The 57,671-nt window shown below is 33.2% G+C and carries 56 protein-coding genes, 3 pseudogenes, 1 riboswitch and 2 other annotated features (2 of these 62 only partly in view); of the genes and pseudogenes, 18 read left to right on the plus strand and 41 right to left on the minus strand.

Features of this window, described 5'->3' with window-relative positions:
• A protein-coding gene (locus ACUN28_RS17635; RefSeq protein WP_016087903.1) for a Cof-type HAD-IIB family hydrolase crosses the window boundary here: on the minus strand, nucleotides 1-365 show its beginning. 409 nt of this gene lie to the left of the window's left edge; the window shows 365 of its 774 coding nt (coding positions 1-365); the start codon lies at nucleotides 363-365; its stop codon lies off the left edge, out of view.
• 317 nt (nucleotides 366-682) lie between these two features.
• Here ACUN28_RS17635 and ACUN28_RS17640 point away from each other — a divergent pair, with 317 nt between their 5' ends.
• Nucleotides 683-1,444, plus strand: a complete 762-nt coding sequence (locus ACUN28_RS17640) for an arginase family protein (RefSeq protein ID WP_016087904.1) — start codon at nucleotides 683-685, stop codon at nucleotides 1,442-1,444.
• A 35-nt stretch (nucleotides 1,445-1,479) separates the two neighbouring features.
• Here ACUN28_RS17640 and ACUN28_RS17645 read toward each other — a convergent pair whose 3' ends face one another.
• Both ACUN28_RS17645 and ACUN28_RS17650 read right to left on the minus strand, forming a co-directional pair.
• Nucleotides 1,480-2,121 (minus strand): AAA family ATPase, encoded by a 642-nt coding sequence (locus tag ACUN28_RS17645; RefSeq protein WP_016087905.1) that lies wholly within the window; start codon nucleotides 2,119-2,121, stop codon nucleotides 1,480-1,482.
• A gap of 17 nt (nucleotides 2,122-2,138) precedes the next feature.
• Nucleotides 2,139-3,035 (minus strand): CPBP family intramembrane glutamic endopeptidase, encoded by an 897-nt coding sequence (locus ACUN28_RS17650; RefSeq protein ID WP_016087906.1) that lies wholly within the window; start codon nucleotides 3,033-3,035, stop codon nucleotides 2,139-2,141.
• Between the two features lie 384 nt (nucleotides 3,036-3,419).
• On the opposite strand from ACUN28_RS17650, the gene cspD reads away from it, so the two are divergent.
• Together cspD and ACUN28_RS17660 are read left to right on the plus strand one after the other, a co-directional pair.
• Nucleotides 3,420-3,623 carry a cold-shock protein CspD gene (gene cspD, locus ACUN28_RS17655; protein ID WP_000176365.1) on the plus strand — a complete coding sequence of 68 codons (204 nt, stop codon included), beginning with the start codon at nucleotides 3,420-3,422 and terminating at the stop codon, nucleotides 3,621-3,623.
• Between the two features lie 86 nt (nucleotides 3,624-3,709).
• On the plus strand, nucleotides 3,710-3,895 hold the full coding sequence (locus tag ACUN28_RS17660) for a cold-shock protein (protein WP_000286198.1): 186 nt from the start codon (nucleotides 3,710-3,712) through the stop codon (nucleotides 3,893-3,895).
• A 38-nt stretch (nucleotides 3,896-3,933) separates the two neighbouring features.
• Here the strand turns inward: ACUN28_RS17660 and ACUN28_RS17665 are convergent, their stop codons facing one another.
• The gene (locus ACUN28_RS17665) at nucleotides 3,934-4,485 is read right to left on the minus strand and encodes a GNAT family N-acetyltransferase (RefSeq protein WP_016087907.1); all 552 of its coding nucleotides are present in this window, start codon (nucleotides 4,483-4,485) and stop codon (nucleotides 3,934-3,936) included.
• 358 nt (nucleotides 4,486-4,843) lie between these two features.
• Entirely contained in the window at nucleotides 4,844-5,188 is a 345-nt protein-coding gene (locus tag ACUN28_RS17670) for a class I SAM-dependent methyltransferase (RefSeq protein ID WP_016087908.1), read from the minus strand.
• A 330-nt stretch (nucleotides 5,189-5,518) separates the two neighbouring features.
• Between ACUN28_RS17670 and ACUN28_RS17675 the strand changes: the two genes are divergently transcribed.
• Complete coding sequence (locus ACUN28_RS17675; protein WP_016087911.1) at nucleotides 5,519-6,067, plus strand: hypothetical protein; 549 nt, start codon at nucleotides 5,519-5,521, stop codon at nucleotides 6,065-6,067.
• 167 nt (nucleotides 6,068-6,234) lie between these two features.
• Here the strand turns inward: ACUN28_RS17675 and ACUN28_RS17680 are convergent, their stop codons facing one another.
• The 5 genes and pseudogenes from ACUN28_RS17680 to ACUN28_RS17700 form a co-directional block, all read right to left on the minus strand.
• Nucleotides 6,235-7,635 carry a protoporphyrinogen oxidase gene (locus tag ACUN28_RS17680; RefSeq protein ID WP_016087912.1) on the minus strand — a complete coding sequence of 467 codons (1,401 nt, stop codon included), beginning with the start codon at nucleotides 7,633-7,635 and terminating at the stop codon, nucleotides 6,235-6,237.
• A gap of 60 nt (nucleotides 7,636-7,695) precedes the next feature.
• Nucleotides 7,696-8,424 (minus strand): alpha/beta fold hydrolase, encoded by a 729-nt coding sequence (locus ACUN28_RS17685; RefSeq protein WP_016087913.1) that lies wholly within the window; start codon nucleotides 8,422-8,424, stop codon nucleotides 7,696-7,698.
• 114 nt (nucleotides 8,425-8,538) lie between these two features.
• Nucleotides 8,539-8,688 carry an aspartyl-phosphate phosphatase Spo0E family protein gene (locus tag ACUN28_RS17690; RefSeq protein ID WP_016087914.1) on the minus strand — a complete coding sequence of 50 codons (150 nt, stop codon included), beginning with the start codon at nucleotides 8,686-8,688 and terminating at the stop codon, nucleotides 8,539-8,541.
• Nucleotides 8,689-8,858: 170 nt separating this feature from the next.
• A pseudogene (locus ACUN28_RS17695) lies at nucleotides 8,859-9,806 on the minus strand (hypothetical protein).
• Between the two features lie 34 nt (nucleotides 9,807-9,840).
• Nucleotides 9,841-10,434: a helix-turn-helix domain-containing protein gene (locus ACUN28_RS17700; RefSeq protein WP_307845686.1), complete on the minus strand. Its 594-nt coding sequence runs from the start codon at nucleotides 10,432-10,434 to the stop codon at nucleotides 9,841-9,843.
• 138 nt (nucleotides 10,435-10,572) lie between these two features.
• Here ACUN28_RS17700 and ACUN28_RS17705 point away from each other — a divergent pair, with 138 nt between their 5' ends.
• The gene (locus ACUN28_RS17705) at nucleotides 10,573-11,460 is read left to right on the plus strand and encodes a DMT family transporter (RefSeq protein ID WP_016087918.1); all 888 of its coding nucleotides are present in this window, start codon (nucleotides 10,573-10,575) and stop codon (nucleotides 11,458-11,460) included.
• Between the two features lie 36 nt (nucleotides 11,461-11,496).
• Here the strand turns inward: ACUN28_RS17705 and ACUN28_RS17710 are convergent, their stop codons facing one another.
• From ACUN28_RS17710 to catA, 5 genes are all read right to left on the minus strand, one after another.
• Nucleotides 11,497-12,405, minus strand: a complete 909-nt coding sequence (locus ACUN28_RS17710) for a DUF2935 domain-containing protein (RefSeq protein ID WP_016087919.1) — start codon at nucleotides 12,403-12,405, stop codon at nucleotides 11,497-11,499.
• 334 nt (nucleotides 12,406-12,739) lie between these two features.
• The gene (locus tag ACUN28_RS17715; protein ID WP_016087920.1) at nucleotides 12,740-13,252 is read right to left on the minus strand and encodes a GNAT family N-acetyltransferase; all 513 of its coding nucleotides are present in this window, start codon (nucleotides 13,250-13,252) and stop codon (nucleotides 12,740-12,742) included.
• A gap of 161 nt (nucleotides 13,253-13,413) precedes the next feature.
• Nucleotides 13,414-14,340 (minus strand): GNAT family N-acetyltransferase, encoded by a 927-nt coding sequence (locus ACUN28_RS17720; RefSeq protein ID WP_016087921.1) that lies wholly within the window; start codon nucleotides 14,338-14,340, stop codon nucleotides 13,414-13,416.
• Between the two features lie 55 nt (nucleotides 14,341-14,395).
• Nucleotides 14,396-14,920: a GNAT family N-acetyltransferase gene (locus ACUN28_RS17725; RefSeq protein WP_016087922.1), complete on the minus strand. Its 525-nt coding sequence runs from the start codon at nucleotides 14,918-14,920 to the stop codon at nucleotides 14,396-14,398.
• Between the two features lie 207 nt (nucleotides 14,921-15,127).
• A complete protein-coding gene (gene catA / locus ACUN28_RS17730; protein WP_016087923.1) occupies nucleotides 15,128-15,772 on the minus strand; it encodes a type A chloramphenicol O-acetyltransferase in 645 nt (214 codons plus the stop codon).
• A 198-nt stretch (nucleotides 15,773-15,970) separates the two neighbouring features.
• Between catA and ACUN28_RS17735 the strand changes: the two genes are divergently transcribed.
• On the plus strand, nucleotides 15,971-16,153 hold the full coding sequence (locus ACUN28_RS17735; protein ID WP_016087924.1) for a DUF4021 domain-containing protein: 183 nt from the start codon (nucleotides 15,971-15,973) through the stop codon (nucleotides 16,151-16,153).
• A gap of 80 nt (nucleotides 16,154-16,233) precedes the next feature.
• Nucleotides 16,234-17,591 (plus strand): IS3 family transposase gene (locus ACUN28_RS17740; protein ID WP_154214473.1). Its coding sequence is split into 2 segments (ribosomal slippage): nucleotides 16,234-16,690 and nucleotides 16,690-17,591, totalling 1,359 coding nucleotides; the frame shifts between segments, so codons are not numbered across the junction.
• Nucleotides 17,592-17,647: 56 nt separating this feature from the next.
• On the opposite strand, the gene ACUN28_RS17745 is transcribed toward ACUN28_RS17740, so the two are convergent.
• Complete coding sequence (locus ACUN28_RS17745) at nucleotides 17,648-19,879, minus strand: MMPL family transporter (RefSeq protein WP_016087926.1); 2,232 nt, start codon at nucleotides 19,877-19,879, stop codon at nucleotides 17,648-17,650.
• 122 nt (nucleotides 19,880-20,001) lie between these two features.
• Between ACUN28_RS17745 and ACUN28_RS17750 the strand changes: the two genes are divergently transcribed.
• Nucleotides 20,002-20,625, plus strand: coding sequence for a TetR/AcrR family transcriptional regulator (locus ACUN28_RS17750; protein ID WP_016087927.1), 624 nt, complete (start codon nucleotides 20,002-20,004; stop codon nucleotides 20,623-20,625).
• 130 nt (nucleotides 20,626-20,755) lie between these two features.
• Here the strand turns inward: ACUN28_RS17750 and ACUN28_RS17755 are convergent.
• Nucleotides 20,756-20,935 (minus strand): annotated as a pseudogene (locus ACUN28_RS17755) (hypothetical protein); the annotation flags it as partial.
• A 66-nt stretch (nucleotides 20,936-21,001) separates the two neighbouring features.
• A complete protein-coding gene (locus ACUN28_RS17760; RefSeq protein WP_016087929.1) occupies nucleotides 21,002-21,409 on the minus strand; it encodes a GNAT family N-acetyltransferase in 408 nt (135 codons plus the stop codon).
• A 531-nt stretch (nucleotides 21,410-21,940) separates the two neighbouring features.
• Between ACUN28_RS17760 and ACUN28_RS17765 the strand changes: the two genes are divergently transcribed.
• Together ACUN28_RS17765 and ACUN28_RS17770 are read left to right on the plus strand one after the other, a co-directional pair.
• Complete coding sequence (locus ACUN28_RS17765; protein ID WP_016087930.1) at nucleotides 21,941-22,381, plus strand: MarR family winged helix-turn-helix transcriptional regulator; 441 nt, start codon at nucleotides 21,941-21,943, stop codon at nucleotides 22,379-22,381.
• Nucleotides 22,382-22,417: 36 nt separating this feature from the next.
• The gene (locus tag ACUN28_RS17770) at nucleotides 22,418-23,239 is read left to right on the plus strand and encodes a class I SAM-dependent methyltransferase (RefSeq protein ID WP_016087931.1); all 822 of its coding nucleotides are present in this window, start codon (nucleotides 22,418-22,420) and stop codon (nucleotides 23,237-23,239) included.
• Between the two features lie 255 nt (nucleotides 23,240-23,494).
• On the opposite strand, the gene ACUN28_RS17775 is transcribed toward ACUN28_RS17770, so the two are convergent.
• On the minus strand, nucleotides 23,495-24,583 hold the full coding sequence (locus ACUN28_RS17775; RefSeq protein ID WP_016087932.1) for a hypothetical protein: 1,089 nt from the start codon (nucleotides 24,581-24,583) through the stop codon (nucleotides 23,495-23,497).
• 277 nt (nucleotides 24,584-24,860) lie between these two features.
• The gene (locus tag ACUN28_RS17780; RefSeq protein ID WP_016087933.1) at nucleotides 24,861-25,346 is read right to left on the minus strand and encodes a hypothetical protein; all 486 of its coding nucleotides are present in this window, start codon (nucleotides 25,344-25,346) and stop codon (nucleotides 24,861-24,863) included.
• A gap of 196 nt (nucleotides 25,347-25,542) precedes the next feature.
• Here ACUN28_RS17780 and ACUN28_RS17785 point away from each other — a divergent pair, with 196 nt between their 5' ends.
• Together ACUN28_RS17785 and ACUN28_RS17790 are read left to right on the plus strand one after the other, a co-directional pair.
• A complete protein-coding gene (locus tag ACUN28_RS17785; protein ID WP_016087934.1) occupies nucleotides 25,543-26,145 on the plus strand; it encodes a DUF2441 domain-containing protein in 603 nt (200 codons plus the stop codon).
• Between the two features lie 33 nt (nucleotides 26,146-26,178).
• Nucleotides 26,179-27,120 (plus strand): nucleoside hydrolase, encoded by a 942-nt coding sequence (locus ACUN28_RS17790; RefSeq protein ID WP_016087935.1) that lies wholly within the window; start codon nucleotides 26,179-26,181, stop codon nucleotides 27,118-27,120.
• Nucleotides 27,121-27,276: 156 nt separating this feature from the next.
• Here the strand turns inward: ACUN28_RS17790 and ACUN28_RS17795 are convergent, their stop codons facing one another.
• From ACUN28_RS17795 to ACUN28_RS17810, 4 genes are all read right to left on the minus strand, one after another.
• Complete coding sequence (locus ACUN28_RS17795; protein WP_016087936.1) at nucleotides 27,277-28,143, minus strand: MBL fold metallo-hydrolase; 867 nt, start codon at nucleotides 28,141-28,143, stop codon at nucleotides 27,277-27,279.
• Nucleotides 28,144-28,216: 73 nt separating this feature from the next.
• Nucleotides 28,217-28,750 carry a DUF6843 domain-containing protein gene (locus tag ACUN28_RS17800; protein ID WP_016087937.1) on the minus strand — a complete coding sequence of 178 codons (534 nt, stop codon included), beginning with the start codon at nucleotides 28,748-28,750 and terminating at the stop codon, nucleotides 28,217-28,219.
• Nucleotides 28,743-29,372 (minus strand): immunity protein Imm33 domain-containing protein, encoded by a 630-nt coding sequence (locus ACUN28_RS17805; protein ID WP_016087938.1) that lies wholly within the window; start codon nucleotides 29,370-29,372, stop codon nucleotides 28,743-28,745. The genes ACUN28_RS17800 and ACUN28_RS17805 overlap by 8 nt, the downstream gene beginning before the upstream one ends.
• A gap of 48 nt (nucleotides 29,373-29,420) precedes the next feature.
• On the minus strand, nucleotides 29,421-30,209 hold the full coding sequence (locus tag ACUN28_RS17810; protein WP_033659689.1) for a class I SAM-dependent methyltransferase: 789 nt from the start codon (nucleotides 30,207-30,209) through the stop codon (nucleotides 29,421-29,423).
• A 134-nt stretch (nucleotides 30,210-30,343) separates the two neighbouring features.
• On the opposite strand from ACUN28_RS17810, the gene ACUN28_RS17815 reads away from it, so the two are divergent.
• Both ACUN28_RS17815 and ACUN28_RS17820 read left to right on the plus strand, forming a co-directional pair.
• Nucleotides 30,344-31,081 carry a ZIP family metal transporter gene (locus ACUN28_RS17815; RefSeq protein WP_016087940.1) on the plus strand — a complete coding sequence of 246 codons (738 nt, stop codon included), beginning with the start codon at nucleotides 30,344-30,346 and terminating at the stop codon, nucleotides 31,079-31,081.
• An 83-nt stretch (nucleotides 31,082-31,164) separates the two neighbouring features.
• Nucleotides 31,165-32,865, plus strand: coding sequence for a pyruvate oxidase (locus tag ACUN28_RS17820; RefSeq protein ID WP_016087941.1), 1,701 nt, complete (start codon nucleotides 31,165-31,167; stop codon nucleotides 32,863-32,865).
• A gap of 45 nt (nucleotides 32,866-32,910) precedes the next feature.
• Here ACUN28_RS17820 and ACUN28_RS17825 read toward each other — a convergent pair whose 3' ends face one another.
• The 6 genes and pseudogenes from ACUN28_RS17825 to ACUN28_RS17850 all read right to left on the minus strand — a co-directional run bounded on the left by ACUN28_RS17825 (nucleotide 32,911) and on the right by ACUN28_RS17850 (nucleotide 40,282).
• Nucleotides 32,911-33,912, minus strand: a complete 1,002-nt coding sequence (locus ACUN28_RS17825; RefSeq protein WP_016087942.1) for an ABC transporter permease subunit — start codon at nucleotides 33,910-33,912, stop codon at nucleotides 32,911-32,913.
• Nucleotide 33,913: 1 nt separating this feature from the next.
• On the minus strand, nucleotides 33,914-34,780 hold the full coding sequence (locus ACUN28_RS17830) for an ABC transporter permease subunit (protein ID WP_016087943.1): 867 nt from the start codon (nucleotides 34,778-34,780) through the stop codon (nucleotides 33,914-33,916).
• 54 nt (nucleotides 34,781-34,834) lie between these two features.
• Nucleotides 34,835-36,097 (minus strand): MFS transporter, encoded by a 1,263-nt coding sequence (locus ACUN28_RS17835; RefSeq protein ID WP_016087944.1) that lies wholly within the window; start codon nucleotides 36,095-36,097, stop codon nucleotides 34,835-34,837.
• A gap of 221 nt (nucleotides 36,098-36,318) precedes the next feature.
• Nucleotides 36,319-37,350, minus strand: a pseudogene (locus ACUN28_RS17840) (alpha/beta fold hydrolase).
• A 269-nt stretch (nucleotides 37,351-37,619) separates the two neighbouring features.
• Nucleotides 37,620-39,503 carry an FtsX-like permease family protein gene (locus tag ACUN28_RS17845; protein WP_016087947.1) on the minus strand — a complete coding sequence of 628 codons (1,884 nt, stop codon included), beginning with the start codon at nucleotides 39,501-39,503 and terminating at the stop codon, nucleotides 37,620-37,622.
• 11 nt (nucleotides 39,504-39,514) lie between these two features.
• The gene (locus tag ACUN28_RS17850) at nucleotides 39,515-40,282 is read right to left on the minus strand and encodes an ABC transporter ATP-binding protein (RefSeq protein ID WP_000106430.1); all 768 of its coding nucleotides are present in this window, start codon (nucleotides 40,280-40,282) and stop codon (nucleotides 39,515-39,517) included.
• 390 nt (nucleotides 40,283-40,672) lie between these two features.
• On the opposite strand from ACUN28_RS17850, the gene ACUN28_RS17855 reads away from it, so the two are divergent.
• Complete coding sequence (locus ACUN28_RS17855) at nucleotides 40,673-41,155, plus strand: DUF2975 domain-containing protein (protein ID WP_016087948.1); 483 nt, start codon at nucleotides 40,673-40,675, stop codon at nucleotides 41,153-41,155.
• Between the two features lie 125 nt (nucleotides 41,156-41,280).
• Here ACUN28_RS17855 and thrS read toward each other — a convergent pair whose 3' ends face one another.
• From thrS to ACUN28_RS17875, 4 genes are all read right to left on the minus strand, one after another.
• Nucleotides 41,281-43,200 (minus strand): threonine--tRNA ligase, encoded by a 1,920-nt coding sequence (gene thrS / locus ACUN28_RS17860; RefSeq protein ID WP_016087949.1) that lies wholly within the window; start codon nucleotides 43,198-43,200, stop codon nucleotides 41,281-41,283.
• A gap of 44 nt (nucleotides 43,201-43,244) precedes the next feature.
• Nucleotides 43,245-43,467 (minus strand) — a binding site (T-box leader).
• A gap of 35 nt (nucleotides 43,468-43,502) precedes the next feature.
• Nucleotides 43,503-43,724, minus strand: a binding site (T-box leader).
• A gap of 123 nt (nucleotides 43,725-43,847) precedes the next feature.
• Complete coding sequence (locus ACUN28_RS17865; RefSeq protein ID WP_016087950.1) at nucleotides 43,848-44,555, minus strand: pseudouridine synthase; 708 nt, start codon at nucleotides 44,553-44,555, stop codon at nucleotides 43,848-43,850.
• Nucleotides 44,556-44,738: 183 nt separating this feature from the next.
• Nucleotides 44,739-45,359, minus strand: coding sequence for a YdbC family protein (locus tag ACUN28_RS17870; RefSeq protein ID WP_016087951.1), 621 nt, complete (start codon nucleotides 45,357-45,359; stop codon nucleotides 44,739-44,741).
• 203 nt (nucleotides 45,360-45,562) lie between these two features.
• Nucleotides 45,563-45,925: a hypothetical protein gene (locus ACUN28_RS17875; RefSeq protein WP_016134441.1), complete on the minus strand. Its 363-nt coding sequence runs from the start codon at nucleotides 45,923-45,925 to the stop codon at nucleotides 45,563-45,565.
• A 132-nt stretch (nucleotides 45,926-46,057) separates the two neighbouring features.
• Between ACUN28_RS17875 and ACUN28_RS17880 the strand changes: the two genes are divergently transcribed.
• Together ACUN28_RS17880 and ACUN28_RS17885 are read left to right on the plus strand one after the other, a co-directional pair.
• Nucleotides 46,058-46,633: a hypothetical protein gene (locus tag ACUN28_RS17880; protein WP_016087953.1), complete on the plus strand. Its 576-nt coding sequence runs from the start codon at nucleotides 46,058-46,060 to the stop codon at nucleotides 46,631-46,633.
• A 218-nt stretch (nucleotides 46,634-46,851) separates the two neighbouring features.
• A riboswitch (glycine riboswitch) is annotated at nucleotides 46,852-46,973 on the plus strand.
• 108 nt (nucleotides 46,974-47,081) lie between these two features.
• Nucleotides 47,082-48,449 (plus strand): alanine/glycine:cation symporter family protein, encoded by a 1,368-nt coding sequence (locus ACUN28_RS17885; protein ID WP_016087954.1) that lies wholly within the window; start codon nucleotides 47,082-47,084, stop codon nucleotides 48,447-48,449.
• Between the two features lie 50 nt (nucleotides 48,450-48,499).
• Here the strand turns inward: ACUN28_RS17885 and ACUN28_RS17890 are convergent, their stop codons facing one another.
• Nucleotides 48,500-49,030 (minus strand): DinB family protein, encoded by a 531-nt coding sequence (locus ACUN28_RS17890; RefSeq protein ID WP_016087955.1) that lies wholly within the window; start codon nucleotides 49,028-49,030, stop codon nucleotides 48,500-48,502.
• Between the two features lie 14 nt (nucleotides 49,031-49,044).
• Entirely contained in the window at nucleotides 49,045-49,812 is a 768-nt protein-coding gene (locus ACUN28_RS17895; protein WP_016087956.1) for a DUF3891 family protein, read from the minus strand.
• Between the two features lie 205 nt (nucleotides 49,813-50,017).
• Between ACUN28_RS17895 and ACUN28_RS17900 the strand changes: the two genes are divergently transcribed.
• Complete coding sequence (locus ACUN28_RS17900) at nucleotides 50,018-50,290, plus strand: HU family DNA-binding protein (RefSeq protein WP_001043907.1); 273 nt, start codon at nucleotides 50,018-50,020, stop codon at nucleotides 50,288-50,290.
• Between the two features lie 37 nt (nucleotides 50,291-50,327).
• Here ACUN28_RS17900 and ACUN28_RS17905 read toward each other — a convergent pair whose 3' ends face one another.
• The 5 genes in view from ACUN28_RS17905 to ACUN28_RS17925 are tightly spaced (at most 35 nt apart) and all read right to left on the minus strand, a layout consistent with a single transcriptional unit that may run on beyond the window.
• On the minus strand, nucleotides 50,328-50,870 hold the full coding sequence (locus ACUN28_RS17905) for a hypothetical protein (RefSeq protein WP_016087957.1): 543 nt from the start codon (nucleotides 50,868-50,870) through the stop codon (nucleotides 50,328-50,330).
• A 35-nt stretch (nucleotides 50,871-50,905) separates the two neighbouring features.
• The gene (gene sfp, locus ACUN28_RS17910) at nucleotides 50,906-51,655 is read right to left on the minus strand and encodes a 4'-phosphopantetheinyl transferase Sfp (protein WP_016087958.1); all 750 of its coding nucleotides are present in this window, start codon (nucleotides 51,653-51,655) and stop codon (nucleotides 50,906-50,908) included.
• A 33-nt stretch (nucleotides 51,656-51,688) separates the two neighbouring features.
• Nucleotides 51,689-53,131, minus strand: a complete 1,443-nt coding sequence (locus ACUN28_RS17915; protein WP_016087959.1) for an MDR family MFS transporter — start codon at nucleotides 53,129-53,131, stop codon at nucleotides 51,689-51,691.
• Nucleotides 53,131-53,355 carry an MbtH family protein gene (locus ACUN28_RS17920; RefSeq protein WP_016087960.1) on the minus strand — a complete coding sequence of 75 codons (225 nt, stop codon included), beginning with the start codon at nucleotides 53,353-53,355 and terminating at the stop codon, nucleotides 53,131-53,133. The genes ACUN28_RS17915 and ACUN28_RS17920 overlap by 1 nt, the downstream gene beginning before the upstream one ends.
• On the minus strand, nucleotides 53,352-57,671 hold the 3' portion of the coding sequence (locus tag ACUN28_RS17925; protein WP_016087961.1) for an amino acid adenylation domain-containing protein. It continues 2,835 nt past the right edge of the window; the window shows 4,320 of its 7,155 coding nt (coding positions 2,836-7,155); its start codon lies beyond the right edge, outside the window; its stop codon occupies nucleotides 53,352-53,354. Before ACUN28_RS17925 ends, ACUN28_RS17920 begins: the two co-directional genes overlap by 4 nt.

The following is a 57,671-nucleotide window of genomic DNA, read 5'->3' on the forward strand; positions in this document are numbered from 1 at the left end:
TTACCGAAATAATCAGTAACATCAAAATTTGAATACAACTTATCACCTAATTCAAGACAAATCTGATGAAGATTATACTTCTTTGCTATTTCTATGATTTCTAAAATGTTATTTTTAGAAATCTTCATTTCATATATAATTTCATTACCTTTAAGAACTAGAGCCCCGTTATAACAAATGATAATCTCACTCTTTAACTCGTTGGGAATATACTGGTTTATAGCTCTTGGCGGCCTTGCTGTAGCAAAAATCAGTTCGTCTCCATTATTTTTACATTCCCTTAAAATATGAATAGATTTCTCTGAAATTGTTTTATCACTTCTTAATAAAGTACCATCCAAATCTGAAATAATAATCTTTTTCATACTTACATTTATTCTCCTTTCACAAATAATAACTCGAAATATTGATTATTTGTTGAATCAACTGAGCTTTTGCGGGTAGTTAATCTTTACCTACTTTTTCTCTCAATTCCATTTCAAGTCTCATTTTCATTTATTACATAGTTTTTATTTCCTGAACCACATATATATTTCCTTATATTATATTTCTTTTCTTTACGAATTGAAAGATTATTCTGTCAAAATCCCCCATCTTTTTCAAATGCAAATCCCCCTCTAAGCATTTCGTTTTAAATTTATAAAAATATATGCTAGCCTACATATAAAGGAGATGAATAAATATGAGTTTATTGTATAGAGGTTTAACTTTTTTAAACTTTGATGATACATATTTATTACAAAATAAACTTCATTCTTATTCACATGAAGATATTGATTTTAGTCATTTAGAGCACTCAAACCTGTATTGCGAGACTCCTTCTTTAATGCGCATTAAACGGGAGTTATACCGTAGAAAGCAAAAAGGAATCACTTTTATCGGTTCTGGAAATTATCATTATGTATCTTATTTACTACTGAAAGAAATAGATGAACCATTTAGCCTTATTTTATTTGATCATCACACTGACATGAACTTAAAAGAAGAAAATGAACATACTCTTATTTCTTGCGGGGCATGGGTATCATTTGCTCTTCAAAATAACCCAAAATTAAAGAAAGTAATTATTATTGGACCTTCTTCTTTAACAATACATTCTAATGATTATTCACGCGTAGAAGTGTTTCCGATAGATATATCACATGAAGTATCTGTACATACGATACTTTCGCATATTCATACAGATAAGATATATGTAAGCATTGATAAAGATGTTTTAGATTCAAAAGTAACTATTACAAATTGGGATCAAGGACATATGAAACTCTCTACACTATTAAAATGTGTTCATTCTCTTATTAGGAATAAAGACGTCTATGGTATCGATATTTGTGGTGAACTACCGGTTTATCCGTCTCAACTCTTTCTAGCTAAATATACAAATGCTATTAAGAAAAATGAAAAAGCAAACTTACAAATTTTAAAATCAATATATAATACATAAAAAACAACGAGTACCTTATAAGGCACTCGTTGTTTTTATGCACGATGTTCTTTTAACCACTTCGTAATCGCATCTAACCTCGAAACATCAAAACGTCTCTCTTCACACACATTTAAACTGTTTAGACTTTTCACAATTTCTAATTCATTCGATTTTACACTTTTCGCATCAATCATTTTGCAGTACCCGTCTGTAACGGTATTTACATTCTCATAATAACGTTGAAACGATTTGGATATATGTAAATGTTTTTCAAAATTTCTTCTTTTTTTCGTCTCGTCAGATTCTTTCCGTTTTCTAAGTTCTTCATCATTCGTATATAAATAAAAATATTGATCGGGAAAACCAATTTCCCTATGTATCAGCTTTTCTTTATAAAAGTTTTCTATTAAAGATAACGGTTGATTAAATATTTCAAAATGGAAACACCAATTATAACTAAGTGGCTGATAAATGTCGCCATCAAGTATTACTAATTCATATTGATCTGACTTCTGCACTGCTATTTTCCACCGCTCTACTTGTTTTTCAAAATACCATGTTCTATGTTCATTTTTTGGTCTTTCAAATAAAAAATTCACTTCTGGTATAATATAAGCACCATAATTCTTTTCTAACTCACGACACGTTGTGCTCTTACCAACCGCGCTCGCTCCCTCAAACGCTATAATCCCCATAGTTTCTCCCACTTTCATTAACTAAAATCTCGTTGTTTCGCTTTTCTCCCCCATAACTGTCTCCATAAAACAATTGAAGCGATAGAAAGCATGATTGTTGTAATGATACTACCCTCAATTCCGAATGAGCCTCCATGAAAGAGTTCCGATCCGTTTGTTACAGGTCTAAAAATTGGTGTAGAATACATTTCCATTCCACTAACCGCAAAACCGAATACATTATATTGTGCCCAATTCCAAATGGAATGCCATGCGCATATCCCCCAAAGACTACTGTCTTTCAAAACGTAAAAAGCTGCAAATACACCAACTAATATTATATTCGATATCGAAAGAATTGTAATACCTGGATTTAACAAATGAAGAAAACCAAATAAAAAAGAAGTAACAACAATCCCGATCCATATACTGCTTCTAACAGAAAGGACTGGAAATAACCAACCTCGAACAACAATTTCTTCTGTTGCACCTTGTATTAAAAAAGCAACTAAAGACCCCACGATTCCAAGTATAACGGTTGGTGTAATTTGTTGCATTTGTAGTTGTACAATTCCTGTTACTAAAAGTAGCATTACTGGTATTGAAATGAAAACAAAACCTATTAATGCACCTCTCAAATATTTTCTTATCCACTGATTTCTCCAAAATCCAATGGATGAAATTGATCTTTTCTCTACAAATCTAATCCATAAAAAAACAAAAAATATAGCTCCGCCAAATGTCAATATCATCTCAATATCACTATAAATTGCCTTCAATAAAAGTGTTTCTGCTTTCGGTAAAAACAGCATAAATAACATAAACAATTCACCTAAAGATAAAAATACAATTGTAAGTATAACAGCCAATACTGGATGAACTTTTCTTCTTCCCTCTTTGGTTGCTTCAATTATTTTAAATTGTTTATTTTGCAATATTCTCGTCTCCTTAACAAATACTTCAACACTATTCCTATACTATAAATCGTTTTCCTAATACAAATCTCCAATAAAAATGTTCTCAGTTTAGCATAAACCAAAATTAGGAATAATATATAAATAAAAGAGATGTCTTTGTGACTTTTACCATTTTTCCCATCTTATTGCACACTGGTATTACCAGCACTTGCTATTTCCCACCATTTGTTGTAAGATAGTAATTAAGGTCAATTTAACACTATATTTACTTTGCATATTATCAAGTATCAATCAGGAACATTTTGTATGCCTTATTGGTTTTTGATAATATGTGAACTTTTATTTTTCATTCAAATAAGGCCGATCATATTGTAATCTTTTTAAATTTTAGGAGGCATTACCATGACATTAACAGGTAAAGTAAAATGGTTTAACAGCGAAAAAGGTTTCGGTTTCATCGAAGTTGCAGACGGTAACGACGTATTCGTTCACTTCTCAGCTATCACTGGCGACGGCTTCAAATCTCTTGACGAAGGTCAAGAAGTTAGCTTCGAAGTTGAAGACGGTAACCGTGGACCTCAAGCTAAAAACGTTGTAAAGCTATAATTTAAACAATAAAAAGGTTGTTACCAGCTTGGTTAACAACCTTTTTAATATATAACTAAAATTTTTTACATAAAAGGAGTGGTTATATGTATCGCAATCGAAAGAACGATGTAGCAGAAGTACCACCAGAACAAACCCCTGTCTGGGAATGTGAAGCAGAGGATTGTTTAGGATGGATGAGAAAGAACTTTTCATTTGAAGAAGAGCCTAAATGCCCTTTATGTAAAAGTAGCATGAAAAGCGGAGAACGTTTATTACCTAAATTAGGTTAATTTTTACTTAACCCCTCTTATAAAAGAGGGGTTTTTTATTATAAATTTGTATCCTCTACATCCGTTCGAACGATAGAATACAGTAGTGCATCATGTTGCTTATTTCCTTGATGAATATATCCACGTAATAATCCTTCCTTATGAAAGCCTATTTTAGATAACATTTTACAAGAAGTAATATTTTCAGGGTATGTAATAGCTCCAATTCTAAATAAGCCTAAATCTTGAAATCCATAATGAATAATTTCTTGAGCCGCTTCTGAAGCATAGCCATTTCCCCAATAACGAGGATGTAAGTCATATCCAATTTCAGATCGTTTACTCCATAATTGTAAATTATTTAATCCAATTGTACCTATTAAAGTGTTAGTTTCTTTTAATACTATCCCCCATCGTATTGCCTTTTTCTCGAAATAATTTTTTGAAAAAGATTCAATCATACGTGAAGCTTGTCCAAACTCCGTAAAAGAATTCATGCCGTAATAACATGTTACCTCATCCAATGAAAAAATTTCATATATTTTTTGACAATAAGATTGTTCTATTTCAACTAAACGCAAACGTTCTGTTTCTAATATAGGAAATGCCACAGGATCACTCCTTTCTTTCTACTCATTCATTATAGCAGAAAAAATATTTATAATTAGGAAAGTCCTCAATGTCCCATTAATCAAATATTTCTAGAGAAGCCTATCCTCTTAATTCAATACGAACTAAGAGTAACCCTTCTTACTTTTACATGATTAGAAAAATAAAGAGATGATCATAGTAGTTTGATCATCTCTTTATTTTCTATTTATATGCAACTAATGCCCAATGACATGGGGCTGTTTGTCTCCAGTTTACACTTGAAAAACCAGTTTCTCTAAGTAGTGTATCTAACTCATTCACAAAAGGATATACTTCTGCACTATCGCATTTCCTCCCAATTCGTTCTCTCGCTTCATTTCATGCAAAATGAGATACGAACATAATATCCAAGAGAAGAAATTCCCCCTCTTTCCGTACTATTCTATACACCTCTTCACAAGCTTTCTTTCTCTCTGAAGGTAACACCTCATGAAAACAAAAACTTGAAATAACTATATCAAAAGCTTCATCTTCTTGATTCGTATTCGTAAATGATCCTACCTCTAAATGATACGTTGGATATTTTTCTTTACATGTTTCTAACATCTTTTCCGATACATCCACCCCTATTACCCTCCCATTATTTTCACTCACTAATGAAGCAAATGCACCTGTTCCAATTCCAATATCAATAATTTTTCCCCTCTTATATAATTGAATCATTTCTTTCGCTTCAATTAAACTATTGTTATATCCATATAACGTACCTGTTGCTTCTTGAAATTTTCATCGTAAGTTTTTGCCCATTCGTCAAATAATTTTTGCGTTGCTTCAACAGTACGTAACAATAACATTCCCTCCTATTGTCCGGTTTTCACCTTCATTTTTAAAAATTAATTGGATTATTTTCATTTTCACCGCACCACTCAAAATAATATGTCTTATCATTTCGATTCCATGCTCACTTTTCCCTTCTAAAATAACACCCTACTCCATACATTTATGGTGAAATATAGATAATTAATTATTTTATTGTGGAGGTGTATATTTTCTATGTATATATTCATCGGCTTATCCCTCTTACTCATATTACTCATTTTTTTATTTGCAAAAAAATTCGCTCCAAACTCATTCATGATGACTAGTTTTACAGGCAATAGCTTTAAGACATTTTCAATCGGCATGTTAATTTCTGCCACTCTTTCTCTTTCATATGGAATCTATCACGCAGCAACATATCAACCTAAACATTTAGATATCACATTGCAAAATCAAAACTTTACTGTTTTCGGTAATGTTGGACAGCTTGGATATTTCTCAGAAGAATTACTAAAAAAAGATACAGAAGTTGAACTACATTTTGCCTCTTGGGAAGCAATGCAATTAAATAATCCAGAAATACTAGTAATCTATCCTTCAGGTAAACAAGAAACATGGAAACCGAACATAACATTAATTCCTACCAATAAATTAAAAGAGAAACATAATATAAAAGAGCTTTATCAACTCTCATCATATTCATTTAAAGAATCCGGAAACATAACATTAACGATTACCGAGAATAATACAACAAATAAAAAGGTCTCAATTCAAGTGAGATAAAGTTCAACTAATCAGGCTTTTACGAACGGTTGATCCCCTACCTAACTTCTTTGCTTCTGCTGTATTTTGAGATGGGGGTCTTACTGCCCGCAAATAGCGGGATAAATATAAATAAAATGTCCCTTCATTATACTGGAGGGACATTTTATTTATATATGTATTCTATATTAGTTTGACGATTCATTTAATGTTGCAATGATTTCATTTGCAGTGTTCTTTCCATTTCCAATACACGCACCAATTCCGACACCGTAATAGGAAGCACCCGCTAAATATACATTAGGATAAAGATTCGTCATTTTTTCTTGTAATGTTTGAACCGCTTGGTTATGTTCTAAATGATATTTCGGCATTAAATCTTTCCAATTTGTAACTTCAACTACTTCTGGTTTCCCTTTAATTCCGAGACTCTTTTCAATATCATATAATGCTACTCGTACTAATTCTTCTTCACTATAATTTTTAATCGTTTCATATATAGAGTTTGTACTTTTATAAAACATTCTTACTAAAAGCTTTTGTTTACCAGATGTATGTTTCCACTTTCGACTTGTCCATGTACAAGCGTCACAATGTAAATCACTATTTTCCGTTACGATAAACCCTGTACCGTCAGCTGGTAGTTGTTCGTCTAGTATATCAAAACCTAAGTAAATACTTATAAGTGATGAATTTTTAAATGTATGAAACTGCTCGTTTAACTCATTGGACTGTAATAAAGTTTGTGCGATATCATGCGGAGCTGCTAATACAACATAATCAGCTTGTATTGTTTCATGATTTGCAAAAGTAACCTCATATCGGTCGACTTGTCTACTTACACCTGTCGTTACAACACCTTTTTTTATGACGGTTTCATTCAGCATTTCTTCTAAGCGATCAATAACTGTAGATAGTCCACCTTTAAATGATACGAATTTTTTGTTTCCTGCTGATTGAAATTGTTTTTTATTCTCTTCAAAACCTTTAATAATACTTCCATATTTATTTTTATACTCCAGTAAATATGGTAATGTAGATGCCATCGTAAGCTCATTCAATTTACCAGAATATACACCTGAGAGTACAGGTGCAATTTGTCGTTCCACTAACTCTTTCCCTAAGAAGCTTTCTAAAAATACAGCAAGTGATGTATCTTTCGTAAACTCTTTATTTTTCGTTATGTAATCTTTTAAAGCAACAATTTTCCCTTTCGTTGATACTAGTGTACTGCTAAATAACGATTCAACACTCATCGGTATCCCAAATATAGTATCAGAAGGAATTGGATGTAAAGTATTATCAGAATATATATAAGAAATACCCGTTTCGTTATATACCATTTCTTCTTCTAGATTTAAATCTTTTATGAGCGGCATAACATGCTCATTACGAGCAACGATAGAATCCGCTCCTGATTCCATAATAAAATCCTTTTCTTCTACACTACGGATTTTACCACCTAAGTACTCTTCTTTTTCTACAAGAATTAAATTTAAATCAATATTATTATCCTTTGTTAATTTTTCTAAATAAAACATAGTAGAAAGTCCCGTTATACCTCCACCAATAACAACAACTGTTTTCATATATGCTGCGCTCCTAACCGGTACAATTAATAATTCCTTTATTATTATACCCAAAAGTCCTTATATTCGACTAGCAGCTTGCGCATTCTGTAAGAATTTAGACAATATATTCGAATATATTCCCGGTTGATCATTATGCACTAAATGACCGGCAAACGGAATAACGGCGATATGGATATTGTCGTTTAATTGTTTGAACGTTGTAGCAGCTATAACTTCATCTTCTGAATCTCCCCCAGCAATACAAAGTGTAGGTATTTGAAGATTCGCTACGTCACCAGTTTCATCAAATGGGTACCATTCTTTAACTTGCCACGATTCAAGCAATGCTTTCCAATCACTTTTTTCATGAATTTGATTCATATAGGTTACAACTTCTTCATTCCCCATTAATTGTCGATGACAATTTGCTTCATACTCCTGAGACTCCTCCCAATTTTCTCTCTTAAGCGGAAAGATACCTGAAAAAGTTAATGTTCTCACTTTATCTGGATATTTTTTTGCAAATAATAAAGCAACTAATCCTCCTAGCGAAACACCAGCTATATGACATCTATCAATTTGTAAATGCTCTAACGTATCATGTAAATCCCTTACAGAACGTAGGAAATATTTCTCCAATGTCCCTCCTGATCTTCCATGCCCTCTTAAATCAGGGCGAATGACTTGATAATTTAGTTCTCGAAAAAATGCTACCTGCTCTTCATATTCTACTAAACCTGTCATACCACCAGAATGTAAAAGTACGATTGGTTCCCCTTCGCCTGAAATGTGCGTATATAATTTCATATTTCCCCCTCCTTCAAAACGGAATATTCTATCAATTATTAGTATATAGAATTTACATCTGAATTTCCAAATAAAAAAGAACTATAACACTTTCACATCATGTCATAGTTCTTCCTATTTTAAAAACATAAAGTAATTAATCAATTTGTCTATTTCTTGACTTAAAGCCAATACTTTTTCATGTTGAATTCCATAATCCGATACTAAAAATAAAAGTTCTTCTTTCTTTATTTCAATTGCTTTTTCCAATTTCACTAATTCCATGTCGTTTTACTTCTCTCTCCAATACTAAAATGTATGTATTTTAGTATAGCCTATTTACATAATTAGTAAAAGTGAAATGCGTATGCAAAATCTTACATATTTTTAAAAATAATATACTATCAACAAAGAAATTTTAAATTTAGCTTCTTTATACCGATCGTTAGACTTCATTACGTTTTAATAACAAATCGAAATTTCTCTAGTGTTATATCTTTATATTCTGGAGCTCTCTTTATATGATCAAAATAACTATATGAGAATTTAAAGACATGTCCGAAATCCCAATCAAATGCACTATAGTCTTTTAGCCAAAATTGTTTTTCTGTTGGTAATACATGAGCACGATTAGTTTCGATTAAAGGTAAACAATCTATCGGTGAGTGTATAGTTATTTCAGCATTTGGCGGAAGATTTTGACTAGCACGTAACACGTATACTAGTTTTAACAGTGGACGTACCCCTCGATGGAATATATCTCTATGCCCTAAGTCATACATAATATTAATTGCATGAGAAAAAGTAAGTAAATGACCTATTAAATCATGGTGCGATTCCGCTCTATAAATAATATTAAATTGCGAGAGCTCGTTTAAAATAAATTTAGATAATTGCTTCGGATTTCTTAATTCACTTTCTATCTCATCTTTTATACTTAATTTTTTTACTTCCTTCGTCGTAAAACCAATCCACGATCTGCCAGGAATTGTTTTTTGAAACGATAATATAAGGTTAGTAATCCCTTCAATTGCTTGATTATCGCCCCATTTTTGTAACTCTTTCATAGCTAATAAACTTAATGCAGCATAAATGACATTATGTCCGACCCAATGAAGTTCATCAATTGTATGTTCCAATGATTTTAGAATCATTTTTTCAGCACTTTGAAAATCAATTTCTTTTTTATTATCGATGATTTCACCTAAGTTTTTCTTGTTCAACATCATTTTTATTTAAGAATACATACTACGAATTATTTCTTCTCCCACATTGTTATCTTTCATGAAAAAATAACTAGCAATTGCAGCTGCTCCGAAATGTGCATGCCAAATATCATTTGTTTCTTTTTTACATTGAGAAATAATTGAAAGGCCACCTTTTAAAACAGTTTTATTTTCCATGTTTTTATCCCCCGTAATAAAAATCACTTTATACTCATCCTAAAGATGGCGTCAATACAAATAAAATATGATTGGATTCATCACTTTTATTCAAAAAACGATGTTTCACATTTGGCGGAATACGTACAACATCACCTTCTTCTAAAAAATATTCTTTTCCTTCTAACTCCACATACACTTCTCCTTTCATGACAACAGCAATCTCTTCTTTATCTTCATGTGAATAGTGACTTTCCGTTGTGTTTGCCTGTTTATTTAAATCCATCATTAGCATCTCAATACGTGCTTTCATGAAATCGGGTGTTAATACATCATATACAATGTGATCATTGTTTTCCCGATATACTTTTTTTCGATCTTTTTTCTTAGAAATGAGTGAATCTGTATCAATCTCATTAATAAAAAGTGTAAATAGCGGTACATTTAATGCTTTCGCAATTAATTCCAATACGCTTAAAGAAGGATTCGCATATCCTCGTTCAATTTGACTAATTAGTGAAGTACTAATCCCTGCATAATCAGCAAATTCACGAATTGTCATATTATTTTTCTTACGATAACTTAATACAGTTTGTCCGAGTCTATCATGTATCATAGTAAAAACTTCCTTTCGTCCATCATATTGCATGTTTCATTGTCTTTGTGCTGACATACTAAACAAAGGCAAATAATCCTTTCCTATCGTCTCTGGGACTTATATACTTACCTTTGTACATTATATCGTACTTAGTTCATTATAATTAACATTATATCGGAGGGACAAACTGTGAAATCACCTATTCTTTCATATTGCATCTTATTTTTCGGCGTATTCGCCCTATCAACTTCAGCAATTTTTGTAAAATTGGCAGATGCTCCTGCGGCTATCATTGCTTTTTACCGTTTATTCTTTGCTACACTGATTCTGTTACCGTTATTACTATTTAATAAAAATAATCGAAACGAGCTAAAAACAGTAACAAGAAGACAATGGGGATTCGGATTCATATCCGGGCTATTATTAGCTGCACATTATGTACTATGGTTTGAATCGTTACAATATACTTCTGTAGCAAGCTCCACAGTTATCGTAACATTACAACCTTTATTCTCAATGATTGGTGGTCATTTTTTATTCAAGGAGCGGTTTACGAAAGGAGCGGTTATCGGTTGCCTCATCGCTATTTCAGGAAGTATCGTCATTGGATGGCAAGACTTGCAAATTAGCGGAGAAGCTTTATACGGGGATATTTTAGCGCTTATTGCGGCAGGAATTATTACCTGTTACTTTTTCATTAGTCAACATGTTCGTAAAGATTTATCACTTATATCGTATTCGGTAATTAGTTATGGAAGTAGTGCCTGTTTTCTTGGTATGTTTGCTTACATGCAACACGAATCTTTCATTCACTACTCTACACAAACTTGGGTGTGCTTTATTGGATTAGCGTTTATTGCAACGATTTTAGGACAAACAATTTTTAATTGGTTATTAAAATGGATGAGTGCTACTGTAATCTCTATGAGCATTTTAGGAGAAACGATTGGAACTTGTATACTAGCGTACTTTATTTTAAATGAGACCATTTCTTTACAACAAGGACTAGGTATTACAGTTATTTTTATTGGTTTAGCATTATTTTTATTACAACCAAAACTACCGAATCACAACTAACAAATAAAAAAGCATGACATTGATTTGTCATGCTTTTTATTGCTGTGTTGATTGCTCCATCTGTTTTAGTTTCAATCTTTGTTCTAAAACATGAATCATAAAAAGGAAATGTTCCGCTTCTCTTGTAACGTGATCAGCCAAAAGAGGATTAATGACATTTCGAATTTGGCACGTTTGAATTAGTTCTAATCCTGCTTTTTTGAAATTCCTTAACTCCACTGTGGCGTTTTCACTATCTTTATTCATTTTCCCAATAATCGGATAGGTCGGTTCTTTTTTGTATAGCATAGATTCAACATCTCTAGCTTGGTTTAATAACACTTCAAAATCATCCCCGAACTTCAATGCTGTATGAACTAGGTTTCTCTCCGATTGATCCAATAACGAGGCAATAAAACGGGAATGCTCCATCATAATCCGTAACCAAAACACATTCTCACTTATAATCGCATCTTGGATAGGATCCATTTTCCCCTCATTAAACTTTTGAAGTGTGCGCATAAAATATTCCGCTTCACGAGCAACATGATCTACTAAAAGAGGAAAATTAAAACCTTTCACCTTACAATTAATAATTAAAATAAGTAAATTTCTTTTATAATTACGAAAAGCGTATACAAGCTGAATACTTTCTTCATTTAATTGCCTAACCGCTTGAACCGTTTGCGGAATCGTAAACGCTTTTTGCAAATGTCTATCAAACAAATTATAAAATTGATCTACCTGCTGAATTAAATTTTTATCGTTACGATTAAATCCTTCGCCAAGAAATAAAGCATGCTCTTTCATTATACGTAACCAAAATCTATTTTCTGTTAAAGATCGTTCAATAAATAATTGCTCAGTTAAGGATTCAGATGGAGCCCCCTTTAATTCTGGTGGCAACAACATAGCACGCTGTTCATCCATTACAAAATGTCCAGGAATAGGTTGCTCTGTCGACAATCCAATCACTCCTTATTCCTTGAATGCATTCATATGCTACGTATAGAAATATATATAATTCAAATTTACTTATATGATATAGTGAGTTTTTCAAGGTGTTATAAATTTAAACCAATGCATAATATCATCTGAAGCTACTTTTGGCTAATTCAGTACAAAGTATAAAAATCCAACTCATTTTAATTTTTCTTCCTGAAATAAATTCTATTAAGTAATATGCATTTCATTCTAAGATAATGCCTAACGTTTGTACTATTAATAGTTGCTCGTACTTCTTATAACATAAAAAGCATGGCGACAATTCACCATGCTTTTTTATATTAATCCAATATATTTATTTATCGTGTAAGATTAAACCATCAGGTCTAAAACGACTCATCATAATTTCATTTATAAACTTTCCATGAGCTTTTAAATTCCCTATCTTTATTCCTTCTTCTATAAATCCAAATTTTTCATATAGAGCTTTCGCTTTCGGATTCGTTTCTAATACACCAAGTTCCACTCTTTCTAGCATTAACCAATTATCTGCCAAATCAAGCATTTTTGTAAGAAGTGCTTTACCAATACCTTTATTATGATATTCACTGTCTACGCCGATAAATAAATCACCTGAATGTGATCTTCTTCCTGGACTTTGTGTTAAGCCAACAAAACCTACTACTTCTCCATCATACTCTGCAACAAATTCAAATTGATTTGGTGCTAAGTTTCGAATTCTATTTTCCATAGCGTCTACACGCATGCTAGGTAAAAAAACCATATAAGGTAAAACATCCTCCTGTATACAAATGCGATGAATTGCTCTAGCATCTTGTATTTCTACTGCTCTAACTGTGATCCCCATCTTTCGCCCCTCCATATTCATAACAGTACATTGAATATTCTAGATCCCTTCATTAAATCCCTTTTATCCGTATTTCTTTGTGTTATTTTTACACAATTATTTCGGTATAATGTTTATTTTATAAACAACTAACCTACTAAACCTCACTTAATTATTGCAAGTTAACTTTTCACCTTATTATATAACTCAAGCATATTTTCAATTGGAATACCATTTATTTTCATACCGGTTACATCACAATTTTCTATTTCAATATTTTTCAAATTACTATTACGTACTGTACTACCTTCCAAATCACAGTTATCGAATAAAATAGGTTCCTTCTCATCTCCAAGACTTGTACCTTTAAATTGAACTCCACCTAAAGTCACCAAATTAAATTTACTGCCAGAAAGATTTAAATCTGAATAAGAAGAACTTCTAAAATTTATATTTCTAAACTTTGATTGACTTACATTACAATTGCTTATATTAATATTCATTATATTGCTATTAACAAATAAACTTTTTTTAAAATTTACTTGATAATACTCTGTATTTGCTAAATTACAGTTTTCGTATTGATAATTTTTCAAATCTTCATTTTCAACTAATATATCTTCGGTTGAGGCTGAATTTATTCTTTTTGCGTAACAATACTCATCTTCCGATTTAAAAATTATTTCATAGCCCATTTTTTTATAAAAATGGTGATTATTAATTTGTCTACTAGATGTTTCGAGATCCCAAATCTTTATGTTCGGATATTCTTTTTCTATTAATTTAATAACATGTGATCCAATTCCTTTTCCTTGATACACAGGATCTACAAAAATACGATCAATTCGACCGTACGACTTACCAGAAATCGTAACTATTATTCCTCCGACTATTTCTTTATCCATTACAATTTTGAAAGAATCCAATTCTTCGATGGAATATTTCATCATTTCAACTGAAGAATATCCTGGTGGTTGGATGTTATAGTCAATAACATCATCTTGGCCGTATAACCATTGTTTTGCTTCTGCATCAAATGTTTTTTTCATTATTTCTGTTAATTTCTCAGCATCCAAAATTGTAGATTTTTCTATAGATATTATCGTCATTTTTGTTTTCCCCTCCATTGTTACAAACCGACAACTTTTTTAAATAACATAATTATCAATTCACTTTTGCTTTTAATGCTTTCCCCATTATTACATATGGAACATCATTTTTACTTGGATGAAATGGCTCCAATATATTTACCCAATCCAACCTTTCATATAACGAACGTGCTTTTTCATTGTTGATTTGTGTTGTTAAAACACTCGTTCTATTTGAAATCCCTTCTAGTAATTCATTATGTAAGTTCGTTCCAAGACCTTCATTTTGATATTGTGGGTGAACTGCTAACTCTACAAATTCAAAACAATCTTGTAACCACTCGTCTACTTGCTCTAGATTTAACGCTGCTCTCATTAATTGATTATAGTACTGTCCCTCCATTGAGCGATAACCATAAGTAAAACCAACTACTTCATTTTCATCATTTATTGCTACTATACCTTTAAAATCTGTATATTCTATATGTCTTTTCATTCTTTCGATTATTTCATTGAAATTTGTTTTCTCAAATGCTTTACAATACAATTTTGCCATATTCTCAATTAGGATCTCATCTTTTTCAATACTTACGAATTTCACTTTACTTCCCCCCTATTAAAACATTTATAGCCTTAATAAATCACAAAATAAAGAAAATTAAATCAACAACTCTCTTTACTATTAAACTACAAATCAATCTATATTTTCCACTGTTACTTAGTAGTAATGAAAAAAAAGAGACCATGCAATATAAACATGTTCTCTTCTTTTATTCATTTTCAATTGTGTATAATTAAAAATTAGATATTACTTAAGGTTGCAACTATTACTTAACTCCTGTAAATCTTCTATAAATCGACTCGCATGATATCCATCACAAACCGAATGGTGTACTTGCAATGAAACTGGTAGCATAACCTTATTTTCTTCATTAAAATATTTCCCGCAAGTTATAATTGGTAATAGAAAATCAGCATCATTATTAATATTAAGATTAAATCCAGTAAAACTAGTCCAAGGTATGCTAGAGATCGGAAAAACATTTGGCGGAATATTCTCTTTCGTGAAGAGACCATGAACATTAGCATAGCATCTCATATCTTCTTCATAATTTTTATAGAAAATGTGGAAATCACTTGAATAATCCGTCCATATACTTGAAAAAGACTTATCATCTTTATGGAAGATTGTATAACTTGGTGTCATTTCCTCCCAATAGCCTAAAACTCCTTCATCGTTAAAACATGTTCGAAATTCTTTATGATTATTTACTACTTTAGAAATTAAATAAATAAAAACGGGATAAAATTTTATTCCCTTTTGATGTAATTCCTCTAATAACATCGTGATATCAACATTCACAGTCATACTAAACGTACATTTCAACTTTAAATAATGTTCAAAATACTGCTCTCTATTCCAATTTTCTCTGTCAATTATATGAAATCTCATTTTAATAGCCTCCTAAAATTTTATTTTATTTTAGAAGGCTAACTTTCTTGTTTTCACCATACCTGTTCACTCCTTACAGTTTAAATCTATCTTCAAGCTTTATTTAATTATATAACATCTGCAAAAATCCATTCACATATTTCTTGGAATCCAACCACATACTATTAATAAATCAACTGATGTTTGGAGGATGCATACATGAATAACAAAAATGAAAATAAAAAAGAAAATGTTACTGAAAACGCTACACTTATTCAAAATAATAATACTGCAAACCTTAATGTAGAAGAACAAGCAATGAACGGCTTATATGGAATGCCAGAAACAGCTATTGAAGATGCTAATCATGCTGTAACTGATGATTTGACTTCAAAAGATTAATTAAATGGAAAAAGCCAAGGGAAATTGAACTGCACCCCAATTGTTAGACACAGTCTAACAATTGGAGGTGCAGTTTTTTTATGACAAAATTTACGAAGGATTCAAGGTTAAAGCTCGTTCAAGGATTTAATCCAAAAACAATTTCTCAAGCAGAATATGCAAAACAGATGCATATTACAAAGGCGCAATTTCAATACTGGTTGCGCTTATACGAACTCCATGGAGAAGAAGGTTTACACGAGGTCTATACAAATTACACCGTAGAGTTTAAACTAAACGTACTAAATTTTATGGCTCAATCGGGTATATCGTTAATGGATACAGCGGCTATATTCATGATTCCTTCTTTTACAACGGTTTATCAATGGAAGAAGCAATTTGAATTAGGTGGCTTAGATGCCCTTGAACCAAAGAAAAAGGGGCGTCCATCCATGAAAAATAAAAACACAAAACAGGATACGAAAAAAATTCCGGCAGAAGGTTCAGTTGAAGCGTTACAAGCTGAATTAGAACGCTTACGTATGGAAAACGCGTATTTAAAAAAGTTGAATGCCTTAGTTCAAAACAAGGAAAAATCACCAAACAAGATAAGGCACAAGTAGTCTATGAATTAAGGCATGAGTTTCAAGTGAAAGAATTAGTAAAGTTAGCGGGTATCCCTCGAAGCACATATTACTTTTATGTAAAACAAATGGATAGAATCGATCCAGATGCGGATTTAAAAGTAGAAATTAAAGCGATTTATGATGAACACGAAGGTCGTTATGGATATCGTCGTATCCGTGATGAATTAGCCAACCGTAATCAAATAGTGAATCATAAAAAGGTGCAACGAATTATGAAAGAGTTAGGTTTAAAATGCCTTGTACGTATGAAAAAATATAAATCTTATAAAGGAACGGTTGGTAAAATTGCACCCCATATTTTAGAGCGTAATTTTACGGCAGATGCGCCAAATGAAAAATGGGTAACCGATATTACGGAATTTAAATTATTCGGTGAGAAACTTTATGTATCCCCTGTATTGGATTTGTATAATGGTGAAATCATTACTTATACAATTGGCTCTAGACCAACATACTCACTTGTTTCAGAAATGTTAGAGACAGCATTAGAATGTTTACCTGAAAGTCACCAACTATTGATGCATTCAGATCAAGGTTGGCATTATCAAATGAAACAGTACCGTCACGCATTACAAGAAAGAGGTATCCTACAAAGTATGTCTCGTAAAGGCAACTGTTACGACAACGCAGTAATGGAGAATTTCTTTGGAATCATGAAGTCTGAATTTCTCTACATAAAAGAGTTTGAAAGTGTAGAGCATTTCGAAATAGAATTAGAAAAATATATAGATTATTATAATACCAAACGGATAAAGGCAAAATTAAAAATGAGTCCGGTACAATACCGGACTCACTTTTATCAAGCTGCCTAATGAACTAACCGTGCCTAACTTTTAGGGGTCACTTCAAATATCCTTGGCTTTCTTAACTATGCATCCACTTTTTGTATCTCTTCACTCTTTCTCGAAAGTTTCCCTGGCCAAAAAGCAAACCTTCCTAAAACAACTGTGATTGCTGGTACAAGTAATGGTCTAACAATAAAGGTATCTAGTAATACACCAATTGCTGTTACAATACCAAATTGAACAAGAACTTGAATTGGAAGTGTACCTAACACCGCAAATGTTCCTGCTAAAATTAAACCTGCTGATGTAATGACACTACCTGTTTGTATAACGCCATTTTTTACAGCATCCAGGTGATTTTGCGTCTTTCTGTTTTTCCATATTTCAGAAACCATAAAGATATTATAATCTTCACCTAATGCTACTAAAAATACGAATGCGTATAACGGTATCGCCCCTTGTATCGCTGGAGCCCCCATACCGAAATGAAGTAATATCCATCCTGCTCCTAGTGCCGAGAAGAATGATAAAACAACAGTTACAATTAAATAAATCATCGCGACAATAGATCGTAAGTAAACAAGTAATAATAAAGCTATAATACTAATCATTACTGGAATAATAACTGCTTCATCACGTTCTGTAATTTGCTTTGTATCATATAATGACGCCGTTTCTCCGCCAATCCACAATTGATCTTCAACATTACTAATCCCAGCACCCTTTAATACTTTTTCTGCACTACTTTTCAATTTAGGGATTTGATCTAACGCTTCAATTGAGTATGGATTTTCCGCTAAAGAAACTTCATACATTTGTATTTGCTTATTTTCTTTTCCCTCTTTTGGCTCTTTCACTGTATTTACAAAAGAAAATTTCTCTAGTTCTTGTTTAATAGGAAGCTCTTTTCCTTTCGTATCAACAACAACTTTTACTGGTGCTAGTTCACCAGCTGAAAAATGATCACTAATTAACGTAAACCCTTCGCGTGAAGGCATATCTTTTGGAAACGATTCTAATAGGTCATATGTGTATTGTATACGTGGTACGAATGAAGCCAATCCGCCTAATACAAACACAGTTAGCATAATTATTGTCCACGGTCTTCTTACTACAATATCTCCAAGTTTTTTACTAAAGGCGCCTTTTGATTTTTTAACTTTTACTACTTTCTTTTTCTTTTTTGCAAATTCTTCATTCATTGAAGTTGTTCTCGGTATAAACGGGAAGAATGCAGCTCTACCGAAAATTAATAAAAATGCAGGAAGAATTGTTAAAGCAGCGATTCCCATTATGAATACAGCAACACTAAATGGTACTGCAAATCGATGAAAGGCACCATAATGAGCAAGTAATAATGTTCCTAATCCAAGTACTACCGTTAATGCACTCATTATAATTGCCCCGCCAGATGCTTTAATCGCAAGTTGCAATGCTTTATATTTACTTTCTTCCTCTAGTAAGTACTCTCTATATCTCGAAATTAAAAATAGACAATAGTCCGTTCCAGCACCAAACAATAATACTGTCATGATTGAAATCGCTTGGGCATCTACTTTAATCCATCCATGATCAGCTAAAAAACCAAGTGTAGGACTAATAATACCATATGCAAATCCCACAACAAGTATAGGTAAAATTGCTAAAATTGGTGAACGGTACAGTAAAATTAATAAAACCAATACTAGTAATACCGTAGCCACTAATAATTTCACATCTGCTTGACTAAATAAACTAACTGCATCCGTTTGAATACCTACAGGTCCAGACAATCGGACATGTAAACCAGAGTCACTTATTTTTTGTTTGAATGGATCTTCATCCACTTTACTATTTACTATCTTTCTTAAATCTTCAAGATTTCCTTTTAATATATCTGTACCAGCTGATTTATTAAAAAATACTGGTGTGACAAATGATGTACCATCTTTTGATGCACTTTTTGATAATACTTGTTCCGGTATTGTATCAAATGGTGGTAACGTTGATTGTTCCTTTAAAGGACTAGCCTTTAATTCTTTATAAACGTCTTGTATGAGTTTATAATCCTGTGACTGTAATCCACCATCTCTATGCCATACTACAAGCAACGGATTCCCTGCATTATTAGGGAATTCTTTTTTCATCATTGCTTCCGCTTGCTGCGACATAGCTGTTTCAGGTAAATTTTTCGGATTCGGTTCTTTCGTGCTATTTACTTGTGGCAACGTAAATGAAAGTACTAATGTAATAAGAATCCAAACCGATAAAGTTATCCATTGCGTATTCTTCCCTGCTACAAGCCTCCCTAGCATATGTAACGGGTGCTTTTTCATAAAAAACCCACCTTCCTTTTTTCCTCCACTATTAATTATATATACTGGTCGGTTAATTAATCAAGAATGATTAAAAATTATGTTATAATTATTTTAAGAATACATGTCAGGAGCGAATAGATTTGGCACAAAAACAACGTCCTCTCGGAAGGCCTCGTCAAAATAAAAATACAAAATCTACAAAAGAAACCATTTTAGAAGTTGCAACTCGGTTATTTCTTACTCAAAATTATCAAGTCGTTTCCATGGATGAAGTCGCAAAAGTTTGTGGTGTTACGAAAGCAACCGTCTACTATTACTACTCAACAAAAGCGGATTTATTTACCGCTACTATGATCCAAATGATGGTGCGTATACGAGAGAATATGTCTCAAATTCTCTCTGCAAATAAGACTTTAAAAGAAAGGTTATTAGACTTCGCTAAAGTTTACTTACACGCAACGATGGATATTGATATGAAAAATTTTATGAAAGATGCAAAACTGTCGTTATCTGAAGAGCAATTGAAAGAATTAAAAGAGGCTGAAGATAATATGTATGAAGTGCTAGAAAAAGCACTCGATAATGCGATGCAAATCGGAGAAATCCCGAAAGGAAACGCTAAATTTGCTGCTCATGCATTCGTATCTTTATTATCAATTGGGAATTTTAAAGATGAAAATCACAATCCTATTCTTGCAAATATAGATGAATTAGCACAAGAAATCGTTTCTTTTTATTGGAACGGGTTAGATCATTCATATTAAATAGATTACCTTTAATAAAAGAGCATGTTTAATTTTTTTCAAACATGCTCTTTTATAATTTAAGTGTTTTATTTATATATCAACAATTAGATTACACTGTGGCGCCCATTAATAAAAAATTATTGTCTTCAACTTTTAGCTTACCAGATGATACGCCAACTCTCTCCATCTCTACTTGTATATCTTCAAATTGTCCAGGGAAACCAGTATCTATTAAAACTGCCATTTTATCATCCCATAAAAGAATTGGATGAATAATAAATTTTTGAAATTCAAGTTGTAACATTTCTACCCCTTTAGCTATCTCCATATAGCCAGTCTCTTTTATGATGAAGTTTGAAAATATGCACAAGTACACCGATAATATAAAGCCACACTATCTTTTAATATGTTTTGTCATTCCAATTGAAAATGCCTCAAATCCTATAGATTCATAGTAAGATTGCAAATTTTCTACGCACATAAGTTGGGGAATAACCTTGTTGTGTTCACAATGCTGGATTAATCGTTTCATTATTTCTTTCCCGATGCCACTTGACTGATACTTTGGCAATACGCCTACTCCACAAATTATGCCTGTAATTACTCCATCTGATAAAACACGCCCCATCCCTACTAACTTCTTATCATCAAAAGCATAAATTGCATACCAACTTTGTTTACACATTTGCTCCAATTCATTAACCGTTAATTTAAGAGAATTCCATCCTAAAGATTCGTATAAGGCTAATAATCCATTGAAATCTGTTGGATGTTCCATTTTGTAATTTATACTATTATTCATATGAATACTCCTTATTCTCTCGTTTGTGTGTATTTCATAAAATTACCCTTAATATGAAATTAACTTAAACAAACTTCCATAAGAACAATATAATTCCTTCTCAACATAAAATAAAAAGAAGTTAACCTCATCTTAGTTAACTTCTTTTATAACAACTATCATTATATTATCAACCAAAAATCATACAGCTACAGACGATAAGAACAAACAAAACTAATAAACCATTTGAGAAATAACCCATAGAATACTACCCCTTTATTTAATTATGTAAAAGATTTTATCATAAAATTTTTTACAACATAATAACTGAAAAAGACATTGCATGCATCAGTTATTTGTATTTAGTAATATTTTATTTCCGTTCATATTCTTCTCCCCTAAAAGCACCTCTTTTACCCTTCTATTTCAGTTCGTATAGTACCAAAAACATTATTATAGTAAATATTAATTTACTATAATAAATTAAATGATTTGATTAACCATTAAAATAGTAATAAAATATTTACTAAATACATAAAGGAAGCGAAAACTATGACCCAAAACGAATTATTAAACGAATACATGAATTTGTTATTAAATATGTCAGGTACTTTCAAATTATTATCAGAGAAATCCTCTGAATTTACACATTTAGAGCAACACGTAGTTGAGTATATCGCACAACAAAAGGTTCCTGTAAATTTAAAAATGATTGCTAGTTATTTAAACATACCTAAACAACAATTAAGTGTAACAGTTCGTAATTTAGAACTAAACGGATATATTATAAAAAAACAAGATACGGTAGACAAAAGAGCTGTACTCATTTCTCTGACAGAAAAAGCTGAAAAGGTACATTATGAGAGATGGAAACAAATATATAATACTTTCACTCATAATCTTGAAAAACTAAGTGAAGAAGATCAACGTGATTTAACTTACGGATTGTATAAAACAAATAAAATGCTCTCAAAAATGTTAAGTAACGATTAAGAATAAAAGTAACTTTTATTAAACGGAGGAAGTTTCATGGTCAAAGAAATAGATATACATTCAGTACAAGGTACGATGCTTATTCCGCTATGGGGACGTGCGTTTGGCAGTGAGAAAAATAAAGATATTTTAGATGATACTGAGGCTATTCGTATTATTAAAGAATGTGATTTTAACTTCTCCTCAATTGCAAATACATTTGGTGAATACGGATGCATCACATACATTACTCGCGCACGAAAAATTGATGATACTATAAAAAAATTTATTATAAAACATCCAAATGCTACTATTGTAAATATCGGTTCCGGACTAGATACTACTTTTTCTAGAATTGATAACGGTACGATACATTGGTATAACCTTGATTTGCCTGATGCAATCTCTTTTCGCAAAACTTTAATTGAAGATACACCGAGGAATACTAGTATAGCTAAATCATTTTTTGATATTTCTTGGTTTGACGATGTAAAATATAATCCAAACGACGGTATTCTATTTATTTCAGCAGGTGTATTCTATTACTTTAAAGAAGAAGATTTAAAAAAGATTGTAGTCGCCATGTCAAAACGTTTCCCTGGAGGCGAGTTATACTTTGACGCTGAATCAAAATTTGCACTGAATCTTTCAAATGCTACAGTAAAAAAATCAGGTAATAATGGCGCTCTAATGTATTTTTATATAAATAATCCAAAGACACTAGAAAAATGGTCTTCAAACATAAAAGTATTAAGCTGCTCCCCTTTCTTTAAAAATATATCTATAAATAAAGATTGGGATGGAAGTACGCGTATTATGATGTGTATTGTAAACTTAATAAAGATGTTGAAGTTTGTTCATTTACAGTTCAAAAAATAATAAATAAAGAAGATCTCAATACATTTATATTTAGGTCATAGTTGTTAAACTTAATAAAATCAAAGACAGGAACATATTTGATATGTACAATATGTTCCTGTCTTTTTACTATGGGCTACCGGTACATAGTCATCTAGCTAAGATTTTGAAGTACTTCAAAATCAAAAATTTCATCTCATCACAGTTTTCTATGAGAATTCAGTGGACAGCTTATTTACATAATTCTCGTTGCCGGAAGTCAATGTTTCTGCGAATTTATAAAGTTCTAGCGCTATTTTCAATCAATTTCTCCAATTCTTTTAAATACTTTTCCATTCTCTGTTTTAAAATATCCTTATTTCCCATTTGCTGTTCAACCTTATAACTTAAATCCTCTTGTTTTAACAGCAAATAATGTTCATGAATTTCTAATAAGATCCACAACAAATATTCATCCATTAGTCTTTTATATAGAGAGTAGTCATCACCTACATATGCTTTAACAAAGCCCTCTGCTATGCTGTTTAATACGTCTACACTGCTATCATAACCCCTATCTATGTATCTTGGAGCGTTGGAATAAGAAGGAAGAAGAAGTTTATAACAAAAGTAAAAATAACCAGCATACTTTATATCAAAATCTAATCTAGGATATGGATCAATAATGGAAACATTATCCTGGTGAAATACTATATTCTCAGGGGTAACATCTTGATTAACCAAAGATATCTTTTGTATCCTTTTTCTTCGGATAAAAATGATATTCTGTATTTTTAATTCAACCTTTTTTCGATTGAATGTTAACTCTGAGTTACTTAGCTTTTCTAATGCTTTAAGATAATAGTCATTGTCTTGCTCCCATTTTTCTTGAATATCTAATGCTTCCTTACCCTCTATAGTATTTTCGTTCCATACTAAATTTCCATACCCCTTCAGCATAGTATCCCTATCGTGCATCCCTTTGTAAAATCCGCCTAACAACTGCCCTAAGTATAATGATTTGTTATAGCCTAAGCTATGTAACGGTAAACTACTTCCCATAAAGCTTTCTACATTAAATACTATTTCTTCATCAATAAAATAATTAAATTCGGTGGGGCATATTCTCCAAATACATTTGTTGGCTTGATTATAATATGTTTTAGATGATTCATATTCTGTAAGAAGGTGTTGTCTAGTGTAAGTTTGAAGCTGGTTATATGCTTTCTCTTTTTTAATCCTTATGACAAAATCTTGATTTGAAAATGTTTTTATTCTATAAACTTCATGCCATGCACCTTCTCCAATATGTATGAATTCTTTCAAATCATTTATCATTAATTGTTTTAAAATGTAATCAACTTCTTTGTTAGTTAACTTTTGCATACGGTATTTTCACCCCCAGATAATTTTCCAAATAATTCAATTTTATCATAACTTCAATTTCTTCGTATGTATATAATCTAATCATTAATACTTTTCCCTTTTGAATTTTTCAGCCTATTATCCCTTTAATATTCTGATTGAAAAATTACTAAAACAACAAAAAAACAAATGTCACATCAATATGAAAATAATTAAAACTGGACATGAAAAACACACCTCAATAAATCTGAGGTGCATTTATCTGTTCCATCCATATATAAACATTTACAAATAAAAACTACGCTACATTAACAGTTTTATTCTTCATAACAAACTTTCCAAATAAAAAACGCACAAGCGGCCCCATAATAATTAATTGCAATGGATACGCCATAATGAAATTTTTAATGAAAATCGAAAAATAAATGGAAACGAATGATTCACCATGTAATCCATTATGCAAATACATCATAGCCATTCCGTAAAAAGACATAAAGAAAACCATTCCGATTACCATAGCTGTCGCCATTGCAATAATAACATTTACTTTTTTCGATTTATCAAACGGTAATGCAAATACAATTTTTTTCGCACAAGGTCCAACGATACATATTTCAATTAATAATGCAATAATGAATCCAATTACTAGTTCTAATGCGATCTCCTTAATATGAATTGGTCCTCCTGCTCCATTCAGTAATACATTATAAAACGTCATTACAATAACCATCCCGAGGCACATCATCATACCGAATTGGAGGCTTTCCTTTCTTGTTGTTGGCAATTTCTATCATCCTTTCTGTTTAAGTCTTTGTCATTATATCGATTGTGTAAACCTCTTCGTAAGTGAACATTTTGCGAACAAATTTAAAGCGTTATCATATATTCTCTTTTTTACTTTTAGAGGTTTAATATATAACAATGTTGAATTATTAAATTTAACTTTGCAATACATGATAATTACTACTAGGAGGATACCCATGAATGCACAAGAATTTTACGCATATCACATCGTGACAAATAAAAAAATGAATATCGGACAAATTATTCATTTCGATAAAAATCAAACTAATACTCTATTTCATTTCTTTTTTGAAAGAAAACATTTGAATTCTAACGGTGAAGATTCTATGCGAATTTTAAAAGAACACTATACAAATGAAGAATTACATATAAAGAATGAAAATGCTAAAATAGTTATGAATTATATGGATCAAACAATTAGAGCGGTTAGAGAAACGATTGTAGAAATGGTAAGACTACAAGAATTCCCTGAATACCCTTCAAGATTATCTTGTTTATATGCTGCAAGGAGCTATGAAAATGCTTTAAAATGGAAAGCATTATTTGATTCTTACAATCGAGAAGTTTTGCAGATTGTTAAACTACGAGTGATCGGTAATTCTTTTGAAGGTGACGGAGCTCTTTTACCGAAAGAAGATGGTATTCCTTTTTCTCAAAAAATTGAACAAGCTAGAGAATATTGGAAAGGAAATGTGGATAACGAACTCTCTGAGTTACTCATTAATGGCGAAATTGAAGTGGTGGAAATTATTGATGACTTTTCCTCAATTCATGTTTAATTTCTAACTAAATCATATAGGATGGAGATTACAATGGTGAAAAAAGTGTACTTCAATCATGATGGTGGTGTAGATGATTTAATTTCACTATTTTTATTACTTCAGATGGATAATGTTAAACTTACAGGTGTTTCAGTTATCCCTGCAGATTGCTATTTGGAACCAGCAATGTCTGCAAGTCGCAAAATTATTGATCGCTTCAGCAAAGGAAATATAGAAGTAGCCGCATCCAACTCCCGTGCAAAAAATCCATTTCCAAAAGACTGGCGGATGCATGCATTTTATGTAGATGCTTTACCAATTTTAAATGAGTCTGGAAAAGTTGTAACACCCGTAGCAGCAAAACCTGCCCATCATCATTTAATTGAAACCCTACTACAAACTGAAGAGAAAACAACTTTATTATTTACAGGTCCTCTTACCGATTTAGCGCGTGCACTATATGAAGCACCTGTAATCGAAAAAAGAATTGAGCGTCTTATTTGGATGGGAGGGACATTTCGTACTGCCGGCAATGTACATGAGCCAGAACATGATGGAACAGCTGAGTGGAATTCGTTTTGGGATCCTGAAGCAGTAGCTCGTGTATGGGAATCAAAAATTGAAATCGACTTAGTGACACTAGAAAGTACTAACCAATTTCCATTAACTATAGACATACTTGAACGTTGGGCAAAAGAGCGAAAATATATTGGTATTGATTTCCTTGGTCAATGCTATGCGATGGTTCCTCCCCTCGTTCATTTCTCAACGAACTCTACTTACTATTTGTGGGATGTATTAACTGCTGCACTTGTCGGAAAAACTAGCCTTGCAAAATCTCAAACGATTAATAGTATCGTTCATACATATGGACCAAGCCAAGGACGTACAGAGGAAACTGCTGATGGACGGCCGGTAAATGTAGTATATGATGTAAACCACAATGAGTTTTTCGACTATATAACTGGGTTAGCAAAGAAAGTCTCTAATTAAAAACTTATCTATATGGAAAACCCAAAAATGATGTAGCTTCAGATGGTACAGTAAAAATAATTAGAAATTGGTTGGAACTTAATATTAAAAAGAGTATTGAAAGTTAATTCAATACTCTTTTTGTGCAGTTTAATGCTATCTGATTAAAGTTGCGTTTTATAGATTCACCATTTCATAACCATTTACAAAAAACGTTATTGTTTCTAGTTCATCTTCATTTAATTCTCTATCTACGTCTCGTTTATACGCTGCCTTTATGTTCTCTTCATCGCCTTTATGAGCTTCTGTATATGTTCCTACTGTTTTCAGCAAATGCATTTCTTGTAAAAACTCATCCCGATTTATAGCTGTCCCATGAGAAAGAATATATGTCTCAGCATCAAATTTCTCTAATTCATCTATTAATTTAGACGTTCGTTTCGTCGTATAGTTCCACTTCGAAGAAAAAATATCTGCATATATACAGTCTCCTAAAAACAATATCTTCTCTTCTTTTATATACATAACAACAGAGTCATGTGCATGATCTCCGCCTATATGTTTTAACACGCATGTCACTTCACCAAGATCTAATTCAAGTTGATCCTGGAACGTTAAGGTCGGAGGAATAATTTTAATATTTCTTTGTTCTTCACTGAACTCTTTTTTGATACAATCTGCACAAAATTCTATTTCAGTACCCTCTTTTACGCGTGCGTCCAATGCTTCATCTGTCCATTCATAAGATACTAGTTTCTGCATCTCTTTTTTCGTTTCAGTATGCGCAATAGTTAATGCATTTTGTAGTACAGGCAATCCAAAAATATGATCCCAATGCCAATGTGTTAGTGCTACGAGATCAGGATTTGATACGTTTTGTTCTTTTAGCATTTCTAAAAATAATTGTGCATGTGCTTCTGAATTCCCCGCATCAATCATTAAAGTTTTTTCTTGTCCAACGACCATTCCTAATATAGGTCTATCTGTTTCAGAAACAGGTGTCATATACCAAAATGAGTTTCCTATTTTTTTAATTTGTTGCATAATTAGTTCCTCCATTTACTACTATTCTCTGCAATTTATACTACTTATGAATTTCTTCCATCTAACATACTAACTATTTCCCTTTATTCATATACTGTTCTTGTACATGCTGCATTAAATCTCTCATCTTCTTTTCAGCAGGATGCTCTTGGTTCTCTGGTACCTCTCTACCATTTGCCGAAAATTCTTTAGAACATGCTGTACGAGTTACTTCTAAGTTTGCAAGTGGAAATTCCCACGAATTTTCGGTTCTACTTCCAGTTGAAGCAAGGCGTATACAGCTAGAATCAAGCTTCGTACGCCCCCCTTCTTTATTTACTGTATAATATAAATCGTTCACTGTACCATATTTCATATCTTTTGTAGATGTAACAGCAGTACCGTCAGCTGCGAAAGTGACAACACTAAACTCTTCTTCTTTTGGTAACAATTCAGCACCAGGTACGTTGTATAAAACAATTAAATCCCCTTCATATTCTTCAGGAATTACGTAAATTGTATCAGTAGTTTCTTTACCAAAACTGATACATCCACTTAAAAATAACGTTAATATGATTCCGAAACAAAATGTACTTTTCTTTACAACGTAGTAAATTCTTCTATCCATTTAAATACGCATCCCAATCATAGTCTTCAATCTTATAGAATCTACCTTTATCATTTCTTTCATATGCACATAAAGGTGGTTCCTCAAGAAATTTTAAAATAGAATCATCTATATTCAATATGACTCCAACTGAAATAACTTGAAAATTTTTAGGATCATTTACATAGTCATCACTTTCATAGCCACTTAATATTGACCAACCAGAGTCGCCTTCTTCTCTCGAATCCTCTTTAAGCATAAAGTTAAATTCTCTTTTTTCAAGTACATCATTACTAACAATTACCTTCGTATCAAAATAAAAATCCCAATCTTTTGAAGCTGGATCCTGATATTCCGTATCACATATATTTTGAATTCCAAATGAAATTTCATCACCTATTTTTAAATTTAAACGATACGGATTATTATTGAGTTTCCCTACAAACTTCTTCTCATTTCTTTCAGTGATTACTACCCACATTCTTTCGCCATGAAACCCATCTTCTTCCTCATTTTTAGATACAAAAATTAGCTTCACCAAATCTCCAACCTTTAATTTCTCCAACACTTCTGAGCTAGGTAGATAGAAAGTATATGGTGCTCCTTTATTTAATTCATAAACATTATCTAAGTACCAAGACATCTTTTTCTCTCCTTAAAAGCTTTTTACACTCATATTTTTAAAATAACACTATTTTTTCTTCCGGCAAACTACTACCATAGAATAGCAGTCTTCCCCTAACTCATTTCCTTCCCAATCATTATATATATGTAATAATTCAAAACCATTCGCTACTAATAATCTTTCTAACTCCTGCGGATACGTATAGCGAAGATCAATTGTTGTTTTCATTTCCTCTACTATCACATCATCCTCATAAAACCTTCTTGTTGTTATATAGTGCTGTATTTGCTGAATTGAATCGTATGTCATTTCAGTATATAAATCACATTTTCTTCCCTTTTCATCACTAATAGTTGTCCAGTATTCTTCTGTAAATGGTTGTATTAATTCTTCTTTAGAAGGAAAACGTGTATCAAATATAAATATACCATTGTCAGCTAAAACATGATGTATAGATGTTAATAACTTATTTTGATCTGTATTCGTAAGAAAATGCTGAAATCCATGGCCAACCATAAATGCTAACGGAATCATTTCATCAATGCTTAATTGTAAACAGTCTTGTTGTAACCATTTAACCTTATTACAATTCTTAGCTTTTTTCTTTGCTTCAGCAAGCATCCCTTCATGTATATCTACACCAATCATTTGATACCCGTTTTCTATAAAGGGAATTGTAACTCTTCCTGTTCCACAAGCAATATCTAGAATCCATTCATTTTGTATATTTAGTCTTTGTGCCCATGATAGTAAAAACGGAAAATCTGACAAACTTTTATTTTCTACATCATATCGTTTTGGATTTTCATATTCAGATAGACTCCATTTTGTTTGCAAACTTATTCCCCATTTCATATTTCCACTTAATTTTATATATAAATTATAACGAATTATTAGTTTTTTCTCTATAATCAAACACAATTACTTGGACTAATCTAACTTTCCTTTTCGTAAGCTAAAAATAAGTGGAAGAATCGGAGTGTGATACTATGGAACGATTATGGATTCCAATGATTGTTACGTTTTTTTCATTCGGTGGATTACTATTAGGCGGTGCTGTTGGCATTGCTACTCGCCAGCTAATTGAAGAAAAAATGCATCGTTTATACGCCTTATGTGGCGGAATTTTGCTCGGTCTATTATCCCTTGAAATTATTCCTGAAACCTTTACAAGCTATGAAATAATTGGGCCTATACTTGGTATAGCTATTGGTATTTTAGTTATGAGCTTATTAGATAACTATTGTCATCATCCAACGATACATAAAAAAGATCAACAAGCATGGCAAACTTTCCTTTTTCTTTCTTTTGCTATATTTATTCATAATTTGCCGAGTGGCTTTGCTTTAGGTACAGCTTTTATTAATCATGCTGACTCTGCCATTCCTTTTTTAATAGCAATTGTAGTTCATCATATTCCAGAAGGATTAGCTTTAATTATCCCCTTTCTCTTTACAAAGCATAAATATATTTCATTTTTATTAACAACTCTATTACTTTCTCTTATTCTCGGTACTGGTACTGTTTTTGGTATTTTGATGGAAGGAAAAGCCCTACATTTACAAGGGCTGATTATGGGGAGTGCTATCGGTTCACTTGGCTATGTAACAATTCATGAAATGCTTTGGAAAGCTAAGAAACAGCTCTCTTCCCTTTCATTTTTAACATGGGCAACTAGTGGATTTTTACTAATAACAGTATTTACACTATTTACTGGTCATCATTAAAACTAATATATTTTATCATTTGTATATTTTTCCTTTTTCTTCAAAACATAATAGTATCTACCTACTTATAAGGAGGAAAAATTATGTTTGGAAAAACAGCCGGTGAAGCACTAGTTGACCTATTAATTGACTGGGGAGTAGAACACATATACGGAATGCCTGGAGATTCCATCAATTCTATTATTGAAGCTTTAAGAAAAAAACAAGATAAAATCAAATTCATTCAAGTTCGCCATGAAGAAGCTGGTGCATTAGCAGCAGCTGCCTATGCTAAGTTAACTGGAAAACTCGGCGTTTGTATGGCAATCGCAGGGCCCGGTGCTATTCATTTATTAAATGGTTTATATGATGCCAAACTCGATAAAGCCCCTGTTCTAGCAATTTCAGGCCAAGTAGAAACAGATTTACTCGGTACGGATTTTTTCCAAGAAGTAAACTTAGAAAGATTGTTCGATGATGTCGCGGTTTATAACCAGCGCATTATGTCAGCAGAACAGCTACCTGCTGTCGTAAATCAAGCGATTCGAATGGCTTATACGAAAAAAGGCGTATCTGTTCTTACAATTCCAGATGATGTTCCGAAATTCGAAGTAAAAAGTGGTGCTCGTGTTACAAATACTTCTTTTACATTACCTGAGTTATTTCCGCAAGAGGAAGATTTACATGCTGCCAAACTCGCAATAAATGAAGCGAAAAAGCCTGTTATTTTAGCTGGAAAAGGTGCGAAACATGCGAGAGAATCCTTACTTTCATTTGCAGAACATATTGGTGCTCCAATCGTACTTACATTACCAGCTAAAGGAATTATCCCTGATGAACATCCACTTTGTATTGGTGGATTAGGATTAATTGGAACGAAACCTTCTTATGAGGCAATGAAACATGCGGATACTTTAATTATGGTTGGTACTTCTTATCCGTTCACTGGTTTCTTACCTGAAAAAGCAAAAACAATCCATATCGATACAGATCCTGCCCAAATCGGAAAACGTTATGCCACAGATATCGGCTTAGCCGGTGATGCTGATAAAACATTAAAATGGTTAATTGAAAATGTAGAAAAACACGAGGACCATTCCTTCTTAGAGCATCATCAAGAAATGATGAAAAAGTGGGAGGAAAAATTACACGATCAAGAAGACGATACTTCTACTCCAATTAAGCCACAACGTGTTATGCATGCACTGCAACAAGTAGCTCATGATGATGCAATATTATCAGTCGATGTCGGAAATGTAACAGTATGGACAGCAAGGCACTTCCGTATGACAAACCAGCAATTTATTATTTCTAGTTGGCTCGCAACTCTTGGCTGCGGTTTACCTGGAGCACTTGCTGGAAAAATTGCTTTCCCGGATAAACAAGTGTTTGCAGTTTGTGGTGACGGTGGTTTTGGAATGACAATGAACGACTTCGTAACAGCTGTTAAATATAAACTACCAATCGTTGTTGTCGTTTTAAATAATAATAAAATCGCCATGATTAAATTTGAACAAGAAGTTATGGGTAATATCGAATTTGGTACAGACTTAACAAACCCTGATTTCGCAAAATACGCAGAGGCGTGCGGAGGTATTGGATACCGCGTTGAAAATTTAGATGAACTACTTCCTGCTTTCGAAAGTGCGGTAAAACAAAATAAACCATGTATTATCGATGTAGTTGTAGATGCAAACGAAGCACCAATGCCAGCAAAAATCACATTTGGTCAAGCAGCTGGTTATACGAAACATATGATAAAAGAATTATTTGAAGAAGGTAAGATTGATTTACCACCACTATAAACAAAAAAAGATAGCTGAAAACAATTTGTCTTCAGCTATCTTTCTTTATTTTTGTATCTCTTTATAGAATGAAAAATCATTCAAAGTATGTTGTAATTGTTTCTCTTCCTTCATTTCTTTATCTTTGCTCCTAGGCATTCTTACATTTCCTAGTTTGATCGCATCTTGCATACTATTACTAACTAGATTTCCCGCTAAAATTGTCATGCTATAAAAAGTAATTGGTATAAGTACAATCCATGTATGTGTAGTTAAATGGCGGAAGTTTTGACCAATTAGGCCAGTCCATTCCTTTGTTACACTATCTGCATCTAATCCAAATAATATTGTTCCTCCAAAAAACAACTTAAGTAATCCAAGATGCAAAAGAAGTAATAGTACACTTACAAATTGTTGAGCTACTAATAAAAGAAATGATGGTAACATATGCGGCCATATATGGCGCTTCAACCTATGCCACTTACTTCCGCCGAGCACAGTAGCTGCCAACATAAATTCTTCTTTCTTAATACGCTTTACTTCTTGCGCTACATACAACATAACCGTCGGTACAGCAAGACATACAAGAACTATAATTTGAAATGCCACACGCAAATATAACGGCACAACTTCTGCTCCACTATCAAACGTTAAAACTTCATTTAACATAAAATAAGAAATCATAACCATCGGTACAATACTAAAAGGATCAAAAAAGGATGAAATAACTGGAAAAGAACCTTTACCATACATACCAAGAAGTAAACCAATTCCCCCTCCAACTATAACTCGTAAAATCGCTATAATTATACTCGCTCCAACTGTCCATTTCGCTCCTTCTATTATTAACTGGAAAAGGTCGCGTCCTTTCTCATCACTTCCGAACCAAAATTTACTCGACGGTGAAAACGGAGCAGCCTCTAGTTCTCCTTTTTCGTTATACATCATCGTTAGTTCGCGAATATTCCCGTCGAAAAACAACGTATTCCCAATACTAATAACCATAAGTACACTTAAAAAAGTAACACCGATCCAAAATCTTACATCTCTTTTTGCAATTCCCCCCATATCACGCACGCTCCTTTATAACATTTTTTAAAAGCGTATGTAATATACGAAATAGTATAAAAAGCGGTACGTATAATATAATTAAACTCACCGTAAATATTTCTAATTTCGAATTTTCTTTTACAAAAACAAACATTCCATATGTATTGAAAATCCATTCGATAATATATAAATTTGAAAGCATAAATAAAATATTTGTTTTCGCATAATAAATTGTCGTCAATAAAACATTTCTTGAAATATGATGTGTCAAAATATGCCGTAAGCTTAGTCCTTTACTCTTGGCAAACAAACTATAATCTTTCTCTAATTCTTCTTTAAACCGTAACAACAAAAGTTTAATAAACAATAATGCAGTTGGTATTGTAAGACATATAATTGGTAACAAACGTATCCTTTCTTCCCCTAATCCAGCCTGTTTGACTGGCATAAATCCTGTTTTTTGAAACATAATTACGACAAGAAGCTGTGATAATAAAATAAGTAATATATCCGGTATACTCTCAAGCGTAAGAAAAATCCCGTTCCACATTTTCTGTTTCATATGAGAACGCTGCAATACCCAAACGACAAGTATATACGCTATAAGCAAAGAAAGTAAAAATGCTGATAGAAATACAATCATTGTTTCAAAATAATGAATCCATATTTGCGGAAATAGTTTTCTTGAGTCCCGAAATCCATATGTAATTTCACCCGGTTGCAGTAACTTTTCTCCAAGTAATACAATCGTGTTCCAAAAACCAATTAAATCTATTTGCAATCCCTTAAATAAACGTGGGAGCGCACCTAGACAGATTATACATAGAATTGCAGCTACTAGTTGTAAACAAGTAACCCCACACCATTTAGCAATTCGCATCAACATAACGATTTCCCCTTACCATACGATAGAATATTCAGAAACCAAAAACCACATATATTACATCTCTTCAGCTATACCTTGCACGCGTTTCTTCCCACTAGGTAAAATGGCTTGATATAAACACGTAACAAAAAATAATAAACCAAATAAAATAATAAACAACGTATCTGCACTAATCCATTTCGGGAACAACATCGCTATCGCACCGAGAGATAACAGCTGGAATCCTGTCGTTAATGGACTAAGTAAACTTTGAACACGTCCCATGAATGATTCTTCTACAATTTCATACATCCAGCCCATAATTGCAACATTAATAAACAGTAAAAAGAAAGTCGCAAAAGCGATACATACATAAAAAGACCATACGTGGTTTACAAAGTAACACATACCGAAAAAGACCCCTGAGCCTGCCATACCAAAGACAATAATAGGCTTGGGTGCATATTTCTTACCTATACTTGTTGCTACTATACTTCCAATTAGTAATGAAATCCCTCCAACTACACCACCCACCATCGCTAGACTTTCATACGTTGCTGGTGCTAATTTGTATTTTAATATGTAAGTAGTAGATATACTTAAAATACCATTTAATAAACCAAATACGATAAATCCTAAAAGTAATTTTTTTAAAGTTTCATTTTGGTATATATACTTGATCCCTCCTTGAAACTCTGTTATTAACATCTTCAAATTAACTTCCTTCCATTTTATTCTACCATTTGGCAAACGCACTTTTTCTGGAATGGAGATCGTTTGAATCAAAACACCACTCATAATAAAAGTGAGCGTATTTACTAAAATACTCCCGTATATTCCAAAAGTCCAGTACACCATCGTTGCAATTCCTACACCAAACAAAGCATACAAACTATTTACCATTTGATTCACACCTGCTGCTGCACCGTATTGGTCGGATTCAACTACTCCCTGTATCATCGACTGTTCTGATGGGGAGAAAAATTGTATACATGCATTTTCCAAAAATAAAAATATAAAGACGAGTATAATCATCCCGTAATAAAGCGAAATTAGGATGCCGATATTACATAGCGAACAACATATGTTACTTACCGTACAAATACGTTGTCTATCAAAACGATCCACTACTGTCCCTACTAATAGAAAAAAGATTAATGCAGGTAATGCCATCATAATTTGTGTCATCGTTGCGTAAACTGGTTGTTTTCCGTATTGATCTAACAAGTAAAACATTAAAGAAATTCCAGCAATCATAGAACCAAGTCGCTCTAAAATATTTGCTAGAAAAAAACGCGCATACACTTTGTTGCGAAATAACTGTAGCATTTCTTTCATACTTCATACCCTTTCTATCGACAAGATTTTATTGTTTCAGTCATTTATTGGAAGTTATATTATCTTTTTCGACCATTATTCAATCTTTTCCTTCTGTATAGAGAACATTCAAAAAAAGACTCTTGTTTTTTTATACAAGAGTCTTTTTTATTTAACTTCGCTTCATATAATGATATATCTCGCTAACTTTTTTAATTCTCTATAGTTCGGATACACTTTATTTATTTTACGAATGTATCGGACATCCACTCATAAAATTTTTCTTTCTCTTCAAATTGTGGATAATGAGCTGATTTCTCAAAAGTAATAAATTCTTTTTGATCTGCTTCAATCGTATCAAAATATGTTTTTGCTGCATGAAATGAAGTGTTATAGTCATATTTCCCCATGAGAAAATAAAACGGTAGCTTTAGCTTAGTTACTTTAGTAGGCAATGGATTTTTCAAATCTTTTTCCAATAATACAGTTTGAGAATGTGATAATCCAGCGTTATAGCGAATTACGTCTAACAAGTTATATTCATTACTGAATAACATCCCGATATTATCACCATCTGGATTTTCAATGAGCCTTGATGTTCCACCGTATTTCGCAACATACTTTCGCGGAGTGTATGTATCGCCATTTTTAATTTTTTCAGTCAACCCTTTTAAATATGCAACTTCATCTTCATTCCCTGCATTTTTTGCTTGGTCAATTACAAAATGTAAACTATCCATTTCACTTTCTACTGTATCACTCATCTGCCCTATGCCAACATATGCTTCGTATTTTTCAGGGGCTTTATTGGCAGCTTGCATTCCGATATATGTACCGTAAGAATGACCAATTAATATTACCTTTTCTTTGCCGAGACGTTTTGAAACATAATCTGTCATTGCTAATAAATCCTCTACTAGTAGGTCTGATGAAAGGTTCGAATAATCTTCAAAGAAATGATACGATTTCCCACTTGCTCTTTGATCGTAATTAACAACTGTGAATTTCTCCTCCAATACGTCTTGGTATTTTTGAGCATATGGTATTTCTGAAGTACCTGGTCCACCATGTACAAAAATAATGACCGGATTGTTCTTATCTTTGCCGCGTATCATTATTTCATGACTACTTCCATTAATCTCTACCTATTCTAACGTACTTATACTGATTTTCCCTTTTATTTGCGAGGTCCATGTAGGAAATACTAGTGCTACAATTAATAATAGTGTAGTGATGGCTCTAATATATTTCATTAATTTTTTCACCTTCTTCATAATTCGTTTCCTTTCTTTTAAATTTATAAAAATATCAATTTAGTTCTGTAAAACTACCTGAAAATAATATGAATATATAACAATTGCTCTCTCTAATTTCATCTTAACCTTTTGTACATTCTTAATATCCCATACACTTCTTAACTTTCCACTACATAACCCCTTAATATTCCCTTAATTTTCAATACATTAATAATAGGAAGGTTTGGTCACAATGTATTACAAATAAAAAGAGTCCTTGTTTTCTAAACAAGGACTCTTCTCTTAAACTATTTCGCTACTTCTTCTTTCGGCATTACCATACCTTTATAAAGTTGGACTGTTATCCAGTAATAGATGAAATAAATGACTAAGAAGATCCCAATCGGCACCCACACTTTTACAAACGGGTCAACTAATATAAAGCTGAATAAGTTTAGCCCTACTAACACGTGGGAAATTCCAATAATCGCTGGGAAGATAAATAAATATGAAATTTCTTTATATATACTTTTGGTTAACATACTACGTCTCACACCGATTTTTCGTAACATTTCATAACGGCGTACATCACGAGAAGCACCCGTTAATATTTTGAACATAAGCGAACTTGCCATCATTGCTAAAAAGGCAATTCCGAGGAAGAATCCCATAAACATTGTTCCACTCATGAAACTGTTCATAAACTGATAAATTGTCATTTTCGTAAATAAGTCTACTTTTGTACCTGTTGTTTTTTCAATTAATTCTTTTTGTCTCTTATCTATATCGAGCAACAATGGTTTATATTTTTTCATATCGTCTACTTTTGCTAATGTTACACTATGCTCTGTTCCTTGAATTCCTTTATAATGCTCTTCGTCTGCAATTCTTACAGGTTTTCCGTTAAATTGATTATGTGTAATTTGTATTTCTCTTACAACTGCATCTTCCCAATCTTTTGGCATGCGAGGAAGCTTATTCGCTGCTTCGGGAGCTTCCAAAGCAGAATAGACAGGTTCAGTTAAAGGTTCAGCCACACGTTTACGAACAGGCTCTTTTAAAGTTTTTGTATCAAAGTGATCGGAAACAAGTGGTGGTTTCGCAGTTAAGTCATTACGTAAGTAATACACCGCTTCTCCGTCTACTTTATACTTGTACTTGCTTTCTTCAACAATTTCCATTTCTTTTAAGGCCGCTTTGTCTTGTTCATTTGGATCATGAATTACGACATCATATACTCGTGAGAAGTCTGTCATAATACCTACATTTTTTTGGAACGCCATCCCTGCAGTCATGGCACCTGCTCCTAATGCAATTAACATTGCTACAGTACCTAATACTCTCGATAAACTATTTACTCGAAAGCGTAACTGTGCATATGTAAAACTATTTAAGCCCGTTTCATTTCGTTTTTTATTCCCTTTAATTTTCATCACAAAAAATGGGAGCAACGAACTAAAGATAAAATATGTTCCAAGTGTTGTAACGATTGTCGCTATTATAAAACCGATTTCAGCAAACATTTTTATATTTACCATAAAATAGTATCCTGTACTTACTAGTAATACACCAAGTACAGTCATTATAATAATACGAGTTTTACTTTTCTTCACTTCATCTAGTGTTTCATCTTCACGAATTAACTCTAGTTCTGTTTTACGTAATAACCGAACACTATTCATTAATCCGGTAATAAAAAATAGTATTAAAAAGAAAATAGCTGTAACTAAGATTGCTGGTGTATATACAGATGAGTAACTACCTTTCGCTGAAATCTCCATTCCATTCATTAAAAAGTTTCCTGCTACACTTGCTAGTAACATCCCTACTAAAATCCCGATAATAATACTGACAATACCCATACCGAATGTTTCAATAAATAATAACTGTGCTACTTTTTTCTTTTTCGCTCCGAGCATCATGTACATACCGAGTTCTTTTCTTCTTAATGTGAGTAAGAAAGAATTAGCATATATAATATAAAATACAGTAATGAAAGATAATAGTATGGCACCTACCCAGAATACGAGTCTAATACTACTAATAAGACTATTATCCTTTGTAAATTCACTATTCATTGCCATCGTTTGGAACATGTAGAAGATACTAATACTAATAACGAGACCAATAAGTAAAACCATATAATCTTTTAACATCTTTTTCATACTATGACGTGATAATTTAAATAACATAGTCTCGCCCCCTACTTAGACTCAGCAGCTGAGCCCATATGAGCGAGCACACCTAAAATGTCTTGATAGAAACTTTCTCGCGTTCCTTGACGCTTTAATTCTTTATATAGAAGACCATCTTGAATGAATAAAATACGCTCACAGTAACTCGCACTAAATGCATCATGTGTAACCATCAAAATACTTACATTGTGATTTTCATGTAAATCTTGCATCGCTTCTAATAAGCTTTTTGCATTTTTACTATCAAGCGCTCCTGTCGGTTCATCTGCTAATACGATTGCTGGATTATGTACTAAAGCTCGTGCTGCCGCTGTTCTTTGTTTTTGCCCACCAGAAACAGCAGTTGGATATTTTGTTAAAATTTCAGTAATCCCTAATTTCTTCGCGACCTCATTTACCTTTCCCGTAATCTCACTTGAAGGTACGCCTTGCAGAGAAAGTGGTAAAGCAATATTTTCATAAATTGATAAGTTTTCAAGTAAGTTAAAATCTTGAAAAATGAATCCTAATTTTTGAGATCGAAAATCAGATAAAGCATTCCCCTTCATAGAAGTAATATTTGTACCAGCTATTGTCACACTGCCACCTGTTGCTTGATCCAATGTACTAATCACATTCAATAAAGTCGTTTTTCCAGATCCAGAAGGCCCCATAATCCCGACGAATTCCCCTTCTTTAATACTTAATGACACACCCCTTAATGCTTTTGACTGATTCTCATTTCTTTTCCCATACGTTTTTTCTACACTTTCTACAGTAACTACATTTGTTGACATCTCTTTCACTCCATCCCTTTTGTATAAAGTTAATTTCTCACATATTTCTTATTTTTTTCTCATGTAAATCCTTAAGAGTTTTTAAATTTTTCAAACAAAAAGAGTTACACGGGGACCATGAACCTTTTTCCTACTTCATATTCTCATTTTTCTACAACTCGTTCCTTCGATTTCGCTTACATTTACCTTACATTTTTGTAAGGTAAATAATATTACAGACCAATTCATAAGGGGACTTTCTATATAATGAGAAAAAATTTTTATTTTTATCAAAATGAATAGGATATATAAATAACAATAATAATAAAATAAAAAACAATATAATTTTATTTTAAAACGATAAATTGTATGATAAAATCATGTTGTCATTAAATAAATGAGGTGCTTTTTATGAAACTAGTTACAACACTCTTTTTAAAGTTAGCTATTGTTTTTATAGGTATAGTAGTTCTTGCATTGTGCATATTTTTAGTGCCTAAAATCGGGAATTTTGCTGGAGAATTATATCCAGATATTGCTTTTATGAAATCTCTCGTTTTAATCGATATGTATGTAGCAACAATACCTTTTTACTTTGCTCTGTATCAAGCTTTTAAACTTTTAAGCTATATCGATAAGAACAAAGCTTTCTCGGAATTATCAGTAAAGGCTTTAAAAAATATAAAATACTGTGCCCTCACGATCGGTACCTTATACTTGCTAGGTATGCCACTTTACTATCTCATGGCAAAAAAAATTGACCCTCCAAGTTTTATACCAATTGGATTGATCATTATTTTCTCCTCTATCGTGATTGCTGTTTTTGCTGCAGTTCTCCAAAAACTCTTACAAGAAGCCATTCGTATAAAATTAGAAAATGCTTTAACAGTCTGAAGTGAAATATATGGGAATAAATGATGAAAGGATAGCGATTAAGCTATCCTTTCATCATTTATTATGGTTCTTTCATTACTTTAAATTCAGTAATACATGTTAAAGGTGTGTTTTATTATTCATCTCTATTTCTTATTTTTTATTTCCTCTTTCATATTTTGCACAAACTCATCTAGTCCAATCACTTCTGACTTGTCTTCACCGTATTTACGTACATTTACAGATTCGTTCTCCATTTCCTTATCCCCAATAACAAGAACATAAGGAACTTTTTGCATTTGCGCTTCTCTTATTTTATATCCTAACTTTTCATCTCGAACATCTCGTTCCACACGAACGCCAGCTTGTGCTAACTTATCTGCAACATCATCTACGTATTGTACATGAACTGCATTCGAAACTGGAATGACTTTCACTTGAACTGGTGCCACCCAGGCTGGGAACGCGCCTCCAAAGTGTTCAATTAATATAGCTAAGAAGCGGTCTAAAGATCCTAATACTGCTCGGTGAATGACAACTGGTCTTCTCTTTTCATTCTTCTCATCTATATAATTTAAATCAAACTTCTCTGGCATTTGGAAATCTAGCTGGATTGTTCCGCACTGGTGACTTCTATTTAAAGCGTCTTTTATATGGAAGTCGATTTTCGGTCCGTAAAATGCACCATCACCTTCATTTAGTCTATATTTATAATTCAATGAATGTAATACATTTTCTAGTGCCGCCTCTGCTTGCTCCCATAACTGATCATCACCCATTGAATCTTCTGGACGAGTAGAAAGCTCTACTTCATATTCGAATCCAAAAGTTTTATAAACGTAATCAATTTGCGCCATTACGGATTTAATTTCATCTTCAATTTGTTCTGGTGTTACAAATAAATGAGCATCATCTTGGCAGAAAGTACGAACTCTTAATAATCCATTTAAAGCCCCACTAAATTCATGTCGATGTACTTGACCGAATTCACACATGCGAATCGGTAATTCGCGATAAGAATGCAATTTATTTTTAAACATAAGCATATGTCCTGGGCAGTTCATCGGTTTTAATGCAAAACTCTTTTTGTCTACTTCAGAGAAATACATATTGTCTTTGTAATGCCCCCAGTGCCCTGACTTTTCCCATAATTCTTGATTCATCATAAATGGAGTACGCACTTCTTGATAATTGTACTCTTTTTGAATTTCTCTTAAAAATGCTTCTAATTCATTGCGGATAATCTGTCCTTTCGGCAAGTAAAACGGCATTCCTGGTGCCTCTTCAGAAAACATAAATAACTCTAATTCACTACCTAGCTTACGATGATTTCTTTTTGCTGCTTCCTCAACAAAATGTAAATACTCCTCTAATTCTTTTTGAGAAGAGAATGCAACACCATATATACGCTGAAGCACTTGATTGTTACTATCCCCTCGCCAATATGCACCTGAAACGTGAGTTAATTGGAATGCTTTCAAATAGCCTGTTGACGGTAAATGTGGTCCTCTACATAAATCTACAAATTCACTTTGTTTATAAAGTGTTACACTTTCCTCATTAGGAATCGCTTCTAAAAGTTCTAATTTCAAGTGATCGTTCATTTCTTGAAACAATTTTTTTGCTTCTTCTCTTGAAACCTCAACTCGTTCTATTTTTACATTTTCATTTATAATCTTTTTCATTTCTTTTTCGATTTTCGGTAAATCTTCTACGTTTACACTACTCGGAAGATCCATATCATAATAAAATCCATTTTCAATAACAGGCCCTACACCGAGGTTTACATTACCATACATTCTCTTTACAGCTTGCGCTAAAATATGTGCCGCAGAGTGTCTTGCAATTTCTACACCTTCATTTGAATCTATAGTAATGATTTCCACTTTCGCATTTTCTTCAATTTTTCGGCGTAAATCATATAACTGATCATTTACCTTTCCTGCGACTGCTTTCTTTTTCAAACTATTGCTAATCGAACCTGCAATTTCTTCTAAAGTAATTCCTTTTGTAAATTCTTTAACGCTTCCATCCGGAAATTTCATTTCAATCATCTGTTCTTTCATTTTTCATCTCTCCATTTCATAATAAAAAGCACACTCATCCCTAAAATAGGGACGAGTGTGCTTATACCCGTGGTTCCACCCAGATTCCCATCGTAAACATACAATGGCTTCTTTTACGGTAACGTCGTTTACACGGCACTAGATACTTCATTTCCCTAGTGCAGCTCTAAGGTGGTAAGTTATTTTTCTGCGTTAGGAAGTTCTCAGCTTTCCTTCCTTCTCTGTATAACCGGGTAAAATAACTCGTGTCCTTTTCTTCGCTTATTATGAAATTGAATGCAAAAAAGCATATTCATCCCTAAAATAGGGACGAATATGCTTATATCCGTGGTTCCACCCAGATTCCCATCACAAAATGCAATGGCTTCTTTTGCGATAACGTCGCTTACACGGCACTAGATACTTCATTTCCCTAGTGCAGCTCTAAGGTGGTAAGTTATTTTTCTGCGTTAGGAAGTTCTCAGCTTTCCTTCCTTCTCTGTATAACCGGGTAAAATAACTCGTGTCCTTTTCTTTGCTTTTAAAAGTACATCCATTAATTGTTATTTACTATATCTTATTCATTTTATTATTGCAAGTGTTTAAAAAAGTTTTTTTATTTTAAAAAAAGAAACCAAAAATAGATTTTTGGTTTCCCCTTCACAATTTTACCAATCTTGTGGTTCGTAATTTAAGTCTGAAAATAGACGTCGTTTCTCTTTTTTCGATAAATCTCTCCACTGTCCGACTGGTAAATTATTCAACTCAATATTCATAATTCTAGTACGTTTTAACGTGTATACTTGATAACCTAAAGCTTCACACATACGACGAATTTGGCGATTTAGCCCTTGTGTTAAAATAATTTTGAACTCATATTTTGATAACTGTGTGATCTCACAAGGAAGCGTTTTCGTTCCTAAAATTTTCACACCAGCTGCCATTTTCTCTAGAAAATCAGGTGTAATTGGCTTATCTACAGAAACGATATATTCTTTCTCATGTTTGTTTTCAGCACGTAAAATTTCATTAACGATATCACCATCATTCGTTAACAAAATTAAACCGTCTGAGTCTTTATCAAGACGCCCAATGTGACTAATTCGTAAAGGATGATTCACTAAATCGATAATGTTACCTTTTACAGCTTTTTCACTTGTACATGTAATACCTACTGGTTTATTTAAAGCGATATATACGTGATCTCGAGCAATACGAAGTTGCTCTCCATTTACGCGTACATCATCACCTGGATTTACTTGGTCACCAATTTTTGCAACCTTACCATTAATAATTACTCTTCTCTCATTAATTAATTTATCTGCTCCACGTCGAGACGCTTTTCCAGCTTCACTAATAAATTTATTGATACGCAAATTAGGCACATCCTTTTCAAAAAAATTCAAGCTCACACTGCTTCTACCGTACAATACAAAAGGGTAAGCCTTCTATTATAACTTAAATATATTAACATGAAAGGGTATATAACGTCTTCTATTAATTACTCGTTTATAAGAAAATATCTTTATTATACATTCATTTATGCACGTTTTGTACACTTAATATACAAGCCACTCTTCCTTACATACAGCTTGTTTACCTCTTATATCTGCTAAATCTTCATGAATATTCGCTAGTTTATACAACTTAGGGAAAATCTCATCTACATAATTTTGATGCGCCATTTCATCTTTCCAATAAGTTAACACGATATAACGATTTTCAGTTTTTAAAGACTTCCCAATAACGCCACCTAACATCCCTTTTGCATTTTCCATTCCTTTATTCCAAATTGTTTCTTGTTTATGTAAAAAATACTTTTCTTTTTCCACCTTTACATCACATATAGCAACTCTAACGAATGATCCTTCTGTAACAACGTCTTTCAAAGGCGTATCAGTAATATCATACAACGTTTGAAATAGTTCAATTTCACATGAAAGAAACGTATCCTCTTGATTACTATTTACATAAATGGTATCGTGAGCACCATTCATAAATGATTGATACGCACCCCTATCATTCCATAAAGTAAATACACACGCCTCATTTTCATTCCATCCACCGAATTGTCCATGAAAACCATCTAGGTGCTGTATATCACGCCATTTTTCTTGCGCACTTGAAAACAATTCCTTTTTCTCTTCTTCCACCTTACAGTAGATTGTTTTTAGTAGCATTTCTAATTCCCCCTTATGATATAATTTATCTTACTCTTACATCCTTTTGTTTACATAATATTTTTATAATCACCTAAATACTCTTTATACACATATAGAATTAATCATATTTATCCCTAAATCCATCAAACCATTTATCTGATTTTATTTCAAATAATTCAGAATACAAAAAAGTTGTAATCCTTACCAAATTACAACTTTAGCTAATCTCCCTTATTCATCTTTTGCTCAAATAAATAATACGTAATTTCTCCCGGATAATGTAATACAGTTACCTTACGCTCCCCTTTTTTAAAAGTAACAGTATGCCCGTTTTCCCCTAAGTCTTCCCATCCACTTACCTTTTTAATAGGCATTACACTTATATATTTATAATCCTCTTCCTTATTATCGTTAATATGGATTGCTGACATTGGTACTGGAAAATCTTCAATTTTAGATTCTTTGTCCAGATATATGAGTACAAATAAGCCAACTAATAACATAGTCATTGAAATATTTAAAACTAGCTTTCTTCTATTCATTTTTACTAAAAACCCTCTTTTCTCACATATTACTTTCATCATTTTACTAATCTTAGTTATTTATGTATATAAAAAATATAATTAAAATTAATTACATACTATATTCTCTACCAACAATAATATTATTGTTGTATATTATAATTAAAAGATGTTTATTTTTGGAGGTATTACCCATTGAAAAAATTATTTTTTAATAAATGGACAATAGTTATTTCTATTTTTATTATTACCAGTACGATTTTCTACACAACTAAAGATAAAAATAATAACGAAAAAACTACCGCAGAAACAATTGATACAAAAACTTTTAAATCTAAATTACAACCAAAAATTGATGAATTAACTACAAATTATAATGAAATCATCGAAAAAAATTGGTTGCCTGCCTGGGAAGAGATTAACACGAACGGAGATTCAGTAGACAGAGATAAACTATTAGTTACAATGACTGCTGTTTCCAAGCAATATGAAAAAATTATAAATGAAATAGATACTTTGAAAATTAATGAAAATATATCGGAAGTACAAATACAAGAACAACTAGTTTATTTCACAACAGAATTTAAGACTGCTTCTACATTTATGAAAAACGCAGCAGATTTAATTATAGACAGCGCAAATAACTCAACTCCATCCAATGAAACAATTGAAAATACTAAACATGTTTTAGGACTTGCAGATCAACACATTGTTCTCGCTTTATCTACTTTAAATGAAGTTGAAGATAAATTAGGACTTTCGAAAAAATAGAATTCTTTACTATTTTAAAATAAAAAATGATTGCATTTCACTAAATGTATATCTATAATGTTTTTATTGATTCTATACGCAATCAATGCGTATAAGTTATTAATTTTATAATTCGGATGAACCATTCAGGAGAAGATCTATTGATCTACCGACGGGGCAAAAAGTTGCTGAATCAACTTTGAAACTCTCAGGTCTTGGTTACAAGTAGAACTGCATGGGGACGAATCTCTGGAGAGACTCCCTCTCGCTTTCATATAGCGCGGAGGAAAACGAGCGCCGAAGGAGCAAATCCGCTATTTTAGCGGATAATCTCTCAGGTAAAAAGGACAGAGACAAGCGAAAGAAAATGCCGATTTGTATCGGTTTATTTTTCTATCCCTTGTTTCTCCAGAGACCATTTCATTTACTTGAAGTGGTTTTTATTTTTTCTAAATAAAGGAGAATACAGATGGAGACAGTAAGTAAAGTATTAGAACAAATCAATCACTATGTGTGGGGATTACCAACGTTGTTGTTACTCGTTGGTACTGGTATCATTCTCACAGTGCGTTTAAAAGGTTTACAGTTTAGTAAACTATTATACGCTCACAAACTAGCTTTTAAAAAATCAGAAGATACATCTTCCTCTGGAGATATTAGCCACTTCCAAGCACTTATGACAGCTATGGCGGCAACGATTGGTATGGGAAATATAGCTGGTGTTGCAACTGCTGTGACAATCGGTGGACCCGGTGCGATCTTTTGGATGTGGATTACTGCGTTGTTCGGGATGGCAACAAAGTATGCCGAAGCAATTCTTGCAGTGAAATACCGTGTTAGCAATGAAAATGGTGAATATTCAGGTGGACCAATGTACTATTTAGAACGTGGTTTAGGTAAGAAATGGCTTGCTGTTTTGTTCGCTATATTTGGTACAACTGCTTCTTTCGGTATCGGTAATATGGTGCAATCTAACTCAGTTGCAGAGGCAATGCGAATTAATTTCTCTTTCCCCCCTGCTTTAACTGGTATAGTAATGTCGTTTTTAATCGCCATTGTTATTTTAGGCGGTGTTAAAAAAATCGGGAAAGTGACAGGATATATCGTTCCTATTAAAGCTTTCTTTTATATCATTGCTGGTCTTATTATTATTTTCTATCACTACGATCAAATTCCAGAAGCATTTTCACTTATTTTTTCTGGTGCATTTAATGGTACTGCAGCTGCTGGTGGTTTTATCGGTGCAACAGTTGCATCAGCTATTCAAATTGGAATGGCGCGCGGTGTATTTGCGAACGAAGCTGGTTTAGGGAGTGCACCAATTGCCGCGGCGGCTGCAAAAACAGATTCACCTGCAAAGCAAGCTTTAGTTTCAATGACTGGTACTTTTCTAGATACGTTTATTGTATGTACCATTACAGGACTAGTATTAATTACTACAGGTGCATGGAAATCTGGTAAAACTGGCGTTGAAGCTACCACACTTGCGTTCCAATCTGTATTCGGTACTGCAGGTAGTATGATTCTCGGTATCGCGATTATATTATTCGCCTACTCTACTATTTTAGGGTGGTCGTATTACGGAGAGAAATGCGTGGCTTATTTATTTGGAGAAAGTGCTGTTAAATATTATAAAGCAATCTTTATCGTCATGATTGCTATTGGTGCGAATTTAAAATTAGGCATCGTATGGACATTCGCTGATATTGCAAATGGACTTATGGCGATTCCAAACTTAATTGGTCTAATTGGATTAAGCGGTATTGTTGTTGCTGAAACGAATCGCTTTTTACAAGCAGAGAAATTGAAAGAAAGTCATAAAAAACAGGCAAGTTAATCACTTTAAAAAGGAATGGCTCATTTAAAATAAGCCATTCCTTTTTTTCTCTATTTCAATTCCTTTCCCTTCTGAACCATATGTAAATACAGTACAAAATCCATCATAGTCGACGAATGACCAAGTTGACGAATCATTGCTGTTATATTTCCTCTATGATATGTACCATGATTTACGACGTGTTGCACTAATTCTAAAATTGAAGTATCTAGTGTCCCTGCATATGGATTCTTGATAACAAATACAGCATTCACGTCTTGTATTGTAATTAAAAAGTCTCTATATTGATTTGCCATGTTTTCAAACATTTTTTCTAATTCATGTAACGATTTAGTTTCGATTTGTTTTCGTAAATTTTCTCGGTCTTGTATTGCTTCATTCATACTTTTACCATGTAATATGTGTAGCCACACTTGATCTGTAATATAAATATGCGCAAAAGTATCCTTAATTGATGGAAATACACTCTGTATCTGTTCATTAAAAATAGTCTCATAGTTTGGTAATTCTTTTAGTCGATTGAATAAACGTATATTAGCCCAAGCATGATAATCCACCTGTTTTAACATGTACTCTTTCAATCGAAATCGCCTCCTTATTGTATGAAACGTATGGCTTGTTTCTTCATTTCCGATTCTCTATCAGCTTTTGCAATTCCTTTTTCTTCAATTTCACGTTTATTTATAGTTTTATACTTTACATAAGTAAAGAATTCTTTTCTAAATGGAAACGGTGTAATCCGAATTGTTTCCTCGTCCACCCATTCAGCTTGAATAGGTTTCTCTTCCTTACTATTAAACATTTCTGTTCCCTCAAAACCATCTTTAAACAAATCAATTTCATCTTTCTTTTCTACACCTGGTTTATTCATACAGACATATAAAGAAAGTTCATCGCAAAACTTTAATAATCTATAATGTTTATCGAACATCGTAAATTGTTCTTTTGTTAGCGTTGTCAATATTCTTTTTTGCCTTTCCAATTCCCCTGTATAAAATGACATCATCTCTTCATCTTCCTCATTTAATGGAAATGATAAAAAATGCTTACTACAAAGTAATGCTCCGTATGGATTTGAATCTTCAATTTCATTCAAACCAATCGTATAAAAGACAAAGCGTAATGAACTTGGACAATCCATAAATGTATATGGGACATTTTTAGCATCATTCAAAATTGGTACTTTATCAAGTTCTATCCAGCCTCTATCATGCTCATATATTGCATCAATTGTCTCTTTTAAGTATGTGTTATCTTCAAAAAAATCTTCTTTTATATGCTTCGCAATCTCTCCAGCTAAAAAACCATGATCATGTTGACGAATTAATATACTTTCTTTCTCATCCTTTTCACGAAAAATCATCCGTATACTCCCCCTCATCCTCATATTACAGCGTTTTCTATGCATCAATTCTTAATTAATCCCTAATTATTAGCAGGGATTCAGTTTCCTGCAACGAAATTAACATAACTATATAGCATTCTTTCTAACAATATAAATAGTTTTATCTTTACTATCCATTATACTAAATCATTCATTCCAAAAAAATTTTTTATGAGGTGAAAACATGAACAAAACAGAATTAATTAAAAATGTCGCACAATCAGCTGATATTTCTCAAAAAGATGCTTCTGCGGCTGTACAATCCGTTTTTGACACAATTGCTACTGCATTACAATCTGGCGATAAAGTTCAATTAATCGGATTTGGAACTTTTGAAGTGCGCGAAAGATCTGCTCGTACAGGACGTAATCCACAAACTGGCGAAGAAATTCAAATCGCTGCTGGTAAAGTTCCTGCATTTAAAGCAGGTAAAGAGTTAAAAGAAGCTGTGAAATAAACAAGAAACCAGCCATTTTATAGGCTGGTTTCTTGTTTTAATTTAGTAATTCCTTTATATTCTCTGCATGATACACTTCACAAATATAAAATATACATTTGCAGTTACTTACAATTTGATATTTTCTTGTTGGATACACATTCGCCGAAACAGAGCATCCATCAAATAATTCAATAATATTTCCAGAAGGCTGATACCCTTCGTATAATACGTTTCTTCTTACTTCCATCTTTTCTATAAGTGTTTCAACTGGAATGTTTCCATTCTCTAATTCACTCTTAATTGTATTGGGTAAAAACGAAGTGTCCGCAAAAATTAGATTTTCAGATAACACTTTTCCTTTATAACTAACATGCGATACACGGTAAAGAAATGTTCCGTTTTTATCAAAGAAATTCTTTGCTTCTCTCGGGATGTACTGTCTATCAAGTACCTCTTGTTCGAGAACATCAAACTGAACTGTATCATTTAAAAGCTTTTCTAAAGCATGAATAGATGATGTATCTCCAGAAAATAAAATATTTTTAATTGCTTGTACATTATAAGTGAATTCATTTGTTCTATTTTCCGCCACTAACATGAGGAACACCTCTTCTATAAGATATTTTATTAAACTTATTTATAATTTAAAAGCGCTACTGCGTCTAACTGTGTGATTTCAGTTACTTCTTTACTAAATATTGCAATTGAAGCCATATAATCTACACTTGGCCTTATATCTTCCATCATTGTATTTTCTACTAATTCCTGTCTATCCTTAAAAACCAACAAATTTGGAGGATCATTTGGAGCTGATACAGTAATATGCACTGGCGGAATCATTAATCCTTCACCTGTCGCTTTTAGTACTGCTTCTTTTCGAGTCCAATATGTTAAAAAACCTTCTATTCGCTTTTCATTAGATAATTTCATTACTTGTGCTATTTCAATCTCTGTTAATACGCCCTCTGCCATTTTCAGAACATCTACATTTGGATTCATTTGTTCCACATCAACACCAACAAGTGCTGACTTTGTAAATGCAACAACTACCCAATCCCCAGAATGTGAAACAGATAACTGCGGCATTCCTTCTGGTAGTTGTGGTCTGCCATGTTGCAACTTACATACTGGGCACATTCGATTAATCGGTACTTGAACTGGCGACATAGAAAGTATCTTTCCAAGAACTAATCTACTAATTACGCATCCTATTATAAAACGGGCACGATCTGCCGAGTGGTGGTATGAATTTGCTTTCTCTCGTTCAACATCATTTAGTAAATTGTAATGCCATGATTGTAAATCCGAAATTCTTCCCCACCATATTTGACAATCATTCTCATTCAAAGTTGGTATAGAATCTACAACTTTCCTTTCAATCATGTATATTCTCCTTTATTCAACGAATATCAGTTGTTATTCATTGACAATTGCTTTCTGTTTTTTTGATACGGATAACATTTTTTCTTTCTTTTTTGACATTACCTCTTTATCAGAAATACGTAAAGAAAATAATAATGCTACGAGTAAAAACATTGCTGATCCAATAAATGCCGCTTGATATGGTAAGAAATCTGACTGTGCATGATTCTGTATTTCATTACTTCCAAACCCTGATAATATGCTAGCTAAAACAGCAACTCCTATCGCTGAGCCTAATCGATTTTGCACATTAAATATAGTAGTTGCTCTCCCCATAGAAGGTGGTGCAATATTGTTAAATGCAGAAAATTGAACTGCACCGACCGACTGACCTAAGAAAATACCGATGCCAAACAATAATGCCCGTATTTGCCAAGGGTTCGTATCGTGATTTACAAAACTTAATAAAACAAAGATAATCGCCGTACAAATTAACCCTATAGAAATTACCTTGCGAGCTCCTAATTTCTTATATGACCATGGCACAATCTGTGACGATATCATTAATCCAATTGCCTCCGGGAATGTCGTAAGACCTGATTCCAGTGCAGATACTCCTATTACATTTTGATACATAAGTGGAAAAACAAATAACATTCCTAGTAAACCAGCTGATGAAAACAATGAAATAAGACTCATTTTTCTAAAGACTGGTTCTTTTAATAAGCGTAAATCTAACATCGGTTGCTTTACTTTAAGTTCTACAATGATGAACAATGTAATGAATACAATCCCAGCTATCCCAGTACTTATAATCTCTGGAGAAATCCAGCCTTTTGATGGACCTTGGCTAAGTGCATAGATCAGCATCGCAAATCCTGGTGCTGAAAGAACAAAACCGAGAGAATCAAAGCGACCAGCCGATTTTTCAATATGTTCTTTTAAAAATAGAAGACCGAATAGTAACGCTACAATTCCAAACGGTAAATTAATATAAAATGCCCAGCGCCAAGACATTTGATCTACAAAGAAACCTCCAATAATCGGTCCTACTGCCGGTGCGACAGCAATTGGCAACACAATAAACCGTGAAATTTTCGGCCTTTCCTCTGGTGAAAATGTTCGGAATAACATCGCCATCCCAACTGGTGTTAAAAGTCCCCCGCCAGCACCTTGAATGATACGAAAAATATTCAATGAAGTAATATCGTTCGCTATTCCACATAATGCAGACGCAGTTGTAAATACGAAAAGAGCGGTTAGAAATACTCTTTTCGTACCGAAGCGATCTCCTAACCAACCAGAAATCGGAAGGAAAACAGCTAAGCTAACTAAATAGCCAACATTAACCGTCCCCATTGCAGATGGAGGCACTTGTAATTCTTTACTTATCGTTTGTAGTGCTACATTCACAATTGTTGCATCCATCGCAGCCATAAACATCGCTGTTATATATACGATACTTACAACAACTTTTGGATTTATCTTTGCCTTCATTATCGTTTTCCTACTAATATTTTTTCGCCAGCTTGATTACTTTTTGGATTCAAATCTTTCCAGTTATTCTCAACATATTGTAAACAATCGTGCCTGCTAGCTTCTCCATGTACGACTTTCCAACCAATAGGTACATCAAGAAAGACAGGCCAGAGAGAATACTGGCCCTCCTCATTTTTTAATACTTTATATGTGCAATTATCATTTTCAAACGGATTTGTCATACTGTTCTTACCCCTTTCTTATTCTGCAAATATTTCGCTAATACTTGTCCAATTTCTGTAAGTGGTCCTGGTTGACATAAATCTTTATGTCTACAATCAATATCGTGTTGCACAATTTCCCCGTCTAAATAATTTAGCCATGTATTTGGGGAGATAGGATCAAACCAGTCTGGTATAACAGTAGATCTAAAGAATAAAATATCTCCGTTATAAACTTTCGGCACATATTTCCCTAACAACCCTACCGAATTTACATATGTTTCTTTTAAGTTCAAAATAGTCTCTTCTTCAAGACTTGCTAATGCACTTCCATCTTTACGAAGTATTTCTACTGCACTTTCCATCGTAAGTGGTTTACCATCCATGTTATCTGGATCGTATCCACCTAAAGCAAGTAATGCAATTAACGCTTCTTCTTCAGTAGGTGCTTCCGTATTCGGTAAAAAGTGCCCTGGATAAGAATCTAGCATAACGAGTAATTCTACTTCTTCCCCTTCATTTTGTAGTTGCGCTGCCATTGCATGCACAACATTTCCTCCAAGCGACCAACCGAGTAAACGATATGGTCCGTGAGGCTGTACTTCACGAACGTGTTTTAAATAATCCGCCGCCATCTCCTCTAAACTTTTTGGAAGTTCTTCATTTTTAGCGATACCACGTGCTTGTATACCGTAGATTGGATAATCTGTTCCTAAAGATTTCATAAGTCCTGCATAGCACCAACTTAATCCACCTGCTGGGTGTACACAAAATAGTGGTAATTGGTCTCCGCTTGCTCGTAATGGAAGCAACACATCAAGTGCACTTTGTCCATTTCCCACTTCAAGTCTTTCAGCAAGACCTGCAACAGTGGGTGCTGCAAATAAAGTTCCGATATTTAGTTCCACCCCAAGTGCTTCTTTCATGCGGCTCATAAGCTGCACTGCAAGAAGTGAATGGCCACCTAAATCAAAGAATCCATCATCAATTCCAATTTGCGGCACACTTAAAACTTCTGTAAACAAGTCACATAACATTTCTTCTTGCGGTGTTCTTGGTCCACGACTAGATGATGATGCGATAAATTTTGGAGCTGGCAATGCCTTTCTATCTAATTTACCGTTTGGAGTTAAAGGTAACTCATTTACTACTACAAAAGCATATGGAACCATGTAATCTGGTAAACTCCCCCCAGCATACCTACGCATTTCATTCGTATCAATCATTTCATTATTTGATGCGACGATATAAGAAACTAACCGTTTATCCCCTGGTTGATCTTCCCGTACAATAACAGCTACTTGTTCAACTTTAGGGTGTTTCATTATTACCGCTTCTATTTCCCCTAATTCAATTCGGAATCCACGAATTTTTATTTGGTGATCTGCACGTCCTATATAATCTAGCGTCCCATCTTTACGCCAGCGAGCTAAGTCTCCTGTACGATACATTCTTGTACCTGGCTTGCCAAATGGATCTGCGATAAATCGTTCAGCAGTTAAACCTGCTCTTCCTAAATATCCACGAGCAAGCCCTGCACCTGCAACATACATTTCTCCAACTACTCCAGGTGGCACCGGTTGTAAATAGTTGTCTAACACATACACTTTAAGGTCAGGTATACTGCACCCAATTAAACTATTTGCCCGTAAAGAAACTATATTCTCGTCTAACTCAATATAACTAACATGTACTGTCGTCTCAGTAATACCGTACATATTAATAAGCTTCGGTGCGTTATGAGGATGTCGACTATACCAATCTTCTAATCGACTTAGCTCAAGTGCTTCTCCTCCAAAAACAACATATCGTAAAGATAATTTTTGGCCAATCTCTTCATTTTCACGATCTGCTTGCATCAATTGATAGAACGCTGATGGAGTTTGGTTTAAAACAGTTACCTTTTCTGTAACAAGAAGTTGTAAAAATTCTTTCGGCGAGCGACTTACAGTATGTGGTACTACGACCAGACGACCTCCATATAATAAAGGCCCCCAAATTTCCCAAACCGAGAAATCAAATGCGTATGAATGGAACATCGTCCAAACATCGTCTGCGTCAAATTGGAACCAATGATCAGTTGCACCTAAAAGTCTTACTACGTTTTGATGAGGTATCATAACGCCTTTCGGTCTACCTGTTGAGCCTGACGTATAAATAACATACGCAATGTGTGAAGGCGATAATTGCCTCATGCGCTCCATTTCATCAATATTATCTTCACTATATTTCTCTATTTCTTTTATTACTTTCACATCATCAACTAAAATTTTCAGTTCCTCATTACATTCAATTTCCACATCTGAATTTGTTAAAACACATGATGGTTTCGCATCGTGGAGCATAAATGAAATACGCTCTGACGGGTAATCTGGATCTAACGGAAGGTATCCCGCACCAGCTTTTAGAACAGCTAGTAAGCTTACAACCATATTTAAAGATCTCGGCATCGCTAAAGCAACGAGTTGATCAGGACCGATTCCTTTTGCTATTAGCAATCGAGCTATTTTATTCGCTTTTTTATTCAACTCTTCATATGTTAACTTTTCATCTTCAAAGACGACAGCAATAGCATTTGAATTTATATGAGCCTGCTTTTCAAATAATTGTGATAATGTCATTTCTGGTGCAATTTGAAAACCACCATTCCACTTCTCTAACACTGTATTTCTCTCTGCTAAAGTTAATATTTCTAATCTACCAATTAATTGATCAGGATTTTCCGCTGCATCATCTAATAACAGAATGTATCGTTCTATTAATTTTTGCACCGTTTCCCGTTTATATAAATCAGTACTAAACTCTAACAATCCGTGTAAGCCGTCTGGAGTACCATCAACTCCGTTACTCTCGCTAATTTCAAATGTTAAATCAAATTTCGCAGAGCCAACGCTTTGAATTTCAAGATTCGCTTCTAAGTCTGGAACATCAAATATCGCTTCAGGCGTATTTTGGAAAGCTAACATAACTTGAAACAGCGGATGACTATTTCGGGTACGTACTGGATTTAACACTTCAACGAGTCGTTCAAATGGAACATCTTGATTTTCGTAAGCTGCCAGATTTAACTGCTTCACTCTATTTAGTAATTCTTTAAAACTTGGATCTCCTGATGTATTTGTACGTAACACTAATGTATTTACAAATAAGCCAACTATATTTGATAGTGCATCATCGTTTCTTCCAGCAATCGGACTCCCGATTGGTATATCAGTACCGGCACCTAATCTTGTAAATAGCGCACTAAGTCCTGCTTGCAACACCATAAACAAACTAACTCCGTTTTTCCGTGCAAGCTCTACTAACCTACTATGCATACCTGCATCTATATGAAAATGAATTGTTTCTCCGCGGTAACTCGTTTCAATTGGACGCTGGTAATCTGTAGGTAACTCCAGCTGATCTGGTAAACCTTCTAGCTCTTTCTTCCAAAAATCTAATTGTGTTGAAATGAGACTCTCTTGTGTAGTTTCATCACCAAGCAATTGTTGTTGCCAAAGGGCATAATCTGCGTATTGAACTGGAAGTGTCTCCAGCTGAACTCTGTTACCTTGACATCGTGCTTTATACGCCGCTGCAAAATCTCTCGTTAACGGTTGTAACGACCAGCCATCCCCTACAATATGGTGTAATAGAATTAGTATTACATGTTCGTTTTCACTCAGTGTAAAAAGTTGCAAACGAATTGCTGGTTCAACATCGAGGTTAAAGCTATATCTTACCGCCTCTACAAGTACAGTTTCTAATTGCGCTTTACTTGTTTTTGTTATAATCATTTCTAAATTTAAATTTTCCATATCTAAAATTTTCTGATAGGAACTACCTAATACGTTAGGGAAAATTGTTCTAAGTGTTTCATGTTTCTCAACTACATCATAAAAGGCACCTTGCAATGCTTTCTCGTTCAAAATTCCATTCATACGAATAACTAGCGGAATATTATAAGTAGGGCTCGGACCTTCTAAGCAATTTAAGAACCATAACCTACGCTGTGCAAATGAAAGTGGAATCTCATTTGGTCTACTTACTTTCTTAATAGCTGGTCTTACACTTTTTGCTTGATCCAATTGTTTCGCTAGTTCAGCAACAGTTGGCAATTCGAATAGTTTTCCAATCCCTAATTCCACACTTAACGTTTCACGAATTCTTGCCATTAAACGAGATGCAAGAAGCGAATGACCACCCATTTCAAAGAAATTATCATCGATGCTAATGCGAGAAACACCAAGTACTTCTGCAAATAAATCACATAATATTTCTTCTTTCGGATTTCTAGCAACTCTATCCTTGTTCATTTCATTAAAATCAGGAACAGGCAATTTCTTTCTATCAACCTT

The organism is Bacillus sp. WC2507 (assembly GCF_052656125.1).

Coding starts and splice junctions, on each gene's coding strand:
- ACUN28_RS17640 (WP_016087904.1), top strand. CDS start 683: ATGAGTTTATTGTATAGAGGTTTAACTTTTTTAAACTTTGATGATACA.
- ACUN28_RS17645 (WP_016087905.1), bottom strand. CDS start 2,121: ATGGGGATTATAGCGTTTGAGGGAGCGAGCGCGGTTGGTAAGAGCACA.
- cspD (WP_000176365.1), top strand. CDS start 3,420: ATGACATTAACAGGTAAAGTAAAATGGTTTAACAGCGAAAAAGGTTTC.
- ACUN28_RS17660 (WP_000286198.1), top strand. CDS start 3,710: ATGTATCGCAATCGAAAGAACGATGTAGCAGAAGTACCACCAGAACAA.
- ACUN28_RS17670 (WP_016087908.1), bottom strand. CDS start 5,188: ATGATTCAATTATATAAGAGGGGAAAAATTATTGATATTGGAATTGGA.
- ACUN28_RS17675 (WP_016087911.1), top strand. CDS start 5,519: ATGTATATATTCATCGGCTTATCCCTCTTACTCATATTACTCATTTTT.
- ACUN28_RS17680 (WP_016087912.1), bottom strand. CDS start 7,635: ATGAAAACAGTTGTTGTTATTGGTGGAGGTATAACGGGACTTTCTACT.
- ACUN28_RS17685 (WP_016087913.1), bottom strand. CDS start 8,424: ATGAAATTATATACGCACATTTCAGGCGAAGGGGAACCAATCGTACTT.
- ACUN28_RS17690 (WP_016087914.1), bottom strand. CDS start 8,688: ATGGAATTAGTGAAATTGGAAAAAGCAATTGAAATAAAGAAAGAAGAA.
- ACUN28_RS17700 (WP_307845686.1), bottom strand. CDS start 10,434: ATGCAATATGATGGACGAAAGGAAGTTTTTACTATGATACATGATAGA.
- ACUN28_RS17715 (WP_016087920.1), bottom strand. CDS start 13,252: ATGGGGATCACAGTTAGAGCAGTAGAAATACAAGATGCTAGAGCAATT.
- ACUN28_RS17720 (WP_016087921.1), bottom strand. CDS start 14,340: ATGACGATAATATCTATAGAAAAATCTACAATTTTGGATGCTGAGAAA.
- catA (WP_016087923.1), bottom strand. CDS start 15,772: ATGAGATTTCATATAATTGACAGAGAAAATTGGAATAGAGAGCAGTAT.
- ACUN28_RS17735 (WP_016087924.1), top strand. CDS start 15,971: ATGAATAACAAAAATGAAAATAAAAAAGAAAATGTTACTGAAAACGCT.
- ACUN28_RS17745 (WP_016087926.1), bottom strand. CDS start 19,879: ATGAAAAAGCACCCGTTACATATGCTAGGGAGGCTTGTAGCAGGGAAG.
- ACUN28_RS17760 (WP_016087929.1), bottom strand. CDS start 21,409: ATGAATAATAGTATAAATTACAAAATGGAACATCCAACAGATTTCAAT.
- ACUN28_RS17765 (WP_016087930.1), top strand. CDS start 21,941: ATGACCCAAAACGAATTATTAAACGAATACATGAATTTGTTATTAAAT.
- ACUN28_RS17770 (WP_016087931.1), top strand. CDS start 22,418: ATGGTCAAAGAAATAGATATACATTCAGTACAAGGTACGATGCTTATT.
- ACUN28_RS17775 (WP_016087932.1), bottom strand. CDS start 24,583: ATGCAAAAGTTAACTAACAAAGAAGTTGATTACATTTTAAAACAATTA.
- ACUN28_RS17785 (WP_016087934.1), top strand. CDS start 25,543: ATGAATGCACAAGAATTTTACGCATATCACATCGTGACAAATAAAAAA.
- ACUN28_RS17790 (WP_016087935.1), top strand. CDS start 26,179: ATGGTGAAAAAAGTGTACTTCAATCATGATGGTGGTGTAGATGATTTA.
- ACUN28_RS17795 (WP_016087936.1), bottom strand. CDS start 28,143: ATGCAACAAATTAAAAAAATAGGAAACTCATTTTGGTATATGACACCT.
- ACUN28_RS17800 (WP_016087937.1), bottom strand. CDS start 28,750: ATGGATAGAAGAATTTACTACGTTGTAAAGAAAAGTACATTTTGTTTC.
- ACUN28_RS17805 (WP_016087938.1), bottom strand. CDS start 29,372: ATGTCTTGGTACTTAGATAATGTTTATGAATTAAATAAAGGAGCACCA.
- ACUN28_RS17810 (WP_033659689.1), bottom strand. CDS start 30,209: ATGAAATGGGGAATAAGTTTGCAAACAAAATGGAGTCTATCTGAATAT.
- ACUN28_RS17815 (WP_016087940.1), top strand. CDS start 30,344: ATGGAACGATTATGGATTCCAATGATTGTTACGTTTTTTTCATTCGGT.
- ACUN28_RS17820 (WP_016087941.1), top strand. CDS start 31,165: ATGTTTGGAAAAACAGCCGGTGAAGCACTAGTTGACCTATTAATTGAC.
- ACUN28_RS17825 (WP_016087942.1), bottom strand. CDS start 33,912: ATGGGGGGAATTGCAAAAAGAGATGTAAGATTTTGGATCGGTGTTACT.
- ACUN28_RS17830 (WP_016087943.1), bottom strand. CDS start 34,780: ATGTTGATGCGAATTGCTAAATGGTGTGGGGTTACTTGTTTACAACTA.
- ACUN28_RS17835 (WP_016087944.1), bottom strand. CDS start 36,097: ATGAAAGAAATGCTACAGTTATTTCGCAACAAAGTGTATGCGCGTTTT.
- ACUN28_RS17845 (WP_016087947.1), bottom strand. CDS start 39,503: ATGTTATTTAAATTATCACGTCATAGTATGAAAAAGATGTTAAAAGAT.
- ACUN28_RS17850 (WP_000106430.1), bottom strand. CDS start 40,282: ATGTCAACAAATGTAGTTACTGTAGAAAGTGTAGAAAAAACGTATGGG.
- ACUN28_RS17855 (WP_016087948.1), top strand. CDS start 40,673: ATGAAACTAGTTACAACACTCTTTTTAAAGTTAGCTATTGTTTTTATA.
- thrS (WP_016087949.1), bottom strand. CDS start 43,200: ATGAAAGAACAGATGATTGAAATGAAATTTCCGGATGGAAGCGTTAAA.
- ACUN28_RS17870 (WP_016087951.1), bottom strand. CDS start 45,359: ATGCTACTAAAAACAATCTACTGTAAGGTGGAAGAAGAGAAAAAGGAA.
- ACUN28_RS17875 (WP_016134441.1), bottom strand. CDS start 45,925: ATGATGAAAGTAATATGTGAGAAAAGAGGGTTTTTAGTAAAAATGAAT.
- ACUN28_RS17885 (WP_016087954.1), top strand. CDS start 47,082: ATGGAGACAGTAAGTAAAGTATTAGAACAAATCAATCACTATGTGTGG.
- ACUN28_RS17895 (WP_016087956.1), bottom strand. CDS start 49,812: ATGATTTTTCGTGAAAAGGATGAGAAAGAAAGTATATTAATTCGTCAA.
- ACUN28_RS17900 (WP_001043907.1), top strand. CDS start 50,018: ATGAACAAAACAGAATTAATTAAAAATGTCGCACAATCAGCTGATATT.
- ACUN28_RS17905 (WP_016087957.1), bottom strand. CDS start 50,870: ATGTTAGTGGCGGAAAATAGAACAAATGAATTCACTTATAATGTACAA.
- sfp (WP_016087958.1), bottom strand. CDS start 51,655: ATGATTGAAAGGAAAGTTGTAGATTCTATACCAACTTTGAATGAGAAT.
- ACUN28_RS17915 (WP_016087959.1), bottom strand. CDS start 53,131: ATGAAGGCAAAGATAAATCCAAAAGTTGTTGTAAGTATCGTATATATA.
- ACUN28_RS17920 (WP_016087960.1), bottom strand. CDS start 53,355: ATGACAAATCCGTTTGAAAATGATAATTGCACATATAAAGTATTAAAA.